This window comes from Microbacterium galbinum (genome assembly GCF_023101185.1).
Lineage (GTDB): Bacteria > Actinomycetota > Actinomycetes > Actinomycetales > Microbacteriaceae > Microbacterium > Microbacterium galbinum.
Genome location: NZ_CP078077.1, coordinates 1 through 55,524 on the forward strand (window position 1 = coordinate 1; position 55,524 = coordinate 55,524).

At 68.5% G+C, this 55,524-nt stretch carries 60 protein-coding genes (1 of these 60 only partly in view); 15 read left to right on the forward strand and 45 right to left on the reverse strand.

Annotated elements, in window-relative coordinates; translation table 11 throughout:
• On the forward strand, nt 1-841 hold an 841-nt coding region (locus KV396_RS00005; RefSeq protein WP_247956420.1), incomplete at its 5' end, for a LysM peptidoglycan-binding domain-containing protein.
• Between the two features lie 79 nt (nt 842-920).
• The gene (gene pknB, locus KV396_RS00010) at nt 921-2,864 is read left to right on the forward strand and encodes a Stk1 family PASTA domain-containing Ser/Thr kinase (protein WP_247956421.1); all 1,944 of its coding nucleotides are present in this window, start codon (nt 921-923) and stop codon (nt 2,862-2,864) included.
• 104 nt (nt 2,865-2,968) lie between these two features.
• Here pknB and KV396_RS00015 read toward each other — a convergent pair whose 3' ends face one another.
• Together KV396_RS00015 and KV396_RS00020 are read right to left on the reverse strand one after the other, a co-directional pair.
• Nucleotides 2,969-4,309 (reverse strand): class II 3-deoxy-7-phosphoheptulonate synthase, encoded by a 1,341-nt coding sequence (locus KV396_RS00015; protein ID WP_247622073.1) that lies wholly within the window; start codon nt 4,307-4,309, stop codon nt 2,969-2,971.
• A gap of 37 nt (nt 4,310-4,346) precedes the next feature.
• Nucleotides 4,347-5,045, reverse strand: a complete 699-nt coding sequence (locus tag KV396_RS00020) for a lysophospholipid acyltransferase family protein (RefSeq protein ID WP_247622072.1) — start codon at nt 5,043-5,045, stop codon at nt 4,347-4,349.
• Nucleotides 5,046-5,195: 150 nt separating this feature from the next.
• Here KV396_RS00020 and KV396_RS00025 point away from each other — a divergent pair, with 150 nt between their 5' ends.
• Nucleotides 5,196-7,028: an AMP-dependent synthetase/ligase gene (locus KV396_RS00025; protein ID WP_247622071.1), complete on the forward strand. Its 1,833-nt coding sequence runs from the start codon at nt 5,196-5,198 to the stop codon at nt 7,026-7,028.
• 89 nt (nt 7,029-7,117) lie between these two features.
• On the opposite strand, the gene def is transcribed toward KV396_RS00025, so the two are convergent.
• From def to KV396_RS00040, 3 genes are all read right to left on the reverse strand, one after another.
• Nucleotides 7,118-7,609 (reverse strand): peptide deformylase, encoded by a 492-nt coding sequence (gene def / locus KV396_RS00030; RefSeq protein ID WP_247956422.1) that lies wholly within the window; start codon nt 7,607-7,609, stop codon nt 7,118-7,120.
• Nucleotides 7,606-9,039, reverse strand: coding sequence for a MinD/ParA family ATP-binding protein (locus tag KV396_RS00035; protein WP_247956423.1), 1,434 nt, complete (start codon nt 9,037-9,039; stop codon nt 7,606-7,608). The genes def and KV396_RS00035 overlap by 4 nt, the downstream gene beginning before the upstream one ends.
• A 65-nt stretch (nt 9,040-9,104) precedes the next feature.
• Nucleotides 9,105-12,512, reverse strand: a complete 3,408-nt coding sequence (locus tag KV396_RS00040) for a pyruvate carboxylase (protein ID WP_247956424.1) — start codon at nt 12,510-12,512, stop codon at nt 9,105-9,107.
• A gap of 93 nt (nt 12,513-12,605) precedes the next feature.
• On the opposite strand from KV396_RS00040, the gene KV396_RS00045 reads away from it, so the two are divergent.
• Nucleotides 12,606-13,418, forward strand: coding sequence for a ParA family protein (locus tag KV396_RS00045; protein WP_247622067.1), 813 nt, complete (start codon nt 12,606-12,608; stop codon nt 13,416-13,418).
• Between the two features lie 70 nt (nt 13,419-13,488).
• Here KV396_RS00045 and KV396_RS00050 read toward each other — a convergent pair whose 3' ends face one another.
• The 3 genes from KV396_RS00050 to KV396_RS00060 form a co-directional block, all read right to left on the reverse strand.
• Nucleotides 13,489-14,034 (reverse strand): MerR family transcriptional regulator, encoded by a 546-nt coding sequence (locus KV396_RS00050; protein ID WP_247622066.1) that lies wholly within the window; start codon nt 14,032-14,034, stop codon nt 13,489-13,491.
• Nucleotides 14,035-14,133: 99 nt separating this feature from the next.
• A complete protein-coding gene (gene ftsR / locus KV396_RS00055) occupies nt 14,134-14,814 on the reverse strand; it encodes a transcriptional regulator FtsR (RefSeq protein ID WP_247956425.1) in 681 nt (226 codons plus the stop codon).
• A complete protein-coding gene (locus tag KV396_RS00060; RefSeq protein ID WP_247622064.1) occupies nt 14,814-15,299 on the reverse strand; it encodes an FHA domain-containing protein in 486 nt (161 codons plus the stop codon). Before KV396_RS00060 ends, ftsR begins: the two co-directional genes overlap by 1 nt.
• Nucleotides 15,300-15,411: 112 nt before the next feature.
• Here KV396_RS00060 and KV396_RS00065 point away from each other — a divergent pair, with 112 nt between their 5' ends.
• Both KV396_RS00065 and lpdA read left to right on the forward strand, forming a co-directional pair.
• Nucleotides 15,412-16,074 (forward strand): copper resistance protein CopC, encoded by a 663-nt coding sequence (locus KV396_RS00065; protein WP_247956426.1) that lies wholly within the window; start codon nt 15,412-15,414, stop codon nt 16,072-16,074.
• A gap of 9 nt (nt 16,075-16,083) precedes the next feature.
• A complete protein-coding gene (gene lpdA / locus KV396_RS00070; RefSeq protein ID WP_247631933.1) occupies nt 16,084-17,481 on the forward strand; it encodes a dihydrolipoyl dehydrogenase in 1,398 nt (465 codons plus the stop codon).
• Between the two features lie 90 nt (nt 17,482-17,571).
• Here the strand turns inward: lpdA and KV396_RS00075 are convergent, their stop codons facing one another.
• From KV396_RS00075 to KV396_RS00095, 5 genes are all read right to left on the reverse strand, one after another.
• On the reverse strand, nt 17,572-18,288 hold the full coding sequence (locus tag KV396_RS00075; RefSeq protein ID WP_247631932.1) for a methyltransferase domain-containing protein: 717 nt from the start codon (nt 18,286-18,288) through the stop codon (nt 17,572-17,574).
• Nucleotides 18,278-19,444: a type III polyketide synthase gene (locus KV396_RS00080; RefSeq protein ID WP_247631931.1), complete on the reverse strand. Its 1,167-nt coding sequence runs from the start codon at nt 19,442-19,444 to the stop codon at nt 18,278-18,280. The genes KV396_RS00075 and KV396_RS00080 overlap by 11 nt, the downstream gene beginning before the upstream one ends.
• Nucleotides 19,445-19,514: 70 nt before the next feature.
• Nucleotides 19,515-20,129 carry a CYTH domain-containing protein gene (locus tag KV396_RS00085; RefSeq protein WP_247956427.1) on the reverse strand — a complete coding sequence of 205 codons (615 nt, stop codon included), beginning with the start codon at nt 20,127-20,129 and terminating at the stop codon, nt 19,515-19,517.
• The gene (locus KV396_RS00090) at nt 20,122-20,334 is read right to left on the reverse strand and encodes a response regulator (RefSeq protein WP_247622058.1); all 213 of its coding nucleotides are present in this window, start codon (nt 20,332-20,334) and stop codon (nt 20,122-20,124) included. Before KV396_RS00090 ends, KV396_RS00085 begins: the two co-directional genes overlap by 8 nt.
• A 55-nt stretch (nt 20,335-20,389) precedes the next feature.
• Entirely contained in the window at nt 20,390-20,860 is a 471-nt protein-coding gene (locus tag KV396_RS00095) for a prepilin peptidase (RefSeq protein ID WP_247956428.1), read from the reverse strand.
• 154 nt (nt 20,861-21,014) lie between these two features.
• Between KV396_RS00095 and KV396_RS00100 the strand changes: the two genes are divergently transcribed.
• From KV396_RS00100 to KV396_RS00110, 3 genes are read left to right on the forward strand one after another with little or no spacing between them, the layout of a single operon-like run.
• Nucleotides 21,015-21,779, forward strand: a complete 765-nt coding sequence (locus tag KV396_RS00100; protein ID WP_247622056.1) for a hypothetical protein — start codon at nt 21,015-21,017, stop codon at nt 21,777-21,779.
• Entirely contained in the window at nt 21,776-23,314 is a 1,539-nt protein-coding gene (locus KV396_RS00105) for a DNA polymerase Y family protein (RefSeq protein WP_247631928.1), read from the forward strand. The genes KV396_RS00100 and KV396_RS00105 overlap by 4 nt, the downstream gene beginning before the upstream one ends.
• Nucleotides 23,314-26,769: an error-prone DNA polymerase gene (locus tag KV396_RS00110; RefSeq protein WP_247956429.1), complete on the forward strand. Its 3,456-nt coding sequence runs from the start codon at nt 23,314-23,316 to the stop codon at nt 26,767-26,769. Before KV396_RS00105 ends, KV396_RS00110 begins: the two co-directional genes overlap by 1 nt.
• A 27-nt stretch (nt 26,770-26,796) precedes the next feature.
• Here the strand turns inward: KV396_RS00110 and KV396_RS00115 are convergent, their stop codons facing one another.
• Complete coding sequence (locus KV396_RS00115; RefSeq protein ID WP_247631926.1) at nt 26,797-27,186, reverse strand: hypothetical protein; 390 nt, start codon at nt 27,184-27,186, stop codon at nt 26,797-26,799.
• A 273-nt stretch (nt 27,187-27,459) separates the two neighbouring features.
• Nucleotides 27,460-29,169 (reverse strand): long-chain-fatty-acid--CoA ligase, encoded by a 1,710-nt coding sequence (locus KV396_RS00120; RefSeq protein ID WP_247956430.1) that lies wholly within the window; start codon nt 29,167-29,169, stop codon nt 27,460-27,462.
• A 211-nt stretch (nt 29,170-29,380) separates the two neighbouring features.
• Here KV396_RS00120 and KV396_RS00125 point away from each other — a divergent pair, with 211 nt between their 5' ends.
• From KV396_RS00125 to KV396_RS00135, 3 genes are read left to right on the forward strand one after another with little or no spacing between them, the layout of a single operon-like run.
• On the forward strand, nt 29,381-30,541 hold the full coding sequence (locus KV396_RS00125) for an ice-binding family protein (RefSeq protein WP_247956431.1): 1,161 nt from the start codon (nt 29,381-29,383) through the stop codon (nt 30,539-30,541).
• Between the two features lie 46 nt (nt 30,542-30,587).
• Nucleotides 30,588-31,295, forward strand: a complete 708-nt coding sequence (locus KV396_RS00130) for a hypothetical protein (RefSeq protein ID WP_247956432.1) — start codon at nt 30,588-30,590, stop codon at nt 31,293-31,295.
• A 31-nt stretch (nt 31,296-31,326) separates the two neighbouring features.
• Nucleotides 31,327-31,521, forward strand: a complete 195-nt coding sequence (locus KV396_RS00135; protein ID WP_247957613.1) for an excalibur calcium-binding domain-containing protein — start codon at nt 31,327-31,329, stop codon at nt 31,519-31,521.
• Nucleotides 31,522-31,961: 440 nt separating this feature from the next.
• Here KV396_RS00135 and KV396_RS16775 read toward each other — a convergent pair whose 3' ends face one another.
• From KV396_RS16775 to KV396_RS00155, 4 genes are all read right to left on the reverse strand, one after another.
• The gene (locus KV396_RS16775; RefSeq protein WP_323131832.1) at nt 31,962-32,234 is read right to left on the reverse strand and encodes a helix-turn-helix domain-containing protein; all 273 of its coding nucleotides are present in this window, start codon (nt 32,232-32,234) and stop codon (nt 31,962-31,964) included.
• Complete coding sequence (locus tag KV396_RS00145) at nt 32,231-32,416, reverse strand: helix-turn-helix domain-containing protein (protein WP_247956434.1); 186 nt, start codon at nt 32,414-32,416, stop codon at nt 32,231-32,233. Before KV396_RS00145 ends, KV396_RS16775 begins: the two co-directional genes overlap by 4 nt.
• A 344-nt stretch (nt 32,417-32,760) precedes the next feature.
• Nucleotides 32,761-33,177 (reverse strand): hypothetical protein, encoded by a 417-nt coding sequence (locus tag KV396_RS00150; RefSeq protein WP_247956435.1) that lies wholly within the window; start codon nt 33,175-33,177, stop codon nt 32,761-32,763.
• 78 nt (nt 33,178-33,255) lie between these two features.
• The gene (locus tag KV396_RS00155; protein WP_247956436.1) at nt 33,256-33,606 is read right to left on the reverse strand and encodes a GNAT family N-acetyltransferase; all 351 of its coding nucleotides are present in this window, start codon (nt 33,604-33,606) and stop codon (nt 33,256-33,258) included.
• A gap of 498 nt (nt 33,607-34,104) precedes the next feature.
• Here KV396_RS00155 and KV396_RS00160 point away from each other — a divergent pair, with 498 nt between their 5' ends.
• Entirely contained in the window at nt 34,105-34,422 is a 318-nt protein-coding gene (locus KV396_RS00160; RefSeq protein WP_247956437.1) for a hypothetical protein, read from the forward strand.
• A complete protein-coding gene (locus tag KV396_RS00165) occupies nt 34,419-35,030 on the forward strand; it encodes a hypothetical protein (RefSeq protein ID WP_247956438.1) in 612 nt (203 codons plus the stop codon). Before KV396_RS00160 ends, KV396_RS00165 begins: the two co-directional genes overlap by 4 nt.
• A gap of 130 nt (nt 35,031-35,160) precedes the next feature.
• Here KV396_RS00165 and KV396_RS00170 read toward each other — a convergent pair whose 3' ends face one another.
• The 9 genes from KV396_RS00170 to KV396_RS00210 all read right to left on the reverse strand — a co-directional run bounded on the left by KV396_RS00170 (nt 35,161) and on the right by KV396_RS00210 (nt 41,291).
• Nucleotides 35,161-35,607, reverse strand: coding sequence for a hypothetical protein (locus tag KV396_RS00170; protein WP_247956439.1), 447 nt, complete (start codon nt 35,605-35,607; stop codon nt 35,161-35,163).
• Entirely contained in the window at nt 35,604-36,158 is a 555-nt protein-coding gene (locus KV396_RS00175) for a hypothetical protein (protein ID WP_247956440.1), read from the reverse strand. Before KV396_RS00175 ends, KV396_RS00170 begins: the two co-directional genes overlap by 4 nt.
• Nucleotides 36,155-36,478: a hypothetical protein gene (locus KV396_RS00180; protein WP_247956441.1), complete on the reverse strand. Its 324-nt coding sequence runs from the start codon at nt 36,476-36,478 to the stop codon at nt 36,155-36,157. Before KV396_RS00180 ends, KV396_RS00175 begins: the two co-directional genes overlap by 4 nt.
• A gap of 92 nt (nt 36,479-36,570) precedes the next feature.
• The gene (locus tag KV396_RS00185) at nt 36,571-36,987 is read right to left on the reverse strand and encodes a hypothetical protein (RefSeq protein ID WP_247956442.1); all 417 of its coding nucleotides are present in this window, start codon (nt 36,985-36,987) and stop codon (nt 36,571-36,573) included.
• Nucleotides 36,984-37,643 (reverse strand): collagen-like protein, encoded by a 660-nt coding sequence (locus tag KV396_RS00190; RefSeq protein WP_247956443.1) that lies wholly within the window; start codon nt 37,641-37,643, stop codon nt 36,984-36,986. The genes KV396_RS00185 and KV396_RS00190 overlap by 4 nt, the downstream gene beginning before the upstream one ends.
• Complete coding sequence (locus tag KV396_RS00195) at nt 37,640-37,927, reverse strand: hypothetical protein (RefSeq protein WP_247956444.1); 288 nt, start codon at nt 37,925-37,927, stop codon at nt 37,640-37,642. Before KV396_RS00195 ends, KV396_RS00190 begins: the two co-directional genes overlap by 4 nt.
• Nucleotides 37,928-37,938: 11 nt before the next feature.
• Nucleotides 37,939-38,619, reverse strand: coding sequence for a M23 family metallopeptidase (locus tag KV396_RS00200; protein ID WP_247956445.1), 681 nt, complete (start codon nt 38,617-38,619; stop codon nt 37,939-37,941).
• Between the two features lie 55 nt (nt 38,620-38,674).
• Complete coding sequence (locus KV396_RS00205) at nt 38,675-40,816, reverse strand: glycoside hydrolase family 55 protein (protein WP_247956446.1); 2,142 nt, start codon at nt 40,814-40,816, stop codon at nt 38,675-38,677.
• A 1-nt stretch (nt 40,817) separates the two neighbouring features.
• Nucleotides 40,818-41,291, reverse strand: coding sequence for a hypothetical protein (locus KV396_RS00210; protein WP_247956447.1), 474 nt, complete (start codon nt 41,289-41,291; stop codon nt 40,818-40,820).
• A 51-nt stretch (nt 41,292-41,342) separates the two neighbouring features.
• On the opposite strand from KV396_RS00210, the gene KV396_RS00215 reads away from it, so the two are divergent.
• Nucleotides 41,343-41,810 (forward strand): DUF732 domain-containing protein, encoded by a 468-nt coding sequence (locus KV396_RS00215; RefSeq protein WP_247956448.1) that lies wholly within the window; start codon nt 41,343-41,345, stop codon nt 41,808-41,810.
• Here the strand turns inward: KV396_RS00215 and KV396_RS00220 are convergent.
• From KV396_RS00220 to KV396_RS00300, 17 genes are all read right to left on the reverse strand, one after another.
• Entirely contained in the window at nt 41,807-42,472 is a 666-nt protein-coding gene (locus tag KV396_RS00220; RefSeq protein WP_247956449.1) for a hypothetical protein, read from the reverse strand. The two genes, KV396_RS00215 and KV396_RS00220, sit on opposite strands and share 4 nt — an antisense overlap.
• Nucleotides 42,465-43,541, reverse strand: a complete 1,077-nt coding sequence (locus tag KV396_RS00225; RefSeq protein WP_247956450.1) for a hypothetical protein — start codon at nt 43,539-43,541, stop codon at nt 42,465-42,467. Before KV396_RS00225 ends, KV396_RS00220 begins: the two co-directional genes overlap by 8 nt.
• A 9-nt stretch (nt 43,542-43,550) precedes the next feature.
• A complete protein-coding gene (locus KV396_RS00230; protein ID WP_247956451.1) occupies nt 43,551-44,258 on the reverse strand; it encodes a phage tail family protein in 708 nt (235 codons plus the stop codon).
• A gap of 68 nt (nt 44,259-44,326) precedes the next feature.
• The gene (locus KV396_RS00235) at nt 44,327-47,644 is read right to left on the reverse strand and encodes a phage tail protein (RefSeq protein WP_247956452.1); all 3,318 of its coding nucleotides are present in this window, start codon (nt 47,642-47,644) and stop codon (nt 44,327-44,329) included.
• A 15-nt stretch (nt 47,645-47,659) separates the two neighbouring features.
• Entirely contained in the window at nt 47,660-48,016 is a 357-nt protein-coding gene (locus KV396_RS00240) for a hypothetical protein (RefSeq protein ID WP_247956453.1), read from the reverse strand.
• Nucleotides 48,013-48,414 (reverse strand): hypothetical protein, encoded by a 402-nt coding sequence (locus tag KV396_RS00245; RefSeq protein WP_247956454.1) that lies wholly within the window; start codon nt 48,412-48,414, stop codon nt 48,013-48,015. The genes KV396_RS00240 and KV396_RS00245 overlap by 4 nt, the downstream gene beginning before the upstream one ends.
• Nucleotides 48,415-48,509: 95 nt before the next feature.
• Nucleotides 48,510-49,094 (reverse strand): hypothetical protein, encoded by a 585-nt coding sequence (locus tag KV396_RS00250; protein WP_247956455.1) that lies wholly within the window; start codon nt 49,092-49,094, stop codon nt 48,510-48,512.
• Nucleotides 49,095-49,196: 102 nt separating this feature from the next.
• On the reverse strand, nt 49,197-49,616 hold the full coding sequence (locus KV396_RS00255) for a hypothetical protein (protein WP_247956456.1): 420 nt from the start codon (nt 49,614-49,616) through the stop codon (nt 49,197-49,199).
• On the reverse strand, nt 49,613-49,903 hold the full coding sequence (locus KV396_RS00260; protein WP_247956457.1) for an HK97 gp10 family phage protein: 291 nt from the start codon (nt 49,901-49,903) through the stop codon (nt 49,613-49,615). Before KV396_RS00260 ends, KV396_RS00255 begins: the two co-directional genes overlap by 4 nt.
• 18 nt (nt 49,904-49,921) lie before the next feature.
• Entirely contained in the window at nt 49,922-50,281 is a 360-nt protein-coding gene (locus KV396_RS00265; RefSeq protein WP_247956458.1) for a hypothetical protein, read from the reverse strand.
• The gene (locus tag KV396_RS00270; protein WP_247956459.1) at nt 50,281-50,637 is read right to left on the reverse strand and encodes a hypothetical protein; all 357 of its coding nucleotides are present in this window, start codon (nt 50,635-50,637) and stop codon (nt 50,281-50,283) included. Before KV396_RS00270 ends, KV396_RS00265 begins: the two co-directional genes overlap by 1 nt.
• Before the next feature lie 20 nt (nt 50,638-50,657).
• The gene (locus KV396_RS00275) at nt 50,658-51,020 is read right to left on the reverse strand and encodes a hypothetical protein (RefSeq protein WP_247956460.1); all 363 of its coding nucleotides are present in this window, start codon (nt 51,018-51,020) and stop codon (nt 50,658-50,660) included.
• Nucleotide 51,021: 1 nt separating this feature from the next.
• Nucleotides 51,022-51,933, reverse strand: coding sequence for a phage major capsid protein (locus KV396_RS00280; protein WP_247956461.1), 912 nt, complete (start codon nt 51,931-51,933; stop codon nt 51,022-51,024).
• A 14-nt stretch (nt 51,934-51,947) separates the two neighbouring features.
• Entirely contained in the window at nt 51,948-52,313 is a 366-nt protein-coding gene (locus KV396_RS00285; RefSeq protein WP_247956462.1) for a capsid cement protein, read from the reverse strand.
• Nucleotide 52,314: 1 nt separating this feature from the next.
• Nucleotides 52,315-53,586 carry a head maturation protease, ClpP-related gene (locus KV396_RS00290; RefSeq protein WP_247956463.1) on the reverse strand — a complete coding sequence of 424 codons (1,272 nt, stop codon included), beginning with the start codon at nt 53,584-53,586 and terminating at the stop codon, nt 52,315-52,317.
• A complete protein-coding gene (locus KV396_RS00295; protein WP_247956464.1) occupies nt 53,583-55,019 on the reverse strand; it encodes a DUF935 domain-containing protein in 1,437 nt (478 codons plus the stop codon). Before KV396_RS00295 ends, KV396_RS00290 begins: the two co-directional genes overlap by 4 nt.
• A gap of 14 nt (nt 55,020-55,033) precedes the next feature.
• Nucleotides 55,034-55,524, reverse strand: partial view of a hypothetical protein gene (locus KV396_RS00300; protein ID WP_247956465.1) — the end only. Its footprint extends 1,102 nt past the window's final position; 491 of the gene's 1,593 nt are visible here — the last part of the coding sequence; the start codon falls outside the window, past its right edge — the gene reads right to left on this strand; the stop codon is at nt 55,034-55,036.

Sequence of the window (55,524 nt, forward strand, 5' to 3'; positions counted from 1 at the left end):
ATCCGCTCCCGCGACGTACACGGTCGCCGCCGGAGACACCCTCTTCGCCATCGCCCAGCGCCACGGCATCCCGCTCGACGCCCTCCTCTCCGCGAACGGGCTCGACAGATCCTCGATCATCTATCCCGGGCAGAGCCTCTCCGTCTCCGCATCCGCCCCGGCAGCACCCGCTGCCGCGCCGGCACCGGCCCCCGCGCCGGCTCCCGCCACCGCGCCCGCCACCTACACGGTCGCCGCCGGAGACACCCTCTTCGCCATCGCCCAGCGCCACGGCATCCCGCTCGACGCCCTCCTCTCCGCGAACGGGCTCGACAGATCCTCGATCATCTACCCCGGCCAGAGCCTCTCCGTGGGCGCCTCGGCCCCGGCAGCGGCGCCCGCACCTGCTGCGGCTCCCGCGACCGTCGACGCCGCGCCCGCGCAGAAGTCCGCCGACCTCTCCCCCGAGCAGGCGGCCAACGCCGCACTGATCATCCGCATCGGGCGCGAACTCGGCGTCTCCGATCACGGCATCGCGATCGCACTGGCGACGGGGATGGTCGAGTCCGACCTGCGCAACCTCGACTGGGGCGACCGCGATTCGCTCGGGATCTTCCAACAGCGACCGAGCACCGGCTGGGGCACGCCCGAGCAGATCCGGGATGCGGAGCGCAGCACGCGCGTCTTCTACGGCGGCCCGAGCGATCCGAACGGTCGGACGACCCGAGGGCTTCTCGACGTTCCCGGCTGGGAGTCGATGGCGTTCACGGACGCCGCCCAGGCCGTGCAGATCTCGGCCTTCCCGCTCCGCTACGGACAGTGGGAGACAGCGGCCCACCGTTGGCTCGCCCTGTATCAGTGACCGCGCGTTCTGAAATCGGGTTGCCCTCAGGGGTGAGGCGCTCCCCGGCCTTTCAGGCAGTTCTCCATAGAATTCTGACGTGACGTCCAACCAGCAAGCCGACCCCCTCATCGGGCGGCTTGTCGACGGCCGATACCGCGTGCGTGCGCGCATCGCCCGCGGCGGCATGGCCACCGTCTACGTCGCGACCGATCTGCGCCTCGAGCGCCGCATCGCTCTCAAGGTGATGCACGCGCACCTCAGCGACGATTCGGCGTTCCAGAGCCGGTTCATCCAGGAAGCCCGGTCCGCCGCTCGGCTGGCCGATCCGCACGTCGTGAACGTGTTCGATCAGGGGCAGGACGGCGAACTCGCCTACCTGGTGATGGAGTACCTTCCGGGCATCACGCTGCGCGAACTCCTCCGCGAGCAGAAGCGTCTGACGATCACGCAGACGATCACGATCATGGATGCCGTGCTGTCCGGGCTGTCCGCCGCGCACCGGGCGAACATCGTCCACCGCGACGTGAAGCCCGAGAACGTGCTCCTCGCCGAAGACGGTCGTATCAAGATCGGCGACTTCGGGCTCGCTCGTGCGACCACTGCCAACACGGCGACGGGTCAGCAACTCCTGGGCACGATCGCGTATCTCGCTCCCGAACTCGTCACCCGGGGCACCGCCGACGCGCGCAGCGACATCTACGCCCTCGGCATCATGCTGTACGAGATGCTGGTCGGCGAGCAGCCGTACAAGGGCGAGCAGCCGATGCAGATCGCCTTCCAGCATGCGACCGAGTCGGTTCCGCGCCCCAGCGCCCGCAACCCCGGCGTGCCCGAGCAACTCGACGAACTGGTGCTGTGGGCGACCGAGAAGTCCCCCGACGAACGCCCCGACGACGCGAAGCAGATGCTCGACCGCCTGCGCGAGATCGAGCGCGAGCTCGGCGTCTCCCCCGCCGCGGCGACCACCTCGCCTCCGGTGCGATCCGCGAGCGACTCCGGGGATCTCACCAAGGTCATGCCCGCGACGGTGGCCGTCACCGATCCCGTCGCCCCCGTGCCGCAGACCGTCGACAACGCCACGCTCCTGCGGCGGCGCGCGTCGCGACGGCGCGCACGCGGCGCGTTCCTCCTCACTCTCGTCCTGCTGCTCGCGGTGCTCGCCGGCGGCGTCGGCTGGTGGTTCGGCTCCGGACCCGGCTCGCTCGTGGCGGTTCCCGGCGTCGCGGGTATGACCTACGACGAGGCGGCGGACGCACTCACCGCCGACGGCTTCTCCCCTCGACAGGAGGACCGCTTCTCGCTCGACGTCGAGCCGGGCACGGTGATCGAGACACATCCCGGTGAGGGCCAGCGCCTCGACAAGGGAGCGGTCGTGTCGGTGATCGTGTCCGCCGGACCGACTCCGCACACGGTCGAGACTCTCAACGGGCGAGCGGAGGAGGATGCGCGCGATTATCTCGCGAGCATCAACGTGAACGTCGCGGAGACGACCGTCGTGCTCTTCTCCGATGCCGCCGAGGGCATCGTCATCAACGCCTTCGCCACCCCGCGTGCCGGCGGCGAGGCCTACGCCTGCGCTGAGGGCTGCGACCTCTTCGAGGCCGACACGATCGAGCTCTACATCTCGGCGGGCGCCTTCCCCGATGTCTCGGGGATGTCCGTCAGCGAAGCGAGTTCGACCCTGACCGAGCGTGGCCTGATCGTGGGCGAGTCGTCGTACGTCTTCAGCTCGGACGTCGATAAGGACATCGTGATCGGCGTCTCCGACCGCGCCGAAGAGGGCAACTGGCGCCCCGGTGACACCGTCCAGCTGATCGTCTCGAAGGGGCCGGAACTGTTCCCGGTTCCCGATGTGACGGGGATGACCCGTGATGAGGCCGCGCAGACCCTTCGGAATGCTGGGTTCGAACCCACATGGAACGTCATCTGGAATGCGTTCCCGAATGACTTCACGGAGGTGTCGGGGACGGACCCCGCACCCGAGTCCGAACGCCGGAAGGGCGCTCAGGTCACTCTTCAGATCAAGAGCAGCGGTTTCTAGATCCCCGGCCTCGGCATCCGCCGTTCCCTGGACGAAGGTACACGACGACGAAGGCCGCACCACCGGAATCCGGGGTCCGGCCTTCGTCGGTCGAAGATGCGGTGTCAGCGCTTCTCGAGCTCCTCGGCGACGAGGAACGCCAGCTCGAGGGACTGCATGTGGTTCAGGCGGGGGTCGCAGAGGCTCTCGTACCGGGTCGCCAGTGCGGCCTCGTCGATGTGCTCGGATCCGCCGAGGCACTCGGTCACGTCGTCGCCCGTGAGCTCGACGTGGATGCCGCCGGGGAACGTGCCGACGGCGCGGTGCGCCTCGAAGAACCCGCGCACCTCGTCGACCACGTCGTCGAAACGACGCGTCTTGTATCCGGTCGGCGTCGTGATGCCGTTTCCGTGCATCGGGTCCGTGACCCACAGCGGGGTCGCGCCCGAGTCGCGCACGGCCTCGAGGAGAGGCGGAAGCGCATCACGGATCTTTCCGGCGCCCATGCGCGTGATGAAAGTGAGGCGTCCCGGCTCGCGGTTCGGGTCGAGCTTGTCGATGAGCTCGAGAGCCGTCTCGGGCGTCGTCGTCGGCCCCAGCTTCACCCCGATGGGGTTGCGGATCTTCGAGAAGTAATCGACGTGCGCACCGTCGAGGTCACGCGTGCGCTCCCCGATCCAGAGGAAGTGCGCCGACGTGTTGTACGGCGTGTCGGTTCGCGAGTCGATGCGCGTCATCGGGCGCTCGTAGTCCATGAGCAGACCCTCGTGGCCCGTGAAGAACTCCACGCGCTTGAGCTCGTCGAAGTCGGCGCCGGCCGCCTCCATGAACTTGATCGCGCGATCGATCTCGGCCGCCATGCGCTCGTAACGCTGGTTCGCCGGGTTCTGCGCGAAGCCCTTGTTCCACGAGTGCACCTCGCGCAGGTCGGCGAACCCGCCCTGCGTGAACGCACGGATGAGGTTCAGCGTCGATGCCGCCGTGTGGTACCCCTGCAACAGGCGTCCCGGGTCGGCCTGGCGCGAGCCCTCGGTGAAGTCGTAGCCGTTGACGATGTCGCCCCGGTACGCCGGCAGCGTGACATCGCCCCGGGTCTCGGAGTCGCTCGAGCGGGGCTTGGCGAACTGCCCGGCCATACGGCCCATCTTGACGATGGGCATCGAGGCGCCATACGTGAGCACGACGGCCATCTGCAGCACCGTCTTGATGCGGTTGCGGATCTGCTCGGCGGTCGCACCGGCGAACGTCTCGGCGCAGTCACCGCCCTGGAGCAGGAAGGCGCGGCCGGAAGCCGCGCGGGCGAGACGGTCGCGGAGGTTGTCGACCTCGCCGGCGAAAACCAGCGGCGGCAGGGCCGCGATCTGTCGAGAGACCTCGGCGACGCGCTCGGCGTCGGGCCACTGCGGCTGCTGCTTGATCGGGAGCGAGCGCCACGCGTCCAGGGCGTCGATATCGTGCGGGAGCATCCTCCCAGCCTAGTGGTCCTGCGGCGCGTCGTCGGCGTCAGGAACGTCGTGTGACGCGGACCGGAAGACGGTCCTTCACGGTCGACGCGTAGACGTCCTCGTACTTCTGCTCCCCGAGCCGCTGCAGCGCGACCATGATCTCGTCGGTGACGGAACGGAGGATGTACCGATCGTTCTCCATCCCCGCGTAGCGCGAGAAATCGAGCGGCTCGCCGATCACGATTCCGACGCGCACGATCCGTGGCAGCCTCTGCCCGATCGGCATCGCCGTATCGGTGTCGACCATGATCACGGGCACGACGGGAACCTTCGCCTCCAGCGCCATCCGCGCGATGCCGGTGCGTCCGCGGTAGAGCGTTCCGTCGGGGCTGCGCGTGCCCTCGGGATAGATGCCGAGCAGGTCTCCCCCGCCGAGCACCTGGAGCCCCGTGTTCAGTGACGCCTCGGAGGCCTTGCCACCCGACCGGTCGATCGGGATCTGTCCGGTGGCGCTCATGAAGAACTTGGTCGCCCATCCCTTGAGACCGCGCCCGGTGAAGTAGTCGCTCTTCGCGAGGAACGACATCTTCCGGTCGATGACCAGGGGCAGGAAGATCGAGTCGGCGAAGGAGAGGTGGTTGCTGGCGAGGATCGCCGCACCGCTCGCGGGCACGTTCTTGCGGCCCACGATCCAGGGACGGAAGATCGCCTTGACCACGGGGCCGATCACGACGTACTTCATCAGCCAGTAGAACACCGTCGTGAGTCTAGCGCCGTGATCGCTCTCCGCCGGAAACTTCCCAGGAACAAGCCTCGGGAAGCGACCCAGTTCCACCAGGTGTGCGACCCGGTGTCATGCCCTAGACTCGGGAGGAACCCGTACCCGACCGGTACCGAAGGAGCTGCCGTGGTCCAGTTTGAAGTTCCCGCCGTCGTCCCCGCCGACCCCGACGCGAACGTCGCCGACCTCCTGGTCGAACGCGTCCGCGCCACTCCCGACCGCGCTCTGTTCGCCGTCCCCGACCGGGACGGATGGCGCGACATCTCGGCCGCCGACTTCCAGACCGCCGTGATCGCGCTGGCGAAGGGCTTCGCCGCCGCCGGCATCCAGCCCGGCGAGAAGGTCGGCTTCCTCGCCCGGACCACGTACGAGTGGACGCTCGTCGACTTCGCCCTCTTCTACGCCGGCGCCGTGATGGTGCCGATCTACGAGACGAGCTCGCCGTCGCAGATCCAGTGGATCCTCGAGGACTCCGGAGCGATCGCCCTGATCGTCGAGTCGCCCGAGCACTTCGCCCGCGTCGACGAGGTGCGCGGCGACCTCCCGCTCATCCGCGAGGTCTGGCAGCTGCACCTCGGCGCCATCGACACCCTCACCGCCCAGGGCGCGTCGGTCGAGGATGCCGAGATCGAACGTCGCCGGTCGCTCGCCGTGGGTTCGGACATCGCGACCCTCATCTACACCTCGGGCTCGACGGGTCGCCCCAAGGGTTGCGTCCTCACCCACTCCAACTTCGTCGAGCTCTCACGCAACTCCGCCAAGGCGCTGGACGAGGTCGTGCAGGTGCCGGGCGCCTCGACACTCCTCTTCATCACCACCGCTCACGTGTTCGCGCGATTCATCTCGATCCTCGACATCCACGCCGGCGTGCGCACGGGTCACCAGCCCGACACCCGCCAGCTCCTTCCGGCGCTCGGGTCGTTCAAGCCGACCTTCCTGCTCGCGGTCCCCCGCGTGTTCGAGAAGGTCTACAACTCCGCCGAGCAGAAGGCCGAGGCCGGCGGCAAGGGCAAGATCTTCCGCGCGGCCGCCGATGTGGCGATCGAGCACTCCAAGCTCGTCGAAGAGGGCAAGAAGATCCCCTTCGGCACGAAGCTCAAGTTCGCCCTGTTCAACAAGCTCGTCTACAGCAAGCTGCGCGAGGCGATGGGTGGCAACGTCGCCTACGCCGTCTCGGGCTCCGCCCCGCTCGGGCCGCGCCTCGGGCACTTCTTCCACAGCCTCGGCGTCGTCATCCTCGAGGGCTACGGCCTCACCGAGACGACCGCCCCCGCGACCGTGAACCTCGCGGACAAGTCGAAGATCGGCACGGTCGGCCCGGCGCTCCCCGGGGTGGGCGTCCGCCTGGCCGACGACGGCGAGATCGAGGTCCGTGGGATCAACGTGTTCAAGGAGTACTGGAACAACCCGGAGGCGACGGCCGAGGCGTTCAGCGAGGGCGGCTGGTTCCGTACCGGCGACATCGGCAGCTTCGACTCCGAGGGCTTCCTCACCATCACGGGTCGCAAGAAGGAGATCATCGTCACCGCCGGCGGCAAGAACGTCGCCCCGGCGGCCCTCGAGGACCCGATCCGCGCGAACCCGATCATCGGTCAGGTCGTCGTCGTCGGCGACCAGAAGCCGTTCATCTCGGCGCTCGTCACACTCGACTCGGAGATGCTGCCGACGTGGCTCGCCAACAACGGCCTCGCCGCTGACATGACGCTCGCGGATGCCGCGAAGAACGATGCCGTGCGTGCCGAGATCCAGCGAGCGGTCGATGCCGCCAACGCCCGTGTCTCCCGCGCGGAGTCGATCCGCAAGTTCACCGTGCTGGAGTCGGAGTGGACCGAGGCATCCGGCCACCTCACCCCGAAGCTCTCGATCAAGCGGAACGTGATCATGAACGACTTCGCGGACGAGATCTCGGCGATCTACGACGAGCCGGTGTCGACGACGAACGTCGCGATCGGCGGCTGAGCTCTCCCGAGATCGCCCCTCCGGAACCGGAGAGCCCTCTGCGCACGTCGCGCAGAGGGCTTTCTCGTTCGGAGAAGGAGGTACCGGCGTCAGAACCAGTCGCTCTCGCGCACCTGGCGCATCGCCGTGCGCCGCGTCTCGGGATCGAGACGCGAGAGGTAGAGCTTGCCGTCGAGGTGGTCGGTCTCGTGCTGCAGAGCCTGCGCGAGCAGTCCCTCTCCTTCGAGCACGACCGGCGCGCCGTCGAGATCGATGCCCTCGACGCGAGCCCAGGGGTACCGCAGCGCGTCGTGCCAGAGGCCCGGCACCGACAGGCACCCCTCCCCCGTGGGCACGGGCTCTCCGCGCACCTCGGTGAGGACGGGGTTGATCACGTAGCCGATGTCGCCGTCGATGTTGTAGCTGAACGCCCGCAGCGCGACACCGATCTGCGGCGCCGCGACGCCCGCGCGCCCGGGCAGTTCCACGGTCTCGACGAGGTCGGTCACGAGAGCGCGGACACCGTCGTCGATCTCGTCGATCGGTGCGCACACGGTGCGCAGCACGGGATCGCCGAAGATCCGGATTTCACGGACGGTCATGCGGATACCTCCGTCCGCAGTCCTTCGACCAGCAGCGCGGCGAGCTGACGCGCTGCGAGACGCGTCTCGGGCTGCAGGTTCGCGAACACGATGGCGCCGCCGGCGGCGAGCTGCGCGTCGTAGGGCATCTGCACCACGCTGCGGACACGGGAGGCGAAGTGCGCCTCCAGCTCGTTCACCCGCACGAGCGGCGTGCCGGGCGTGGAGTGGTTGAGCACGACGATCGCCTCATGCGCGCGATCCTCGAACCCGTTCGTCTCCAACCAGGTCAGGGTCTCGGACGCCAAACGCGCCTCGTCGACGCTGAGGCCCGAGACGATGACGATGCGGTCGGCGAGATCGAGCGTGGCCGCCATCACCGAGTGCACGATGCCCGTTCCGGTATCGGTGAGAACCAACGAATAGTAGTGCGCGGCCAGATCCGCCACGTCGCGGTAGTCGGTGTCGCTGAACGCTTCGGCGATGCGCGGATCGGTGTCCGAGGCGAGCACGTCGAGCCGCGTCGCATCGCGTGCGACGACCGCCGAGATGTCGTGGTACCCCGTCACCTGATCGTGGATGCGCACGAGATCGCGCACCGACTTCGTGTGCTGCGGACGCACGATCCGATCGGCGAGCGTTCCCCGGTCGGGATTCGCGTCGATCGCGATGACACGGTCGTCACGAGCATCCGCCAGCGCCATGCCCAGCAGAGCCGTGATCGCGGTCTTCCCCACCCCGCCCTTGCGGGAGAGCACCGGGACGAACCGGGCTCCGCCGGGCAGCGGAGCGGCGATCCGAGCGGAGAGCGCCTTGCGCTCGCGCGCGCGACGCCCGTCGCCGATGTTGATCCGTCGGCCGGAGATCGAGTACAGCAGGTGGCTCCAGGCGCCCTCGGGTTCGGGCTTCGTCACGCGATGCGGATCGAGCAACCGGTCGGTCGTGAGCAGATCGGCGGATTCGCGATTGGCGCCGCTCAGATCGCCGAGACGCTTGGACGTCAGCGTCACCTCCGGCGGAGCGGTGCGCGGTGCGACGGACTTCTTCGGGCTCTCCACGGGAGCGGTCTCCTTCACGGGGGTGGGAGCAGGCACCACGACGGGCTCGGGCTCGGGCTCGGGCTCGGGAGCGGGCTCAGGAACGCGGGCGGGCTCGGGAACGCGGGCGGGCTCGGGCTCGGCGACGACCTCCTCGACGGCGGCGGCGATCGGTGCGGAGGACACCGCGATGACGGCATCCTCCAGCACGATGTCAGCGATGACGGCCTCGTCGACCTCGCCGTCGATGACCTCTTCGTCGGCGAGATCGTCATCGTGCTCCTGCGGCATGACGACGCTCACCTGGGCGGTTCCTCCGAGGATGCCGATGCCGGTCGTCGCGACGGACGCGGCGTCGTCGAGCACCCCCATCGCGTCGTCCTCGCGGTGATCAGGGGTGTTCTTCGGGGTCACTGTCTCGCTCCAAGCATGCGCAGGCGAGGGCGCGCCGCATCGTGCGCTGCCCCCGCCGGACAAGGTTAGTGCGCGGGACGGATGACGACCAAAAGATCGCCGGCGTCAACCTGCTGCGTCGACGAGATCGCGTGGCGCTCGACGACACCGTCGACGGGCGCCGTGATCGCTGCCTCCATCTTCATCGCCTCGATCGACGCGACGGGCTCACCGGCTCGGACCGTAGCCCCGATCTCGGCCTTCAGGGTGACGACTCCCGAGAACGGAGCGGCGACCTGACCGGGAACGGAGGTGTCGGCCTTCTCGACATCGTGGGCGTCGACGGTGATCGCGCGATCTCGCACGAACACCGGTCGGAGCTGGCCGTTGAGAGTCGTCATCACGGTGCGGATGCCGCGGTCATCGGCGTCGCCGATCGCCTCGAGTCCGACGTACAGCTGCACTCCGCGGTCGATCTCGACCAGGTGCTCCTGCCCCGCGACGAGGCCGTACAGGTAGTCGCTGGTGTCGAGCACCGACAGATCGCCGAAGAGCTCGCGCATCTGGCTGAACTCCTGCATCGGCGCCGGGAAGAGCAGGGTGTTCAGACGCGCCCGCCGCGTCGCGCTGTCGCCCGCGAGGGCCGACTCGTCGTCGGCCGTGAGGTCGGTCAACCCGACGCGGACCGTGCGTCCCGCGAGCACCTTCGATCGGAACGGCTCCGGCCACCCGCCCGGCAGGTCGCCGAGCTCGCCCGCCATGAAGCCGACGACCGAGTCCGGCACGTCGTACTTCTCGGGGTTCGCCTCGAAATCGGCCGGGTCGGCCTTCACCGCGGCGAGGTGCAGGGCGAGATCGCCGACCACCTTCGACGAGGGCGTGACCTTCGGCACGCGACCGAGGATCCGGTCGGCGGCGGCGTACATGTCCTCGATCAGCTCGAAGTCGTCGGCGAGGCCGAGCGCCTTGGCCTGCTGACGCAGATTCGAGAGCTGACCACCCGGGATCTCGTGGTGGTATACGCGCCCCGTGGGCCCCGGGAGACCCGACTCGAACGGCGCGTACTGGTGCCGTACGGCCTCCCAGTACGGCTCGAGATCCGAGACGCCCGCGAGATCGATGCCGCTGTCGCGGTCGGTGTGCGCGAGCGCGGCGACCAGCGCCGACAGCGAGGGCTGGCTCGTCGTGCCCGACAGCGGAGCGGATGCGGCATCCACCGCGTCGACACCGGCGGCGCTGGCGGCCAGGAGCGTGGCGAGTTGCCCGCCCGGGGTGTCGTGCGTGTGCAGGTGCACCGGGAGATCGAAGCGCTCTCGCAGCGCGGAGACGAGTTTCGCGGCGGCTGCCGGACGCAGCAGGCCCGCCATGTCCTTGATGGCGATGATGTGCGCCCCGGCATCGACGATCTTCTCGGCGAGGCCGAGGTAGTAGTCGAGCGTGTAGAGGTCCTCGGCCGGATTCAACAGGTCGCCCGTGTAGCAGAGCGCGACCTCCGCGACCGCCGTTCCGGTGCGCCGGACCGCCGCGATCGCCGGACGCATCTGCTCGACATCGTTGAGGGCGTCGAAGATGCGGAAGATGTCGACACCGCTCGCGGCGGCCTCGGCCACGAAGGCATCGGTGACGGCCGTCGGGTACGGCGTGTAGCCGACCGTGTTCCGCCCGCGGAGAAGCATCTGGATCGCCACGTTCGGGAGTTCCGCACGCAGCTTGTCGAGGCGCTCCCAGGGGTCCTCGCCCAGGAACCGGAGCGCGACGTCGTAGGTCGCCCCGCCCCATGCCTCGACCGAGAGCAGGCCCGGTGTCAGTCGAGCGACGTAGGGAGCGGCCGCGACGAGGTCCTTCGTGCGCACGCGCGTGGCGAGCAGCGACTGATGCGCATCGCGGAAGGTGGTCTCGGTGATCGCCAGCGCGCTCTGCGCGCGCAGTTCGGCCGCGAACCCTTCCGGTCCGAGTTCGAGGAGGCGCTGACGCGAGCCGGGCACCGGCTCGGCGGTGAGGTCGATCGCCGGCAGCTTCGTGCGGGGATCGACGGCTCCCGGGTGCGCACCGTTCGGCTTGTTGACGGTAACGTCGACCAGCCAGTTGAGGATCTTGGTGCCGCGGTCCTTCGACACCCGTCCGCGCAGCAGTTCGGGACGCTCGTCGATGAACGAGGTGCTGAGGTCACCGGCGACGAAGGCGTCGTCGTCGAGCAGCGCCTGCAGGAACGGGATGTTCGTCGAGACGCCGCGGATGCGGAACTCCGCCAGCGCACGACGCGCACGAGCGACCGCCGCGGGGAAGTCGCGCCCGCGGCAGGTCAGCTTCGACAGCATCGAATCGAAGTGGGGGCTGATCTGCGCTCCCTGGTGCACCGTTCCGCCGTCGAGACGGATGCCGGCGCCGCCGGGCGATCGGTACGTCGTGATCTTCCCCGTGTCCGGGCGGAAGCCCTGCGTGGGATCCTCGGTCGTGATCCGGCACTGGAGGGCCGCACCCCGCAGCTGCAGGTTCTGCTGCTGCAGGCCGAGCTCCGCCAGCGTCTGACCGGAGGCGATGCGCATCTGGCTCTGGACGAGGTCGACATCGGTGACCTCTTCGGTGACCGTGTGCTCGACCTGGATCCGCGGGTTCATCTCGATGAAGACGACCTCACCCGCCCGCTCACCCGCGGTCTCGAGCAGGAACTCGACCGTGCCGGCGTTCTCGTACCCGATCGACCGTGCGAAGGCGACGGCGTATCCGTGCAGGGCGGTGCGGATGCCGTCGTCGAGGTTCGGCGCCGGGGCGATCTCGACGACCTTCTGATGACGGCGCTGCACCGAGCAGTCGCGCTCGAAGAGGTGCACCGTCTCACCGGTCTTGTCGGCGAGGATCTGCACCTCGATGTGACGGGGACGCACCACGGCCTGCTCGAGGAACATCCGCGGGTCGCCGAAGGCGCTGTCCGCTTCGCGCATCGCCTCGGCGAGTGCGGGGGCGAGCTCGGCGGCGCTCTCGACGCGACGCATTCCGCGCCCTCCACCGCCGGCCACGGCCTTCGCGAAGAGGGGGAAACCGATATCGGCGGCCTGCGACACCAGCGCCTCGACGTCGGCGGATGCCTCGGTCGAGCGCAGCACGGGCACGCCGGCCTCGACGGCGTGGCGCTTGGCCTCGACCTTGTTGCCGGCCATCTCGAGCACGGCGGCGGGCGGACCGATGAACACGATGCCGTTGGCGGCGGCCTTCTCGGCCAGCTCCGGGTTCTCGGACAGGAAGCCGTAGCCGGGGTAGATCGCGTCGGCGCCGGACTCGAGCGCGACGCGGATGATCTCGTCGACGTTCAGGTACGCGCGCACCGGATGCCCACGCTCGCCGATCTCATAGGCCTCGTCCGCTTTGAGGCGGTGCACGGAGCCCCGATCCTCATGCGGGAAGACCGCGACGGTCCTGGCTCCGACTTCGTAGGCCGCGCGGAAGGCACGGATCGCGATCTCGCCGCGGTTGGCCACAAGGATCTTCTGGAACATGCACACCTCTGGGAGCTCGATGTGCGCGTGGATGCACGCACATGGGGCGGGGCTGAGTGTCCCCCCAGACTAGGGCAAGGTAACGTGGAGTCCGTGCACGTACTCAGCGTCAGCTCTCTCAAGGGAGGCGTCGGCAAGACGACCGTGACCCTCGGCCTGGCCTCAGCGGCCTTCGCCCGGGGCGTCCGTACTCTCGTCGTCGACCTCGACCCGCAGTCCGATGTGTCCACCGGCATGGACATCCAGGTGGCAGGACGACTCAACATCGCCGATGTCCTGGCGAACCCGAAGGAGAAGGTCGTCCGCCAGGCGATCACCTCCAGCGGCTGGGCGAAGGTGCACCCCGGCACGATCGACGTGCTCATCGGCAGCCCGTCGGCGATCAACTTCGACGGCCCGCACCCCAGCGTGCGCGACGTGTGGAAGCTCGAAGAGGCCCTCGCGGCGGTCGAGGCCGACTACGACCTCGTTCTCATCGACTGCGCGCCGTCGCTCAACGCCCTCACGCGTACGGCCTGGGCCGCGAGCGACCGTGTGATGGTCGTCACCGAGCCCGGCCTGTTCTCGGTGGCCGCGGCCGACCGCGCCCTGCGCGCGATCGAAGAGATCCGCCGCGGACTCTCCCCCCGTCTGCAGCCGTTGGGCATCGTCGTGAACCGCGTGCGCCCGCAGTCGATCGAGCACCAGTTCCGCATCAAGGAACTGCGCGACATGTTCGGACCGCTCGTCCTCTCCCCCCAGCTCCCCGAGCGCACGTCGCTCCAGCAGGCGCAGGGCGCCGCCAAGCCGCTGCACATCTGGCCGGGCGACTCGGCGCAGGAACTCGCCGCCGACTTCGATCAGCTCCTCGATCGCATCATCCGCACGGGGCGCATCCCGGTCCCCGAGACCGGACAGCAGGCGTAACGCCTCGCAGACATGAGAAACGGCCATCCTCGACGAGGGTGGCCGTTCTTGTGTCCGGTCGGACGGCGAGTCAGGCGGAGCGCTTCGAGCGGCGGCTGGCCAGCTCGTCGACGGGGTCCGGAGCCGTGGGGTCGAACTCCACCAGGGTGGACTCGACCTCGCGGAGCACCTTGCCCACGGCGATGCCGAACACGCCCTGGCCGCGGCTGACGAGGTCGATGACCTCGTCGTTCGACGTGCAGAGGTACACCGAGGCTCCGTCGCTCATGAGCGTGGTGCCGGCGAGATCGCGGATGCCGGCGCGACGCAGTTCTTCGACCGCGGTGCGGATCTGCTGCAGCGAGATACCGGTGTCGAGAAGGCTCTTCACGAGCTTGAGCACGAGGATGTCGCGGAAACCGTAGAGACGCTGCGAGCCCGACCCGCTGGCGCCGCGGACGGTCGGGACGACCAGTTCCGTGCGCGCCCAGTAGTCGAGCTGGCGGTAGGTGATGCCGGCGGCACGAGCGGCGACCGCTCCGCGGTATCCGACCTCGTCGTCCATCGCCGGGAGACCGTCGGTGAAGAGGAGTTCGGGCACGAACCGCGGGTCGCCTGTGAGCTCATCCGCATTCATTTCAAATCCTCCCTGGAACGGTTACCTCCACGCTAGAGCAGCACCCCCGGGGCGGCAACGACATCCGCGACACCGCGAAGGTGTGTCGCAATCAGTTCGTTACGAAAGGACGCGCGTGAGCGCTTCCTTGACGAAGAGCCCGCGGACCTCGTCGATCTTCGACGCCAGTTCCGGCGCCAATTCGCTCGCCTTGGCGCGCGATGCGGCGTCGGTCCGCCGCAGCAGCGCGGAGAGCGCGGACTCGATGAGAGCGACCTCGCGGTCCGCCCCCTGACGCAGTGCGCGCAGGTGCCGCGGCTCGATGCCGTGGCGGTCGAGGGCGACCAATCCGCGCAGCAGGGCGACCGTGGCTTCGGGGTATGTCTCCTGCGCGGTGATGACGCCGGTGCTGATCGCGTCGTTCAGCAGCTGAGGGCCCGCACCCGCCGCGGAGAGCAGCTCGGTACGGCGGTAGCGGCGCGGCGTCGGGGTGATCGACGGCGGAGGCGCGATGGCTGCGGACTCCGTGCTCGCCTCGTCCAGCTGCTCGCGGATCACGCTCAGCGGAAGGTAGTGATCGCGCTGGAGCGTGAGACCGAGACGCAGGCGCTCGATGTCGGCCTGCGAGAACTTGCGGTAGCCCGACTCCGTGCGCGAGGGGGTGACGATCCCCTGCACCTCGAGGAACCGCAGCTTGCTGGAGGTGAGATCGGGGAAATCGGGCGTCAGACGTGCGAGGACCTGACCGATGCTCAGAAGACCCGCGGACGCAGATCGTTCGCGGGCCGGGGAAGCCGCCATCAGGCGTTGGCCGCTGCGCGGTCGACCGGAGAGGCGAAGAAGTTCAGCCGGAACTTGCCGACGCGCACCTCTGCTCCGTCGACCAGGGGGCTACGGTCGAACCGCTCGCCGTTGACGTACGTGCCGTTCAGCGACCGCTGATCGATGATCTCGAACGCCGCGCCGTTCCGAGTGACCTCGGCGTGCCGACGTGAGACCGTCACGTCGTCGAAGAAGATGTCGGCCTCGGGGTGACGCCCGATCGTGGTCACGTCGGTGTCGAGGAGGTAGCGTGCACCCGCCAGCGCGCCGGAGCGCACCAGCAGCAACGCGGATCCGGAGGGAAGCGCGGCGATCGCCGACTGCTCGACCTCGGTCAGTTCCACGCCGAAGGGAACGAACGACAGGTCGGAATCGTGCCCGAACGTCTGCGTCACGTCGTGCTTCTGCTCGCCGGATCGGTGAATCGCCGCTTCTGCGGCCGGTCGGCTCTCGCTGTCTGTCACTTTGCCCTCCTGATCGTCCAGACTATCGGATGCCGAGCCCCCCGCGGGAGCCGCATCCACAGTCGATTCCCACATTCAGGCATCGCACACCGGATATTCCTAGGGTGGTGGGGTGCAGACCACCATCATCCGGCGCTCGACCGCGCCCTTCGCTCTCGCCGCGGCCCTTCTCGCCGCCTTCCTCGTGCTCTTCGCGCCCCTGTCGGCTTCGGCGCATGACGACCTGATCTCCTCGTCTCCAGCGGCGGACTCGACGATTGATGTGCTCCCTTCGGAGATCGTCCTGACGTTCAGCGCTGACCTGATCAGCGGCGGGAACGGAACTGAAGTGCGGGTTCTCGACGCGAACGAGAATCTCGTGTCCGACGGGGACCCCATCGTCGAAGGTGCGACCGTAACCCAGCCGTTGCTCGCCGAGGCTGCCTCCGGCCTGTACCGCGTGCAGTGGCGGGTGGTCTCCAGCGACGGGCATCCAACGGCGAAGGAGTTCACCTTCACGGTCACGAACAGCACCCTGCCGACCACCGAACCGACGCCCGCCCCTACTGAGTCGTCCTCCTCGTCGTTCGCCCCCGCCCCGACCGCAACGCCCACCGCGACGCCGACCCTCACGGCCGACGAACCCGCGGACACCGCATCCTCACCGGCCTGGATCTGGATCCTCGTCGTCCTCGGCATCCTGGTGATCGCCGCGGGGATCACGCTCGCCGTCATCCTCTCCCGGCGTCGCCGGAGCGCCTCGCCGGCCGGTTCCGACGACTCCGCGGCGCGATAGGCTTAACGCATGCCTCATTACGACGTCGTCATCCTCGGTGCAGGTCCTGGTGGATACGTCGCTGCGGTTCGCAGCGCGCAGCTCGGCCTGTCCACCGCCATCATCGAGGAGAAGTACTGGGGTGGTGTCTGCCTCAACGTCGGCTGCATCCCCTCCAAGGCCCTCCTGAAGAACGCGGAGATCGCCCACACCCTGAAGCACAAGGCCGACTTCTTCGGCATCTCGGGCGAGTTCTCGCTCGACTACGGCAAGGCGTTCGACCGCAGCCGTGTCGTGGCCGACGGCCGCGTCAAGGGCATCCACTTCCTGATGAAGAAGAACAAGGTCACCGAGTACGACGGCCGCGGCACGTTCACCGGCCCGAAGGCCATCTCGGTCGCCAAGTCCGACGGCACGACCGAAGAGGTCACCTTCGACAACGTCATCATCGCGACCGGTTCGACGGTGCGCCTGCTCCCCGGCGTCACGCTCAGCGAGAACGTGGTCACCTACGAAGAGCAGATCATGAGCCGCGAGCTCCCCGAATCGATCGTCATCGTCGGTGCCGGCGCGATCGGCATGGAGTTCGCCTACGTCATGACGAACTACGGCGTGAAGGTCACGATCATCGAGTTCCTCGACCGTGCCCTCCCCAACGAGGACGCCGACGTCTCGAAGGAGATCGCCAAGCAGTACAAGAACTACGGCGTCGACATCCTCACCTCGACCAAGGTCGAGACGGTCGTCGACAACGGTTCGTCCGTCACGGTCACCTACACCGGCAAGGACGGCCAGTCCGGCTCGATCGAGGCCTCGAAGGTGCTCATGTCGATCGGCTTCGCCCCGCGCGTCGAGGGCTTCGGCCTCGAGAAGACCGGTGTCGAGCTCACCGAGCGCGGCGCGATCGCGATCGACGACCACATGCGCACCAATGTCGAGGGCATCTACGCCATCGGCGACGTGACCGCCAAGCTGCAGCTCGCCCACGTGGCCGAGGCCCAGGGTGTCGTCGCCGCCGAGACCATCGGCAACGCCGAGACCATGACCCTCGGCGACTACCGCATGATGCCGCGCGCGACGTTCTGCTCGCCGCAGGTGGCGTCGTTCGGCCTCACCGAGCAGCAGGCGAAGGACGAGGGGCGCGACATCAAGGTCGTCAGCTTCCCGTTCATGGCCAACGGCAAGGCGCACGGCCTCGGTGAGCCGGTCGGCTTCGTCAAGCTCATCGCCGACGCCGAGCACCTCGAACTCATCGGCGCCCACATGATCGGCCCCGACGTCTCGGAGCTGCTGCCCGAGCTGACGCTGGCCCAGAAGTGGGACCTCACCGCGCTCGAGCTGGCGCGCAACGTGCACACGCACCCGACGCTGTCGGAGGCACTGCAGGAGGGCTTCCACGGCCTCGCAGGACACATGATCAACTTCTGATCACCCGCGCGCCTCTCGAAGGCGCCGCCCACGAAGGCCCGGTCCGCGCTCGCGCGACCGGGCCTTCGTGCGTATGGCGGCCGTGCCTGCTCAGCCGAGCGGATGCTCCCACCGCAGTTCGAGCCGAGCCGGCAGCGCCGATCGCACGCGCCACCCCTCGGTGGTCACCGCGTCGAGCTCAGCCGCGGTGTAGGAGCGGCGGATGCTGCGCAGGCCGTCGATCCGGATGAACGAGTCCGCGAGGAGGTTCTTCGCGAACAGCGCCGTGCCCGCGGCGTAGAGCGCATAGGCGGCGCGTCCCCGCGCGATGTCCTGATGTGCGACGACGCCACCCGGCTCCACCAGCTTCTCGCTGTCGCGGAGGAGAGCCGTGAGTTCGGCGGAGTCGAGGTGGTGGAGCAGATGGTTCGAGACGACGATATCGAACCGCTCTCCGGCATCCGCGAGCGTCGCGCTGTCTGCGCATCGGTACTCGACCCCGGCCGTGCCGTCATGGGCGCGCGCCCAGTCGATCGCCCGCTCGTCCGGGTCGAGCGCCGTGATCCGAGCCGACAGCCCCTCTCGTCGAAGGCGTCCCGCCAGATACCGGCAGAGGTCTCCCCCGCCCGCCCCGATGTCGAGGATGCGCACCTCGCCGCGTCGTGCGCGCGGTCGTACGTGCCGCCGATAGAGCAGCCCCGGTCGCGACACCAGCGCGTTGACGACCGCGAAGCGCCGATACGTGCGCTCGAGCATCCGCAGATCGGCTTCGGGGTCGTCCATGAGCTCTCGCAGGCCGACCGCCCGCTCCCGGAGGTCAGGCGCCATGACCGCGCGGCGTCTCGACCGTCATCAGCGCGCTCTCCGCGGTGAGCCCCGGGCCGAAGGCCATCGCCGCGACACGATCTCCGCGCTGCGCGCCCTCCTCCTCGAGGATGCGCTTGAGCACGAACAGGATGGTGGCGCTCGACATGTTGCCGTTCTCGCGCAGCACGGCGCGCGCCGGGTGCAGCTGTGCGTCGCTCAGATGGAGACGCTCCTGGATCCGGTCGAGGATGCTGCGTCCCCCGGGATGGATCGCCCAGTGCGCGACCCGCTCGCCGATCGCGCCCTCCTCGAACGCGATCGACATGTCGTGCTCCCCGACGTACAGCGGGCGCAGCGCTCCGAGAATGGTCTCGCCGATGATCTGCGGCACAGCGGTCGAGAGGATCATCTCGAAGCCCTCGTCACCGATCGTCCAGGCCATGTCCTTCTCGCCCTCCGGCGCGATGGCCGTGTGGAAACGGTCGAGACTCAGCGCCGGCACCTCCGACGGCAGCTGGCGGGCCGTGACGATACCGGCCGCCCCTCCGTCGGCGAACAGCGAGGTCGCGACGATCGTGTCGGGGTCTTCGGAAGACCGCAGATGCAGGGTGCAGAGCTCGACGCTCACGACGAGGACGACGGCATCCGGATCCGCCGAGCAGAACTGGCTCGCCGCGCGCAGGGCCGGCATGGCGGCGTAGCAGCCCATGAAACCGAAATGGAAGCGCTGCACGCTGTCGGCCAGTCCGAGGGCGCGCACGATCTCGTACTCGGGTCCCGGGGCATGGAAGCCCGTGCACGAGACGGTGATCACGTGCGTCACATCGGATGCCTGAAGGTCGGGATCCTCCTCGATCGCCCGCTGCGCGACCTCCACGAACAGCCTCGTCGACTCGCGCACGTAGATGTCGTTGCGCGCCCGGGTGCCCGGCGCGAGCAACTGGCGCGTCGCCGGGGCGAAGAACACGGGCTCGTCCGTCTCGTGCAGCGGCGAGAACTCCTCGATCACGGTGTGTCGGGTGTCGATGCCGGAGCCGTCGAAGGATGCCGTGACGATCCGCTGCGCGAGCCGCCCGAGACCGGGCTGCTGCGCGAAGACGTCTCTCACCGCGTCCTGCGCGATGACGGTGTCGGGAACGATCGTCTGCAGCGAGCGCAGGACGGCGGGACGGCTCATGGTGTCACTCAAGCACGCGGCCTGTTCCCGGGGGAAGGGGGTTGTGCCGTGTCGCGACCTCTGCGAAGGCTCAGAAGCCGAGTGCGCGGGCGAGCTTCGATCCGGAAGAGGCGTCGCGCCCGCCGGCCGTGCGCACCGCGGCCTCGACCGCGGAGAAGAAAGCCTCGCGACCGTCGGCGTCCGCGGGCGCGGCCGGCCCCAGCTCCATCTCCCACTCGCGCCACGCGCGCTCGACCCCCTGGCGGAGGTCGGTGGCGCGGACCCGGTCGTCGACGAACTCGGCGATCACGCCGTCGGGTCCGGTGAGGAGATACGCGGTCCGGTCATTGCGGATGCGCGCCAGGGGCGTCAACGGGTCGGTGGCCCAACGAGCGACCGTGGCGGCGACGGCATCCGGGATTCCCTCGCCGTCTCCGAGCGGCCATCCCAGCTCGAGCCGGCCGTCGCCCTCGCGCGGACCCTTGACGTGCCAGCCCGCATCGGGACCGCCGGTGCGTCGACGCAGCGCCACTCCGGAGCGCGACAGCGCCCCGTCGGCCGTATCGAAGTACTGGGCGTCGAGGTCGCGGGACTCACCGTCCGTGACGGTGTCGACTCCGGGGATCGCGTCCCAGCGAGGGAGCGGCGTCGCATCGTCGACGTCGAACTTGCGCTCGACCTCGACGGTGCGAGACGGCTCAGTCATCGTTGGACGTGAGGTCCTCGAGGGACTCGTCGTACCAGTAGTCGATCTCGGTGGGGCCGTCGTCGGAGCCGGTGTTCTGCGGCTCGCCGCGACGGTTGTACACCACCTGCGTCTCGCTGTAGGGGACGATCAGCTTGTCGTCCGCGTCGCCGAGGGGAATGATCTGCCCGTCCAGCGGGCCGCCGTGAAGTCGTGCGAGTGCCATGCCCTCACCCTATCGCCGCGCTCCGACCTTCGGGCGGAGAACCGGCGGGTCCGGGTCAGACGGCGAGGACGCCGAGCACCGCACCGACGATCATCCAGGGACCGAAGGCGATGCGCGTGGTGCGATCGGCCCGCCGGAGCGCCATGAGCCCCAGGGCGTACAGCGCGCCGAGCACGAAAGCGGATGCCGCGCCCACCGCGAGGGCCGTCCATCCGTGCCAGGCCAGCACCAGGCCGATCACGGCCGCGAGCTTCACGTCGCCGCCTCCCATGCCCGAGCGACTCAGCAGACGCAGCAGTGCGTAGAAGCCGCCGAGCACGATCATGCCCAGGAGCGCGCGGATCGACGGCGCCCGGTCGCCGGTCGCGAGTGCATCGACGAGTGCGAGCAGCAGGAGTCCCGCGAGGGTCGGGAGCACGATGCGATCGGGCAGGCGGTGGGTGCGCGCGTCGATGACGAGCAGCCACCCGCCGATGCCGAGCAGCATGAGGTGGACGAGCCCGACGAGGGCGAAGCGCGTATCCATCCCGGAAGGCTAGGAGATTCCGGTTCCGTCCCGCGGGGCGCTGTGGATAACCTCGGCCTGCCGCCCGGACGCCCGTTCGTGCAATGTCCGATGTACGAATTAGCATCGACTCCATCACTTGATTAATTCGAATATTCGTTCGAGGATGGAAACCATGGGGATCGGGCTCGATGCGGTGACCGCGCTCTCTCCGAACAGCGATGCGCGTGCGGGAGAGGTGCTTCGTCTGCGCCGCGAGATCAGTCGGATGCAGCGCCGCCGCAGCGACCAGGCGGTGCTGCCGCTCGACCCCGCCCTCTCCTCCATCCTCCCCGACGAAGGCCTCCTCGCCGGCACCGCGTACACGCTCTCCCCCTCGCCGAGCCTCGTCCTCGCCCTGTTGAGCGCGGCATCGCAGAAAGGGCACTGGTGCGCCGTCGTCGGTATGCCGACGCTCGGCGTCGAGGCGGCCGCGGGCTTCGGAATCGATCTCGACCGGCTGATCCTGGTGCCCGATCCCGGCGATCGCTGGTTCGCCGCGACCTCCGCCCTCGCCGAAGTCGTGCCGCTGATCGCCGTGCACCCCGGAACACGGTTGCGCGACGCCGACGTCTCCCGGCTGAGCGCCCGGCTGCGCGATCGTGGCTCCACGCTGCTCGTCACCGGCGTCTGGCCGCAGAGCGAGGGGTCCATCCGCGTGCACGACCCGCAGTGGAACGGCCTCGGCGCGGGCTGGGGGCTGCTGTCCGACCGCACGGTGACCGTGACCGCGCAGACCCGCCGACGTCCGCTCGCTTCCAGCGTTCGCGTGCGACTGCCCGGGCGTGACGGTGCGCTCGAGTCCGTGACGACCGAGCTCGCCGCGCTCCCCTCTCTGCCCGCGCGCACGCAGAGCCCTGCGCCGGCGCCCGAGCTCCTCCGTTGGGCGGAGGCCGGATGAGCGCCCCTCTCCGCGTCCTGGTGCTGTGGTTCCCCGACTGGCCGCTGCGCGCCGCACTGGGCGACGCGCTCCCGCACCCGCCGACGGCCCTGATGCAGGCGAACATCGTCGTCGCCTGCACCGCTTCCGCCCGCGAGCACGGAGTGCGGGTCGGGCAGCGCCGTCGCGAGGCGCAGGGGCGCCTCTCCTCCCTGCGCGTACTCCCCCACGACCCCGACCGCGACGAGCGTGCTTTCCTCCCCGTACTGCAGCTCATCGAGGAGCACGCCCCCGGCGTCACGCTGCTGCGACCGGGACTCGCGGTGCTCCGCGCTCGCGGGATCTCCCGCTATCACGGCGGCGAGGAGGCTGCCGCGGCCTGGCTCGTGACGCAGCTCACGGAGGCCGGGTTCCCCGAGGTGCGCATCGGCGTCGGCGACGGCCCCTTCACCGCGGAGACCGCCGCCCGCGGGCCGCAGCGCTGCACCGTCGTGCCGCCGGGTGAGGCACGGGAGTTCCTCGCGCCGTTCCCCGTGCAGGTGCTGCGCGACGAGCAGATCACCGGCCTCCTCCTCCGCCTCGGGGTCCGCACCCTCGGAGAGTTCGCCGCCCTCGGCCCCGTCGACGTGCGCGATCGCTTCGGCGAGCGCGGCGCCCGTCTCCGGGCGCTGGCCGCGGGCGCGGACTCGCAGCGCCTCGCGCCCCGCCCTCCCGACCCCGAACTGATGCGGAGCGTGGAGTTCGAGACCCCACTGGGTGGCGCGGATCAGGTGGCCTTCGCCGTGCGGCAGACGGCCGATGCGGTAATGCTCGCGCTGGGCGAGGCATCCGTCGTCTGCACCGAGGTGCGCATCGACCTGACCGACGACAACGGGCAGGTGTTCTCCCGACCGTGGCTGCACCCCTCGTGCTTCGACGCCTCCGACCTGGTCGACCGGGTGCGCTGGCAGCTGGAGGCGCTGGCGGCGCAGACCGCGAAGGATCCCGTCGACGAGGCACGGGCGTTCGGCGGGATCTCGGCGGTGCGGATCGTGCCGGTCGCGGTCGATGACGCCGCTCACCACCAGCCGGGGCTCTTCGGCTCCGGCACGGACGAACGCCTGCACCACGCCGTGTCTCGCGTGCAGACCATGCTGGGGCACGAGGGCGTGGTCACCGCCGCGCTCGCCGGCGGACGGTGGCTCGCCGACCGCCAGGTGCTCACTCCCTGGGGTGAGCGCGCGGTCGCTCCGCGCGACCCCGCATCCCCCTGGCCCGGGAGCCTGCCCGATCCGCTTCCCGCCGAGGTCTTCCGCCCGCCCCGTCCCCTCGGGGTCACCGGAGCCGACGGTGCCGCGATCCGCATCGACGAGCGCGGAGCCCTCTCCTCCGATCCCGCGTTCATCGACGGCACCGCCGTGCACGCGTGGGCAGGCCCCTGGCCCGTGCACGAGCGCCGCTGGGCATCGGGCGGAGGCAAGAAGGGACACCGCTTCCAGGTCATCGACGACCGGGATCGCGCCTGGCTGGTGTTCTGCGCCGGTGGGCGCTGGTGGGCTGAGGGGCGTTACCGCTGATGGGTTTCCACAACCCGCCTCTGAAGTGGGGCGAGCTGGCTCGCACCCTGAGCGGCGAGCCACCGCCCGCGAGCGCCGAGCCCTCCGGGGCGCGGGCCGATCCGGGCCCGGTGAGCAGGCGACGCAAGAGCATCCCGCCGTCGTCCGTGCCGCGCCCCGATGACGCCGTGCCCTACGCAGAGTTGCACGCCCACTCCTCGTACTCGTTCCTCGACGGCGCGTCCTCCCCCGAGGCGCTCCTGATCGAGGCCGAGCGCCTCGGACTCAGCGCCCTCGCGCTCACCGACCACGACGGCTTCTACGGTGCCGCGCGCTTCGCCGAGGTCGCCGAGCTCATGGACGTCCGGCTGCAGACCGTCTTCGGAGCAGAACTGTCGCTCGATCTCCCGGCCCCGCAACGCGGCACGCCCGATCCGGCCGGCGAGCACCTGCTCGTCCTCGCCCGCGGGATGGAGGGCTACCACCGGCTCTCCGGAGTCATCACCGCCGCGCAGCTGCGGGGCGGCGAGAAGGGCCGCCCCGTCTACGATCTCGACGAGCTCGCGGCGAGCGCCGGAGGCCACTGGACCATCCTGACCGGATGCCGCAAAGGTGCGGTGCGTCAGGGGCTCGAACGCGGTGACGCCCGGGCGCCGTTGCAGCACCTCGTCGACCTCTTCGGCGCAGAGCACGTCGCCGTCGAGCTCTTCGACCACGGAGATCCGCTCGACACCCGCCGCAACGACGTGCTCGCGGAGTTGGCGGGACGGATGCACCTCCCCGTCGTCGCGACGAACAACGTGCACTACGCCGCCCCGCAGCAGGCGCCGCTCGCCGAGGCCGTCGCCGCGGTCCGGGCGGTACGCAGCATGGATGAGCTCGATGGATGGCTCCCCGCGCACGGGGGCGCGCATCTGCGCAGCGGCGCCGAGATGACGGCGCGCTTCCGGCGGTACCCCGGAGCCATCTCCTCGGGGCTCGAGCTGGCCGCGGCATCCGCCTTCCCCCTGCGTCTCGCCCGCCCCGCCCTCCCCCGGCAGAAGGTCCCCGAGGGTCACACCCCGATGAGCTGGCTGCGCCGACTCGTCTGGGATGCCGTGCCCTCGAAGTACCCCCGCATCGACGACGCCGGGCGGAGTCGGATCGAACGCGAACTGAACGTGATCGAGGAGAAGGACTTCCCCGGCTACTTCCTCATCGTTCACGGCATCGTCGCCGAGGCCCGTCGCCGAGGCATCCTCTGCCAGGGGCGCGGGTCGGCCGCGGCGAGCGCGGTCTGCTACCTGTTGGGGATCACCGCCGTCGACCCGATCCTGTACGGGCTGCCCTTCGAGAGGTTCCTCGCCACCACCCGTCAGGAGGAGCCCGACATCGACGTCGACTTCGACTCGCGACGCCGGGAGGAGATCATCCAGTGGGTGTACGCCGAGTACGGCCGGGAGCGCGCCGCACAGGTGGCGAACGTGATCCAGTACCGGCCGAAGAACGCCGTGCGCGACATGGCCAGGGCGCTCGGGCACTCCCCGGGACAGCAGGACTCGTGGTCGCGGCAGGTCGACGGCTGGGGTGCCGGGCTGGAGCCCGCAGAAGGGCACGACATCCCCGAGAGCGTTCTCGCCTACGCCGGTGAGCTGATGAAGGCGCCGCGCCACCTCGGCATCCATTCGGGCGGGATGGTGCTCACGGCACGTCCGGTCGGCGAGGTCGTTCCGGTCGAGCACGCACGCATGGAGAACAGGACCGTCATCCAATGGGACAAGGACGACGCGGCGTTCATGGGCCTGGTCAAGTTCGACCTGCTGGGTCTCGGGATGCTGGCGGCCCTGCAGCACTGCTTCGACCTGATCCACGAGGCGACGGGCGAGCTCTGGACGCTCGAGACCCTCCCCAAGGAGGAGCCCGGCGTCTACGACATGCTCTGCCGCGCCGACTCGATCGGTGTCTTCCAGGTGGAGTCCCGGGCGCAGATCGGGTTGCTGCCCCGCTTGCAACCACGGAGCTTCTACGACCTCGCGATCCAGATCGCCCTCATCCGTCCGGGCCCCATCCAGGGCGGGGCGGTGCACCCGTTCGTGCAGCGCAAGATGGCGAAGGACAGGGTCGACGAGGAGAACAGGGAACGCGCGGCCCGAGGTGAGGCGCCCGTCGACTTCCCGATCCCCTATCCGCACGCGGATCTCGAGCCGATCCTGAAGCGCACCCTGGGCATCCCGATCTTCCAGGAACAGCTGATCCAGATGGCGACCGCGGTCGGCGACTGCACCGCCGACGAGGCCGACCTGCTCCGTCGGGCGATGGGATCCAAGCGGGGCCTGGAGAAGATCGAGAAGGTGCGCGAGAAGCTCTACGCGGGCATGGCACGACGCGGACTCGATGAAGCGGCATCCGATCGCATCTACGCGCAGATCCAGGCGTTCGCGAACTTCGGCTTCGCGGAGTCGCACTCGCTGTCGTTCGCCCTCCTCGTCTACGCCAGCTCCTGGCTGAAGCTGCACTACCCCGCTGCCTTCCTCGCCGGCCTCCTGCGTTCGCAGCCCATGGGGTTCTACTCCGCGGCGACGCTGACGGCGGATGCCCGTCGGCACGGCGTGGAGGTGCGCCGCCCCGATCTGCAGGTCTCCGGGGCCACCGAGACGCTCGAACCGCTCACCGGAGCAGAGGGCCGGATGCCGACGGGCCGCGACTCCTGCCGCGTCATGCCCCAGCCGCCGACGCTGCGCTTCGACCGCGATGCCCCGGACGAATCCGAGGCCCACCGTCGCGATGGCGGCTACGCCGTGCGGATGGGGCTCAGCGGGGTGCGTGGGATCGGGGTGCCGATGGCCGAGCGGATCGTCGCGGAGCGCGAGGCGCACGGCCCGTATCGCGATCTGAACGATCTCGTGCGGCGCACGGATGCCACGGCCGCGCAGCTCGAGGCGCTCGCGACCGCCGGGGCATTCGCCTGCCTCGGTCTGGAACGCCGAGAGGCCATCTGGCTCGCGGGGGCGGCAGCCGATGACCGCTCCCGCTTCCTGCCGGGGACCAGCGTGTCTGTGCAGCCTCCCCTCTTCGCCGATCAGAGCAGCTACGAACGCCTCTCCGCCGATCTGTGGGCCACCGGGGTCTCGACCGACGACCACCCGATGCTGCACTTCCGCGCGGCATTGGGCGAGCGCGGCGTGCTCACCTCCGCCGATCTGCGCACCCACGAGACGGGCCGCCGTGTCGAGGTCGCCGGCCTCGTCACCCACCGCCAGCGACCGGCGACCGCGGCGGGCGTGACCTTCGTGAATCTCGAAGACGAGACGGGACTCGTCAACATCATCTGCTCGGCGGGCGTCTGGAACCGCTACCGCCGGGTCGCTCGGGACTCCCCCGCACTGATCATCCGGGGAATCCTCGAACGATCCGAGGAAGGGGTCATCAATGTGCTCGCGGATGCCTTCGACGATCTGCGCACCGGCCTCTCCCACCGCTCGCGGGACTTCCGATGAGTACCCATGCGCCGGAGGGTCGTCCACTTACCAGAAGCGCTCGGACTCCTCGACGGGCGGCGGGCGATCGGATCCGCCCCAGCGGTCGGCTTCGGCTTTGGCGGCGTCGGCTGCGGCATCCGCCTCGCGCAGCGCGACCTTCGCGCCGACCGGACCCGGTCCGCGGACATCCAGACGCAGCTCCGTGCGCGAGCCGGTCGACGACACGCCGATCGTGCAATCCAGCACCCTGCCCAGCCAACGCACCTCATCGACGCCGGCAGCCTCTTCGACGAGCCAATAGCGGATGTTCGTCTCGAGATCGCGAACGGCGATCGCGAGCGTCTCGCCACTGAGCGGATCGAGCTGCTCGGTCACCTCGACGCGGTGGCCCTGCGCGATGGCGATCTGCCCCGGAAACACGATCGATCTGTCCATGACTCCACCTTAGGAAGCATCCGCTCGAGGCGGTAGGGACCCCGGAAAATCACGACTTTCAAAAAAGTTTGTCCCCCAAATGGCGGACAAGACAATTTCGGGATATTCTGATATGCGTAGCGGGGGCTACAGGGGCTGAGGACTGGGGAATCAGCCCCAAGAGAGAGCAGCGAGTTTTCATCGCCGCCTCCCCACCGTCCGGGAGGACGGTGAAGCCCTCTCGAGAAGACCTGCGTGGGGCAGACGACTCGAGAGGGCTCATCCCCCGTCGCGCTAGATCTCCTCCTGGAGCATCCGCTGACGGACGTCCTTCCGGAGAACCTTCCCGATCAGCGACCGGGGCAGATCGTCCATCGGCACGATCCGTCGCGGAACCTTGTAGGCCGCGAGGCGGGTGCGGCAGTAGTCCCGGAGCGCCTCCATCTCGATCGCCGCCGAGGCGTGCAGCACGACCGCGGCCGCCACCATCTCGGCACCATCGCCGCGCGGGAGAGCCACGACCGCGGCATCCTCCACGTCCGGGTGCGACCGCAGCGCCTCCTCCACCTCGCTGGGCGAGACGTTGAATCCTCCAGTGATGATGAGCTCTTTACGGCGATCGACCACCGTCACGAAGCCGTCCTCCGACACGGTGACGATGTCTCCGGTGCGCACCCAGCCTCCCGGCAGGAGGGTCTCGGCCGTCTCCTCCGGGCGCCCCCAATAGCCCGAGAACACCTGCGGCCCGTGGATGAGCAACTCGCCCGGATCGCCGGCTGCCACGTCGATCTGCGGATCGTCGGGATCGACCACCCGGATGGTCGTGCTCGGGAACGGGACTCCGACGGTTCCGGGACGCCGCGACGGGCCGACGGGGTTGCCGAGGGCGACGGGCGAGGTCTCGGTCATCCCGTAGCCCTCCACGAGGAGTCCGCCGGTGACTTCCTCCCAGCGTGCGACCGTCGACACAGGCAGGCTCATCGCCCCCGAGATGGCGAATCGCACGGTCGAGAGATCGAGGCCGTCGCGGGATGCCGCGCGCGTCAGACGGTCGTAGATCGGCGGCACTGCGGGGAGGAACGTGGGCGGAGACTTGCGCACGGCCGTCGAGACGAGGCCGACGTCGAACGTGGGGAACAGCACGAGCTTGGCTCCGATGCCCATCGCGAACGTCAGGCAGAGCGTCATCCCGTAGGCATGGAACAGCGGCAGCACGCCGTAGACCGTCTCCTCGCCCTCACGGAGGCCGGGCAGCCAGGCACGACCCTGCATCGCGTTCGCGCGGAGGTTGCGATGGGTGAGCATCGCGCCCTTGGGCTCGCCGGTGGTTCCGCTCGTGTACTGCAGCAGGGCGATGTCGTCGAGTTCGGGGCCGGGTGCGCGCCGCGGCAGCGGCCGGGAGCGCTCGATGCTCTCCCAGTCGCGGATGCCGCGACCCCGCGGTGCTTTGGCGGTCAGAGCCGCGCGCGCGTCGCGCGCCCGTGGGACCGGCAGACGCAGCGCCAGGCGTTGCGCGGCCGGCATCGCCCGCGTCAGATCGACGGTGAGGATGTGCGCCGGGCGCACGTCGGACGGGAACGCCGCAACGGTGTCGGCGACCTTGTTCCACACGATGGCGAACGTCGCACCGTGATCCTCGAACTGATGGCGCAGCTCGCGCGGCGTGTAGAGCGGGTTGTGCTCGACGACGATCGCGCCGAGTCGCAGCGCCGCGTAGAAGGCGACGACGTGCTGAGGGCAGTTCGGGAGAACGAGAGCGACCCGGTCTCCCTTTCGCACGCCGAGGCTCCGGAGACCGGCGGCCGCGCGCCTGACCCGCTCGTCAAGATCGGCGTAGCTGGTGCGCGCGCCGAAGAACTCGAGCGCCGTACGCTTCGCGTGCTTCTTGGCGCTCTGCCGGAGCATCTCGGGGAGGATCTGAGTCACCTCGTCGATCTCGTGCGGCACGCCCTCGGCGTAGGCATTCAGCCAGGGCTTGGCGTCGGAAAGTGATTCGTGGTCCATCCGGTCCTCCTCGGCACGGGCGCCGTGCTGCCCAGTCTAGAAGCGGGAGGAATGGGGATGCTGAGTCCGTGAGCGCGGGAGCGCCCAGGTCACGATTGAGTGGTCAGTTCCGCCCGGATCGGGAGCATTGATATATCGGTGATAGACAGGCGGGAGGTGCCGACCTGTTGACCCCCGTCGATGACGAGCCCTCCTGAACGGAAGGAACGTCATGTTCCCCTCGCGTAGACCCGCCATCATCCTCGCGGCGGCCGTCGCCGCCGTCCTTCTCGTCTCCTCCCCGAATGCGGCATCCGCCGACACGACGATCGACGGCCCGATCGACCTCGGTACCGCAACCCCGTTCGCCGTGCTGGCAGCCGCGGCGGTCACCAACACCGGACCCTCGGTGCTCGACGGCGATCTCGGACTCAGCCCCGAGACCTCGATCACCGGCTTCCCTCCGGGAACCGTGAACGGCACTGTGCACCAGACCGACGCCGTCGCCGCCCAGGCGCAGGTCGATCTGACGACGGCATACGATGTCGCAGCCGGCCTGACGCCGACCGTGTCCGGGCTGGGCGATCTCGCAGGGGCCGCGCTCACCCCTGGCGTCTACGCGGGTGGCGAGCTCTCGCTTTCGGGTGCACTCACGCTCGAGGGTACGGCAGAGTCCGTCTGGGTCTTCCAGGCCGCATCCACTCTCACGATCGGGACCGGCGCGACCATCATCCTGACGGGCGGTGCGAGCGCCTGCAACGTGTTCTGGCAGGTGGGGTCGTCCGCCACGATCGGCTCGGCAGCTCAGTTCATCGGCACCGTCATGGCAGACGTCTCCGTCACGGCGCAGACCGCCGCGACCGTCGAGGGCAGGTTGCTGGCCCGCACCGGAGCCGTGACACTCGATGACAACGTCATCGTCGCTCCGAGTGGCTGCTCTGCTCCCGGCACGGTGAGCACAAGCCCCGAGGTCACCTCCGGCGCACCGGCGAACGGCGAGACCGATGTGGACTACACGCACACGATCACCGCCACCGGTACCCCGGCTCCGACATACGCGATCGCCGAGGGCTCCCTGCCTCCCGGACTCGCGCTCGATGGGATCACCGGCGTCATCATCGGAACGCCGACCGCACCCGACACCTTCCCCTTCACAGTCGTGGTGAGCAACGGGACCTCGCCCGATGTCGTGGTCGCGTATGAGATCACGATCGCGCCCGCGGTCGTCGCCGCACCGCCGGCAGGACCGGTCGTCGGAGCACCTCAGGCGCCGGTTTCACCAGAGCTCGCCGAAAGCGGACTCGATCTCGGTGCCGGGCCGTTGGCCGGCGTGCTGCTGGTTCTCGGAGCGACCGCGCTTCTGCTGCGAAGGCGTCCGCGCATCGACGCCTGATCCGCACGACATCGGCGATGCGCGGTCGCTGCGTATGGTGACCGCGGTGCAGAACGTGCTTGCCGGATGCGGGCCGCAGACGGCCGTCGTTCCGGCGCTTCCGGACGACCGCCCTGCCACACCGGCATCGCCGACCGATTACTACATCACGAAGTACGACGGGACGATCTGGGCGGTCACAGGCACATCCATCACCGCCCTCACCTCCGCGCAGTGGAAGACGGCGGGCACTCCCACTCCTCGACCGGCACCGACCAGCTATGTCAAGTACGCGTGGTCGCCCACCATCAGCGCCGTCACGATCTTCGGCACCGACAGGTCGCGCTGGATCTGGAAGCACGTGAGCGCAGCCGAGTGGAAGAAGGCGGGCAACCCGAAGCCGCGCAACGCCGGGTGGATCGAAGGGTCGACCTACTATCAGTGGGCTGGATCCTCGCAGATCTTCGTCCAGGATGTGGGCGGAACCAAGCATGCGCTGACCGGCCCGGAGTGGGTGGCAGCCGGAAAGCCGGCCTTCGAGAAGCGCGCGAACCAGGCCTTCGTCAAGCTCTCCTGGAACTCCAGCATCGGCTTCCTGACCGATTACGCACAGGGGTTGGGCTCGCCCCGTGAGCGCGGCGCGCTGGAAGGCGGAGGGAAGCCCGACGCCGGTCGTGCGCACGCGCTTCCCGAACGACAAGGTCTGGCAGAACTACGGCAGCGGCACGATCTACTACTCCGGCCCGACGGTTTCGAAGGCGCTCACGGCCGCTGAGTACAAGGCGCTGGGTTCACCCCGCCCGGAGATGAGGGGAACGCCTCCGAAGCCGACCACTCCCCCCAAGCCGACCGCGCCGCCGAAGCCGAACTTCGACAAGAACTGCTCTGACTACCCTTCGCAGGCGGCCGCCCAAGCAGATTTCGACAAGTACTACCCGTGGTACGGGGATGTGTTCGGGCTCGACCGTGACAAGGACGGAATCGCCTGCGAGTCCAACTAGACGCGGGATGTTCGGCGGCTCGTCAGCAGGAGGCGGACGAGCCGCCGGGCACGAAAAAGCCCCGGAGCTCCGCGTCGTTCAGCGGTTCTCCGGGGCTTCTATCTGGTCGGGCTGACAGGATTTGAACCTGCGACCCCTTGTCGAGAAACGGGGGTATGACACACTTAGACACTTGCGGACAGTGACCCTATTTAATGCTGCTCCATCAGGTACTTTCGCCCTTTCACCGCCGACACCGGCAGACACTGATATACACTCGCGAACTTCGCCATGTGAGACGAATATGAGACGTTAGTCGGGATCTGCGCCACCCGAACGGCTCTCCCTGTCCGCACGCTCGGAGTCACGTCGCGCGAGGTTCTCGAGTATTCGCGCGGCGATGTCTCCCGCACGACGCCATGCAGCATCCGAGGGCTCGTTGCGAGCAATGAACTCAGCACTCAACGGAACTCCCTCGCCGCCCACTCGCGTACATCTTCCGGGCGGTACCGGATGAGTGCACCCCGAGAAACCGCTTGCGGACCTTCGCCCCGGCTTCTCCAATTGCGCAGTGTTTGCTCCGCGATCCCGAGCATGCGGGCCGCTTCGCCGGATCTGAGGAGCACAGGGGCGACCGCCCCCTCTGGATTTGCAGTGTCCGGAGCCCCTACCATCGCCGCGACCCTGACGGCGATCGCGTCGACTAGGGGCTCCAGATCAACGCTAAGTCTCATCGGGCAGCCTCGAGGATGCGGTACACCTGCATGCGCGAGAGCCCGGAGGCGCGCGCGATCTCGGTTGGGCTCATGCGCGGGTCGCCGGCGGCCGCCGCGCGGATCGCTTCGTCGCGCTCGGTGCGCCACGTCTCGAGCTGCTTGACGGCCTCGCGGATGCGCTCGGCGGGGTCAGCGGCCACGGCGTGCACCTCGGATCGCGACGATGAGCGCAGCGATGCTGAGCGCGAGCGCGGCGATGCTGATGGTGCCGATGAGCAGTTCCATCTCGGTCCCCTTTCGGTATGGTGGAGGGAGTCGGCCCCGAGGTACTTGGTTTACCTCGGGGCCTTCCTCTGTCAGTCGCGGCGTCGGTTCCGTTTCGCTGTCTGCCAGAGGATTACCGCAGTGATCATGTTGATCAGAGCGGTGAGGATGCCGATGATTTCCATCGGTTCCTCCCTCCTGCCGGGCGCCTTGCCCGACACAAGAAGTGTAACACGACGTGACACCAGAGTGCAACATCATGTTACAGGGCAATCGTGCCTCAACTCCCCGCCGGGCGCATCGCCCATCCACGCGGAAGCCCCCGATCGCCACGCTCCTCCGCGCAGGTCGAGCACTCCGTCGACCCGCTCGTACTCTCATTCCGAGAGCGCATCGTCCACGTCGCCATCCTCCCGCACCCGTTCACGCACGGCCGCTCCACCACCCGTCCACCAACGACCCCGGCGACGCGGTTCGTCGCGACACCGAGCAGCGCGCCGACCACCGGCACCGGGACATCGGGATAGTCCCAGTACAGGACTCGCGCGAGATCTCGATCGGCTGCACCCCCGGCCGAACGGCCAGTGATCGCCCCCGCGACCGCACGCGCCGCTTCGGCGACCCGATCCTGCGCGGCGTCGCGCTCGGCCTCCGCCACGCTCAGGCGATCGAGCGCGCGATCCAGATCCTCACCCATGCGCCCAGTCTGCACGACATCGGCACCCCACGAGCCCCAAACGCACAATGTGCGCACCGAATCGACGATGGATAGGGCCTAGCCTTCACCATCATCGACGATTGCGGCATCCACTACGTCCTCATCTACCAGTTCGATCCGATCGTCGCCGAGATGGATCGCCCATGTTTCTAGACCAGACTCTTCGTGGAGACCAATGGATTCGAAGCCAGCACGTTGAAATAGCTTCTTGCTCGCTGAGTTCTTTTCATGGATCTGGCAGAAGATGTCGCGATACCCATCTTCGACATACTCACGCTCGAGAGTGATCCTGTTGATCACGAAAGCAAGCAATTCGTCAGCAACATGGTTCTGGGAGACACGTTGCGCCCGGGCAACAGCCCTGATGTAAAACGCTTCTTCTTCATGACGAGGTTCGTACATGCCCACCGCTGCGAGGCCACCGGAGTCGTATCCGACTATCAGGCGGTGCGTCTTCAGCGGAGGTCGCAGACCTCGTAAGCCTGTCTGCACTCGCATCTGCCAGGGCTGTGGATGCTTTGGCTGATGTGTTACTGGGTCGCGGCTAGCCTTCGGCGGGTCGGTGCAAACGAATCGTTGGAGATGCTCGCGGTCAGAGTGCGAAGCTTCCCGCCAATTAAGCGGCACGCTTACTAGCGCGCCAGGACGCAAGGTGTGACTTCGCGGGTTCGCCCGGATCCTGCATGAAAGATTCCTCGATGCGAGAGCGTTCGTAGTCGGTGAATCCATCGGATCCAACAGTCAGGCGCCGCAGAGTCACCTGACCAAGTTCGAAAGCTGCAGTGGAGGACATCTTGTGAGTCTAACGGTCGCTACCCCTCGAGGGGTAGCGACCTACATCAGTGATGTGTCCGGGGCTCGACATAGAATCGAATCCTCTCGGCCGGAGGAAGGAAACTGCCGGCTATGGGGAACCCTGGGGCCACGCTCTCCGCGTACCGCGACATGCGCTCACAGCACGACGTCATCCTCTCCGCCGCGAAACGCGGCCCGCTGCAGACGCTCACCGAGCGCGAGCTCGACATCCGTGAACAGCCCGTCACGATCTACCCGCGGCCCGCCTCGGTGCGCGCGTGGGTGCGGTTCGGACCTGAGGCCGTGCGCGTCGACGCGAAGGTGATGCGCTCCACTCCCCTCGCCGCAGGAATCGAGTTCCGCGCCGGCGACCAGACCTTCCGCTGCTGGGTGTGGGGTAATGCCGTACAGCCGATCCCCGACGTGTGACGCTGTCAGAGCTGAGGGATCGCCCCTCCGAAGAAAACCGCAACGGCCGCAGACAGTGCGGCGGCGAGACGGACTCGAACTGCTACGTTGCAAGAGTGATCCCGACGAACAGCAACCCCCTGTCTGCGAACGCGCCCAGAAGGACGTCAACGTCGGGTCTGAGGTACGCGCTCGGCGCAGCAGTCACCGTCTTGCTCGTTGCGCTCACGGGATGCGCTGCCGAAGAGATTAGCCCGACACCAAGCCCTACGGAATCACCGCGCGAGTCTGCGAGGTCCACGGAATCACCGCGACCCGCGTCCACGTCAGAGGCGACGCCCGACGCGGCCTTCACGTCAGAAGAACTCATCGAGCTCTGCATCGAGAAGACCGAAACCAACTTCCCCGACGCCCCCGAGTTCCTCACCGCCGAAGCCACCATCGAATCCGTGGAATCCGACCACCCCTGGTTCATCCTCGTGCCCGTGGGAGGTGACTTCGAGGGCTGGCTCACGTACTGCACTATCGGTGGAACCCCCGTCGACCCCTCGTACCAACTCCACGGGGCGGCCATTGCATCGATGGAGCAAGAGATCCGCGAATGGGCCGGGGCAGCGCCGAAGGAGTAGATCGGTATACGGTCGACGCGACGTCGCTCACCCGGCGCCCCGCGGCCCGCGGCCCGCGACGTAGCCGTTCAGACGACCAGACCTTCCGCTGCTGGGTATGGGGCAACGCCGTGCAGCTCGCCGACGAGGCCTAAGCTTCGGCTGCTTCCGGCTCCCCGGGCTCTTCGACCGCCGGCGGGTGAAGCCGCCCACGCGCTTGAGCTCGCCGCGATAGATGCTTCGCGATGCGCTTTGTGGCGCTGGTGCTCGGCGAGGGATTGAAGTCGATGGACACGTGACCTTCAGGTGCCCCGTTGAGGAACTCGTCGAGGTACGGCGCGACGTCGTCGCAGATGCCGTTCGTTCGCACCTCGCCGACGGTCACAGCCCAGCTGCCTTCCGAACTGTTCTTCGCGGCGATGAACTCTAGATGGGCACGCTCCGCTCCCACCGTCTCGTGGCGAGTCGACAGCAGCGACTGATGGTTAGGCCCGGGCACGAATGCGGCGCTCGAGACCTTTCCGCCCGGGAGATGGATCAGAGGCACCTGTCGATAGAGCAGCGTGCGGGGCTCCGTCAGCTCGGTTCCCGCCGTCACTTCGCGCTACCCGCGCTCAGCAGCTGCTGCAGCTCGACTGAGCTATACGGGACGTGCTTCTCGCTGATGAGAGCACCAGACTGATCTTCCTCGACGAAGACGATGGAGTTGTCGCGCTCGATCGACACCAGGTACTCGCGGTCGTGAGACTCCCATTCGACGACGATCGATCCGTCTGCTGCGGGCGAGATCCTGGCCTCCGCATCGATGGCGCTGTGGGCGGCGACGAGTTCGTCGATGGCCACCAAGGTGGGCGCGAGGGAACTCTCCCCCAGCCAACCGTCGCTGAGCTCGCGGAGGTCGTTGACGGTCTTCATGAATTCCACCCCCAGAGGTGCGGCAGCTGCGTCGTGCTGTGTGGATGCCGTCAGCGGGATCGATGAGTTCGAATACGCGATCACTTTCGGTCGGTACGTGAATATAGCACCGTCACCTGTGTTCTCGCGATAGTGAGGCACGTCCGGTCGCGGGACCGAGTGCGCTGACACGGGCGCGAGGAAGATGGTCGCGGCCGCGACGGCGACCTTGACCTTCACCGTGCCGGAGCTCATGGCTGCTGCTTGGCCTGATCCACGAAGGCGTCGATCAGTTCCCGGAACTCGACGAGGCGCTCGAACGTCAGCGAGAACGTCCCGACAGCAGCGATAGGCAGCACCAGCCCGTTGACAGCCTCGGGCGGAAGCGTTCCGTCCGGCTCCGGGACGAACGCCGGCGGCGTGACGTGGCCGAGCGAAAGAAAGTACTCCCCCGACTTTCCGTTCTTCGTTGTCGGGCCCTCTTGGAGCAGAATCTGGTTGATCGGCGCCGGCACGTTCATCGGATTGATCTGCCACACGGTCTGCACCTGGATCTGCGGGTTGTCGTTGACCATACGGCGAGTATGCCAGAGGAACTCCGACGATCGCTCCCCGGACGCAGAAAGACCCCCACCCAGCCCGGAGGCTAGGTGGGGGTCTTCTGCGTTCAGAGTCCGATGCGATCGTTGTGTTCAGAGATCGCGGCGCGGAGCTTCGCGGTGTCGTCGGTGCCGGTGTCTGCGCCGTCGAGCATGGCGCGGTACTGGCGGCGGGTCAGCGGGGTCGCGTTGCCGTTGATCTGCGCGACGTAGAACCTTGCCGGTGTGGATCCGGCGCCGATCTTCCGGAGCCAGGCGTCGACGGCGGGGATCGCCATTACGCGGGAGATCGCCGCGCTGATCGCGGCGAGCGTCGCGATCGCGCCGAGCAGCCATGCGACTACCGGGCCGGGCAGAACGTCGGCGACCGCCTCGACGACCTGCGGCGCGATCACGACGACCGTCGCGAGGATGGCGGAGCCAGCGACGAGGACGGCCGCGGCCGTGCGGATGACGCGCTGCAGTGGGAACCAGATCTTGCTCATGGTGTACCTCCGGTGGGGGTGGGGATGCAGACGGTCGCCTGCTGTGGGTAGAAGATCCCGAGCTCGGAATCGGAGACGGAGATCCACCGCGTCTCGGCGGTGTACCCGTCGGGGCATGTCGGCCCGGGTGCGCCCGCTGGCCCCTGCGGGCCGATTGCCCCGGGCGTTCCGGGAGTACCCGGGTCGCCCTTCGCGCCTTGCGGTCCTGCTGGTCCCGCGGAGCCTTGTCCGCCGGACTGGCCGGATGGTCCCGGCTGGCCGGATGCGCCCGGTTCCCCCGTCTCGCCGGGGTCGCCCTTGTCGCCGTTCTTACCGGGCGCGCCGGCTGGTCCGGGTGCGCCGGAGGGGCCGGCGGGTCCGACCGGGCCGGGCGCACCGGGGGATCCGGGCTCGCCCTGTGGTCCTTGCTCGGCGACGACTCCCGGTTCCGGGGCGTCCGGTTCTTCGCCGGTCGTGGCGGTGTACTCGTCGTAGAGCTCGACGTAGCGGTCTTGCCACGTCATCGCCTGTTCGTGCCATGCTTCGCGGCCGTTCCAGGCGCTGAGCCAGCCAACGCTGAGAAAGACGCCGACGACGAGCAGGGCGATTGTGAAGATGAATCCCTGCCGGCGGCGCTCGCGGACGGATGCCTCGATGAGGCTTTCGGTGTCGGTCATTGGTTTCCTTCCGAGAGGATGCCGGTGCGCGGGGGCCAGGGCGGGTAGACGCCGCGTTCGACGCCGCTCATGAGGTCGCCCTCGCGGCGCTCCCACGCGACGTTCTTGAGTCGCTCCCGGGATAGGTCGGGTTCGAGGCGGTCGAGGCGGCCCTCGAGCGTCTCGATGCGCTCCTGCTGCTGGTCGATCATCTGGTGCTCCAGCGAACCCTTCTTCGGGAGGAGGGCGACGACCGCGAGGAGGATCGCGACGCCCCAGCCCCCGAGCGTCGCGATCAGTTCCACTGCCGCACCCGTCAGGCGTCGTCGGAGTCGCGGAGTCCGCGCAGCTCGTCGGTGATCGTCGGCGAAGTCTTCGTCGAACCGGCCACACGAGCCTTCACCCAGTCGATACCCCCACCGATCGCGCTAAGAGCGCGAAGCACCATGCGCAGCAGTTCGGTGATCGTGGGCTGGCCGAGCTTGCCACCCGTGCGCTGCTTGTTCCAGATCGCTGCCTCGTGCGCTTCGATCAGCATGCGGCGGTCGTCGTCGGTGAACATGTCGTCTTCCTCTCCGGCGGAGGCTCCGCCTGCTGCTGTGCCCGCGCTGATGACGCGGTCTCGGTCGATCCACTTCCAGTAGTCGCTTCCGGCCTGCTTCACGCCGTGCCACCAGATCTCCTGATGCAGGTGCGACCCGCGTTCGTTCGCGGGCACGACGTGTCCGGTCCATCCGATGTACGCGATGACCTCGCCCGCGCGCACGCGGGTTCCGACGTGAGGGCCGCCGAGGTTCTCGAGGTGGCAGTGCATGATCTGCAGGCCGTTCGCGAGAGTGAGTGTCCGCGTGAACCCGGCGCGGTCGTTCCACCATCCGGAGAAGGTGATCGTGCCGTCGGCGATCGCGAGGATCGGCGTTCCGGACGGGTGGGCGTAGTCGATGCCGCCGTGGCCGGCGTAGGTGTAGGGGTTGCCGAACGGCATGGGGAGCTTCACGGGTGTGTCCTTTCGATGAGGCGGTGGCCGCGAGGATGCCCGCGGCCACCGCCGATCAGATGAAGGTGACCTGACGCCACACGCCGTCGAAGATCAGGCAGATCGCCTGACCTGTCGCGAGTGCCTTGGCCGTGTTGCCGTTCAGCGCGGTGCGGGGGGTCGCACCGTGGTTGATGGTCAGCGTCCCCGCTCCGATGTTGCTGATGATGAGCTTCTGCCCGAGGCGAGCGACGGGGAGCTGCTCGAGCGTCTGCGCGCCGGCGAGGGTGAACTGCAGCACCACGTCCTCGAACGTGCGCGCGACGATGTTCGTCAGCGTGTCGCGGTTCGTGGCGACCGTCAGCGGGAAGAAGAACGACGTCGTCCCGCCGATGCCGACCGCGGCCCGGTAGTGCACCCAGGAGGATGCGGTGGTCGGGTCGTTGATCGTCCCGGTCGACGGGAAGTAGTCGATCAGCAGGTCGTCGATGCGCAGCGTGGGTGTGCCGTCGGTGGCGATGACCTTCGAGAGGCGGTTCGCCATGTTCGACGCGCCCGTGATGCGCAGCCGTGTCGTCTCGAGCAGCGACCCGGCACCGGTGACCCAGAACGCGGATCCGCCGGGTGCGGCGGTGACGCCGTTGAGGAGCTCGAAGCGCACCTCGCCCGTGCACCGCAGCCATGCGTCCTGGACGCGGGCGAGAGCACGCACGTTGTCCATCGGGCCGGAGAAGTCGATGTCGACGTCGGCGGCGTTCAGGGTCGTGTTCAGCAGGGTGAACGCGCGCCCGTAGACCTCGCGGGCGACGATGTTCGACACGAACGACGGTCGCTGGTCACGGACCCCGAAGTCGGGGTGCGTGGAGCCGTGGCGGGTGACGTACTCGACGACGACCATGCTGATGTTGTCGGCGTAGAGGCCGTCGATCGTGTGCCCCCAGGACTGTCCGGCGTTCGCATCCGACGCCATCCGCACGCCGCGTTCGGCGTTGCGGACGGTGCAGTCGATGACGCGGTTGCGGTTGCCGCGCAGCTGGTAGCCGATCGGCGCATCCGTCGCTTCGCAGTTCTGGAAGACGATGCCCTGCCCGGTCGCGTGCGTGTCGAACGCGGCAGACGACGAAGCGATCACGACGGTGTCGACGATGCGCGCCCCGTAGGTGCGTCCGTGCGGCATCGGCGCGTCCTGCCCGACCGTCGCCGTCGAACCGGTCGACGAGTAGCCGTGGCGGGGCTGGTGGAACCGGCACCCGCGGACGAGCCCGAATTCGGACGTGTTGTCGTCCACGCCGTACCCGTACGCGCCAGCGCCGGAGTCGTCCAGCGCCCAGTCGACGGTGCAGGAGTCGACGAGGTATCCGTAGCAGGCGGCCATGCTGAACGCCTGCCCGGTCGCGTTCTGGATCGTCACGTCCTGCACCGACGGTGCGCGCAGCGCCTGGAACACGAACATGCCCGTCGGGGATGCCGCAGCGCCGATGAACGTGCCGCCGCGCCAGGAGATCACGTGGGACGACATGCGCGCCACGCGCAGCCCGAGAGTCATCGGGTCGCGCATCTTGCCGAGCAGGACGGCGGATCCGGCCGAGACGGAGGCGACGGTGAAGAACTGGCCGACGCGGAACGAGGATGCCGGCGCCGGGGTGATGTCGGCGGAGGATCCGGGGATCACGTCGTCGCCCCAGAGCTTCACGAGGTCGCCGCGCGTCCACGGGACGGTCCCGGCGAACGAGATCGTCAGCGTCGGGAGCAGGCCACCGGAGCCGGTCGTCGTGCCCTCCACCGCGCCGGTGACGGCCTTGGATGCCTCCCACTGTCCGGCGAAGCGCACGGCGGGAACTGCGGCGGACTGGATGAACGTCGCCCCGTACGCTTCGACCTGCATCGAGCGGCCGGTGTCGATGAGCGGCTGCGTCAGCTTGTAGGTGCCCGCCGGGATGATGAGACGCCCACCGGTCGGGGTCGCAGCGATCGCGGCGTTCAGCGCGGCCGTGTCGTTCGCGACGCCGTCGCCGACGACGCCGAAGTCGGCGGCGTTCACCGAGCCGGTGATCGACGGAAGCACGTTGCGCAGCGATCCGCCGGTGAAGGAGTCCGGCGCACCGAGCAGTTCGGCGATGGCCTCGTCGGTCGGGACGGCGTTGAGTCCGGGGAAGCCCCGCTCGCCACGGATGCCCTGCGGGCCCTTCAGGTTCGCGATGGGTACACGGGTCGCCATGTCAGCTCACAATCTCGAGGATGCCGGTGCCAGAAGAGGCCGGATCGTTGGGGTCGCCCGGGTCTTCCCCCGGGCCGGGCGCGTTGAGGTACCAGCCGACGTATCCCGCCGGCGGCGGTGCCAGCGAGACGAGCACCGTCTGCGGGGACAGCGGCGCATCCGGCATGTCGCCGATATCTCCGCCCACGAACGGGACGAAGAGCTTGTACCCGAGGACGTCGTAGTGGGTGAACTTCCCCGACGCGTTCAGGTGCTCGATCGACACCTCGTACCAGACCTCCGGCACGATCCCGTCGGTCGGCTGCAGGTCCACGGTGAACGACCCATCCGCCGCGGGGATCACGCTGATCGGGTCCGAAGAGAACAACCGCCGCCCCAGCGTTCCCGCACTCGACGCGGTGAAGATCACCCGCGGATCCTTCGCGGCGAGCGTCTGCAGACCGAAGTCCGTGAGAGTGCCCCTGACATCGACCATCACGGCCTCCTTGCTTGTTGAGACGACACCGAGGCGGATACCCTCAGAAACGTGAAGAACCCGACCAAAGCCGTAGCCCTCGCCGCTGCCCTGCTGCTCGCCATGACGCTCAGCGCATGCGGAGACGACGCGCCGTCCTCGTCGGGCGAGAGCACCAGCACGCAGTCCCGCACGCAAAGCAGCACCGCTGAGTCCGAGGCCGAGTCCGAGTCCCCTGAGCGCCCTGAGCCTCTGGTCGCTCAGTCGCCTCCGAGCGACACGGATGCGCAGTTCCTGGCGGAAGCGCGCGATCGGCTTGCTGGGCTGGGGTCGGCGACCACGATCCCGGATGCATCAGATGAGCAGCTCATCGCGGCGGGTCATGAGGCGTGCGACGCGCTTATCTCTCAGCAGCCCTTTAACGACGTATCCGTGATCGAAGGCGAAGAGCGTGTTCAGGGGAGCTTCCTCGACAGCGCGGCTATCGCCAGTGCGGGAATCCTCTACTTCTGTCCAGAGATCAACGGCAAGACCCTCTAGCCCTCGTAGAGGAATCCATCGCTACCCTTGTAGACGCAGCCCGAGGGAATCCCCGCCTTGGTCACCTTCGGTAGCCCGACGATCCGGAATCCGGTCGAGCCGAGACCGAGGATCTTCCCACCGCCAATCAGGTTGACGCCGCCGTTGTTCAGAACCACCTGATGCCCAGCGGAGTGGTTGATGCTCAGGACATCGCCCGACACGTAGATCGTGTGAGCTCCGATCTCGATTCGACCACCGTTCGTCGACGGGTTCAGCACGATCTGACCGGCGCGGATACGGCCGCCGCCGACGACCGAGAAGTCACCGGTGACCTCAACGTTGCCGCTGATCTTTCCGGCCCCGATGAACTCCCACTGCCCGTTCTGGGTGAGCTTCCCGGTGACGGTGACATTTCCGGCGATCTCGCCGTTGCCGTTGAGTGACCAGGGGCCTTCGATCTTGAACGTCCCGTTCACGGTGGTGGAACCGTTGATGGCGGTGGTGCCGTCGATCTGCAGGGTGCCGACGATCTCGACGCGGCCGCCGGAGTCGACGCGCAGGAGGCCGCCGATGAATCGCATGCGGCCGTTGGTGATGGAGCTGGATTCGAGGTTCGCGCCTGCCTCGAGGCGTTCGATGCGGCGCACGAGGCGGTTGATGAGTCCGGCGAGGTTAGACACTTTCGACCTCCGTGGTGATCTCGAGCCCGAAGGTGCCGGATGCGGCGACGACGCGCACCGGGTGGATGCCGTCGGGGAACACGGGGTGTCCCTTCGACTGCAGGTTCCAGCCGCGGCCGGAGACCGCGTGCATGGGCGAGTAGGCGTCCGAGGTGGTGAACTTCTCGACCACCCAGGATGTGACCGGCTGCGAGTCGCGCGCGAACCAGGCGTTCGTCGCGACCTGTAGGCGGGTGCCGGTGAGGTCGGAGAAGGTGCGCTTCGCGTCACGGATCGGGATGGTGAACGGTGGGCCTCCGGCGTACCGCACGGGCTGGTCTTGCCCGTTGCCTTCGCCGAGCCCCTGCCCTCCGGTGATCTGCTCGACCCCGGACATCCGGTAGTGCACGCCGCTGAGGGGTGAGTCCTCGGCCTGCAGGTGGAACGACGAGGTGCCGTTGACGACGCGCGGTGCGACGAGCGTCTGGAAGCGCAGCACCCGGCCCTCGGTGAGGTACGGGCGGAAGAAGATCTCGACGCCCTCCTCCTCGATCTGCACGAGGAGGTCTTCGATGGTGAGCTTCTTCCAGAACTCCCACGTCTGCGTGTACGACCCGGTTCCGTCGGCGGGCAGGTCGATCGGGTAGTTCCACTCAGGCGCCCACTGCATGAAGCGGATGAGGATCGCGCGGACCGCGCCCGGATAGGAGCGTCCGGTCACGGTGAGCGTGCCGAGGTCGCCGTAGCTGTCGAGCGGGTAGGTCATCCGCCAGCGGGCTTCGGAGCGCACGAGCTCGACGGCGGAGATGGTGATCGCTTTCGTGTCGTCGGCGTAGTCCCAGCTCTCGATCTTCCATGCCCCTACGACGGACATGCCCCACCGCAGCGCGATCAGGCGTGCGTTCGGCTGGAACAGGGACAAGATGCGGGCCCGGGCGAGTGGGCGTTCGTCGTCGTCGGTGCGAAGCACCCACGTGCTCTCCCCCGTGCCGGCGATGTTCGTCGACCACTGGCATCCATCGGCGAGAGGGAACACCTGCCCGACCTCGGCGCCGGTGGTCGCGTCGTGCACCCACAGCTCGAGCGGCATGCGCGCCTCCTAGATGTAGGTGTCGGTGATGCGCACCACGCCGGGCACGGACAGCGAGTGCTGCCAGCGAGCGCCGGGTGGGATCGCCCAGAGGTTCCCCACCCCGACGTCGAGCATCTCGACGCCGTTGCGGAACACGCGGCCGCGGCGCAGGTCTACGGTGTGCGTGCCCCCGGCGGTCGCACCGGTGACGGTGAAGGTGCCGCCAGGTGAGGTGATCGAGTAGTCCGACGGTGCGCCGGGGATCTCGATCACTGGGTAGGCGGGGAAGTTGCCGCGGTGACTGACCCACGGGGCGCGCGCGGTACCCGCGGGTGGGAACGCCTGGTCCTCGCCGTAGCGACGCGGGTCCGCGCACGTGAGCTGCACCTGGAACACGGCCGCGTGCACGCCGCGCTTGATCCGGCGTCCGGACTCTGCGACGGCGAGCACGACGCGGCCGTTCGCCCACCGGGTGAGTCCCTGGTGGTCGATGGTGATCTGCTCACGCTGCCCCGACAGGAGACCGGTGAGCGCCTCGCTCTCGTGCGTCAGTTCACGCTCGGAGCGTTCGAGGATCACCCCGTCGATCGTGATCACGCGCGCGCCGAGGTAGACCGGAGCGTCGTGCTCACCGTGCTCGACCGCGCGCGCGAGCGCCTCACGCCGGGTGTTCGAGATCCCCTGCCAGCCCTGGAAGCCGTTGCGGGTGACGAACAGTCCGCGCGGGCGGGACATGTCGCGGGGGTGGCCGAGAATCTCCCGACCCGCGATGTGGATCTGCAGCACTCGGCCACCCCCTTCTGTCATGCCCGCGCCCGCCGGGTGAGCGATTCGAGCCGCTGACCGGCCATCTCGACGGCTTCACCCGGGTCGAGGTGCGCGACGTTGACGATCTGCTGAATTGACGAGCCTCCCCCGCCCTCAGCGGCCGACGCAGAGCCGGTACTGGTGGCGGTGGCGGCGACGGTCGCGGAGACCGTCTCCATCGCGTTCTGCGCCTTCGAGGACGCGTTCCGTGCCATGTCGACCAGCGACGTCGCGAACGTGTCCGCCTTCTCGTCGACCCCATCGATCGAGCCCTCGACGATGTTCACTCCGGCGCGGTGCATTCGCCGAGACGGGGAATGGATATCCCAGAAGTCGGTGAACGTCTCCCACGCCGAGGAGGCGATGTCGCCGATCGCGTCGCCGAGGTTGCCGATCATCGACAGCAGGCCGTCGATGATGCCCTGCAGGATCTGCACGCCGAGGTCGAGCCAGTCGACTTCGGTGAGACCGTTCCAGATCGCTTCGATGATCTGCGGCAGCATCTCGACGATCTGCGGGATCGCTTCGATGAGGCCGGTGATGATCGAGACGACCATCGTGATGCCAGCCTCGATCAGCTGCGGGAGCATCTGCAGCAGCCCGGTGATGAGCTGCAACACGAGGTCGATCGCCGCGACGATGAGTTGAGGGAGCGCCTCGATCAGCCCGGTGATGAGCGACATCAGTAGCTGGATGCCGGCCTCGATGATCATCGGCAGGTTGTCGATGATCGCCTGCAGCAGCCCCATGACGAGGTCGAGGGCGGCCTGCAGCAGCATCGGCAGCGCGTTGACGATCCCGGTGATCAGCGCCATGAGCAGCTTGATGCCGCCCTGGATGATCAGAGGCAGGTTCTGCACGATCGCGCCGAGCAGCCCGGTGACGAGCTGAAGGGCACCGTCGATCAGCACCGGCAGCGCGGTGATGATGCCCTCGAGGAGAGCGGTCACCAGCTGGATCGCGGCGTCGATGATCGCGGGCAGGTTCGACACGAGCGCGTCGACCAGCCCGGTCACCAGACCGAGCGCACCTTCGACGAGCAGCGGCACCGCCGTGACGAGACCCTGCACGAGCGCCTGGACGATCTGGATCGCGGCGTCGATGAGCTGCGGGAGCGCACCGAGGATGCCGTCGACGATCGCCGGGACCGCGGTCACGACAGCGTCGACGATCCCCGGCAGCGCTGCGACGATCTGATCGACGATCCCGGTGATGCCCGACACGAGCCCGTCGACGTCGCCGCCAGCGAGGGCGAACGCGCCGAACGCGGCAGCCGCGATACCCAGCGGCCCGCCGAGGAACGCGAGCGCCCGGCCGAGACCAGGCAGCAGGGCGCCGAGTGGGCCGAGCTTGGAGAGCAGACCGGCGAGCCCGCCCGCGCCGAGAGCGGCGAACGCTCCCCCGAGCGGGGCGAGGATCGGCGAGAACTCCTTCAGCTTGCTGACCGCGTTACTGCTGCCGTCAGCGATGCCGTTGAAGAACCCGGTGAGGCGGTCCATGATCGGACCGACCCACGAGTTCCACGCCTGTCCGAGTGCCTCAGCCTTCGTCTCGAGCGGGCCGAGGGCCTTCGTGACGGAGTTGATCAGCGGGCCGAGCTTCGAGTAGAACGATCCCTCTTCGAGACCGCCGAGCGCGTTCGCGCCGATGCGGCCCATCGCGGCGAAGAAGTTCTTCGTCGCGCCGGGGACGGTCTTCCCCATCTCGTCGGCAACGGTCCCCGCCGCGGCGGTCGCGGCCTTCGAGAACGTCTCGAAGTCGACCTCGCCGCGCGAGGCCATGTTGAAGACTTCACCGGCGGTGACGCCGAGGACCTTCGCGAGCTCCTGGTAGATCGGGATGCCCTTGTCGGCGAGCTGCCCGATGACGTCGTTCTGGACGCCGTTGGCCTGGGTGGCGGCCTTGTTGAAGATCGACCCCATGTCTTCCATCGACAGGCCCGCCGCGGAGGCGTTGTTGGCGATGGACTTGAGGTGGTTCTGCAGCTGCTCGCCGGGCTTGATCCCGGCGGCGACGGCGGCACCAGCGACGGTCGCGGCTTCGCCGAGTCCGAACGCGGTGCCCTTCACCGACGCGGACGCGTCGGCCATGATCGCTTTGATCTCGCCCGCGTCCTTGCCGAAGCCGCGCAGCTTCGCCTGAGCGGTGTCGATCGCGTTGAGGCGACCGAAGCCCTTGCCGAGGGCGACGCCGATCGCGGTGGCCGCGACGGTCGCGGCACCGGTGGCGGCGGACTGAATTCCGGCGCCGAGCGCCCGTCCCGCCGCCGAGCCGACGCTGTTCGCGGCCGAGACGACCGACGACAGCGCGGAGCCGACGCGGCCGCCGATACCCGACAGGCCGGTTCCGAACGCGGCGGCCATCTTCGACGCGGCGGGGCCGATGGCCGTGCCGATCTTCGAGAACAGGCCACGCACCTGCGTGGTCACCGGGCTCAGCCAGGTCGAGACCTTGGAGCCGAGGCGGATGAACGGGGACGCGAGGCGGGTGCCGATCGCGCCGACGTACTGCAGCATCGGGGCGAACGCGCCGCGGACGGTCGAGCCGACCGAGCCGAGCCACGACTTCGACGCCGACCAGGCGCGGGCGAGACCGCCGCGCACCATCGTCGCCATCGAGGTGAACGCGCGCGACACCTGCGCGGCGACGAGCCGCGACAGCCGGGTGAGACCGGTGATGTCGGCGGTCGCGCGGATGATGCCCGCGATCGACCCGGCGATGCCGGTGAACGCGGAGCGCGCGGCGGAGGCGTTGCGCCACCCGTCACGGAATGCGTTGGCGACGCCGACCAGTCCCCCACGTGCGCGCTCCGACGAGGAGCCGATCAGCGCGGTCGCCGCGGCGGTCGCGGCCTGCGCGCCCTGCAGACGATTCGACGCCGCGGTGACGGCATCCGTCGCCGCGGCCTGGCGGCGGCGGGCAGCAGCGAGGCGCTCGTCGGCGGCGATCGCAGCCGACGATTCCGCGCCGGACTTCGCGATCGCTTCCTGCAGCTTCGCCTCGGCGACGCGCACCTTCCCGGCCTCGTCCATCTGGCGGAGGCGTGCACGAGAGAGCGCGTTAGATGCCGCGGCGACTTCACCGTTGAGCTTGCGGAGCTCGGCCGCGCCGAGGTTCGCCGCCGAAGACGACAGCGCCGCCTTCATGTCCTTGCCGAGCGCGCGGCCGGCGCGAGCACCGGCGGTCTTGAAGCCGCCCTCGAAGGTCTTCGCACCGGCGGCTCCCGCCGACTGCGTCTCCTTCGCCACGCGGGCCTTGAACCCGGTCATGACCGGGAAAATGCTGACGTGACCGGAACCGACCTCGGAGGACATCAGCACCCCCTCGGGTCAGGACGAGAAGACCAGCCCGTCGTCGAGGGCGGCCTGAGCTTCTGCGATTTCCGCGGCATCCGCGGTCTGCTTGTTCTGCCGCGGGAGCGCCCACGGCATCAGCTTCTTCGACGCCTTGCTGTCACCGATCGACGCGATCAGCGTCAGCAGGTCGAGCGTCGAGGCCGGGTACGCCCAGCCCGCGAGTTCCGCGCCGAGCAGGGTCGACGGGTCGGCGGCTGCACCTTCGAGGAGCAGCTTCGCCTCGCCCCAGAGCAGGCCGTCGCCCAGGTCCGAGATCCCGACGCCGAACGCCCGCAAGGTGCGGGCGGCGACGCCGCGGTGCTCTCGGATGATCTGGGCGACGGCGATCATTCCGGGAAGGCCGCCTGCTGAACGCGCTGCAGGGTGCGGAAGAACTTCTCGGCGAGGATCGCGGCCTCGACGAGGTCGCGCTTGCCGAAGTCGTTCGCGGCGTCGTCACCGCTGATCTTGCGCAGGATCGCCTTGAACTGGTCGACCGGCGCTGCCCCATCGGACTGCAGCTCGTCGACCTCATCGAGCGACATCTTCAGCGGCACCTCGACGATCGAGCCGTCGGAGAGGCGGCCGATGAAGCGGTCCTCGACGAGGATGTACTTCACCTCGGGGACGGCGGCGAGGATCGCCTTCTGCTCGTCCTCCTCCGACCAGCTGTCGAAGTCGTAGGCGGGCACCTCGGGCTCGGTGGCCTTCGGCGCGGTCTTGGCGGTGGTGGTCTTGGTCGCACTCATGGCGTTCTCCTTGTCGGGTTATCGGGTGGGTGTCGGGATGGGGTGGATGGTTGGCTGACCGGGGTGACCCGACGACACCCCGGTCAGCCGGTCTGTCAGCCCTCTTCGGGCGTGGTTCCCGGCACGGCGGGACCCCACGACCAGAACGGGGCGTCGTTGAAGAGGGGGTCCTCCTGCCAGGTGAACGTCACCGCAGCACCCTCGACCTCGCCGCGGGTCTGCTGATCCGGCTCGACCGCGGTGACGGAGGCGACGCCGACCTGGCGCTTCTCCTTGCCGCCGCGGTAGCGGGTGATGACGTAGAGGATGAACCGGTTGTCCGGCAGCGACGAGGAGACCTCGATCACACCGTTCTCATCCGGCTCCGCGCCCTCGATGAGCGCCTGCACGTTCGCGTTCTGCTCGGCGAGATTGATGACGACGGAGCGGGTGCCCTCACCAGCGAGCGTGTAGCCCTTCTGGAAGAACTCGATCGCGTCGCCGGTCTCGCGCGCCGGGGCCGGGCCGCCGTCGACCTTGTACAGGCCGAGGCGCTTCGCGGCGACCGGGAGCACGAGCGGGCTCGCGCCGAGCTCGTCCTTCGCGATGACGTTCGCGGACGCGACCGGCGCGAACGCGGCGACACCGGTGATCGGTACGCCAACGGCCTCGAGGTCGTTGCCCTGGGAATCGGCAGTCATGGGTGTTCTCCTTCACATGAAGAAGGCCCCGCGTGTGCGGAGCCGATGGGTGGGTGAACGGTCACGTCGACTGCCGACGTATCCGCGTATCGGGTGAGCGGCTCACCAGGAGCCTTCGACGACGTACTGCGCGGTCATGTACTGCCGCGCGACGTCGAGTTCTTCGGTGACCGCGTACGGTCCGTTGCAGCCGTCGAAGTCGACCCTCGCGATCGGGCTGCCGGTGGCGAGGGGGAGCTCGTCGTCGAACAGCACGGATGCGAGCCAGAGGGCGAGGTCGACGATCGGAGTCGGAGCGTTCTTCGATCCGCCGAGCACGGATGCGCCGACCGAGCGGTCGAACGTCGTCCAGTCCAGGCGGGAGCCGGGGTCGATGCGGATCACGATCAGCGGACGCGGCAGCGGGACCGCGAGATCCTCGGGTTCAGCGCCGACGACATCGACGTCATACCCGTCGGCGGCGGCCGCGTCCGACACGTAACCCATGAGCCAGGTGACGAGCTCGGGCGGCATCACCCTCATCGCTTCGCACCCTTCAGGCCACGAGCCATGTTGCCGGTCTTCGACTCGATGAGCAGCGTCTTCTTGTCCGAGCCGACCACGCGCGTCACCCGCCGGTAGCGGGACTCGCGGTGCTCGATGTGCAGGCCCTCGACGTACGCCTCGGTATCGCGAGGCGCGTCTGCCTGCATCTTCGCGAGCGCCTTCTCGCCGACCGAATCGACGAGGCGCTCGACCCGAGGCTCACGCAGCACGGTCTCGAAGAAGCCCTCGTTGAACTCCATCTCGGTGTCGCCGCTGCGGGCCATGAGCGTCCACCCTTCCGGTCAGCCGACCGCTCGGGTCAGCGGGATCTCTCGCGGCGGCGTCCACCCGGTGAACGGGTTCGTATCAGCCGCTGGCGGGATGCCGTCGATACTGTAGATGGGGGCGCCGTCCGCGCCATCGCGGATCCGGTCGCCCTTCTGCACGTTGAACGTGCCGTCGCAGAACAACGACTTCGCCTCGACCGCCTGCTCTCGGGTGGCATCACCGAGGAGCGCGGTGGAGGTCTGCGCGACGAACGCGCCCTCGATGGGGAGCACGTCGGGGTTGGTCCAGTCACCGCGCACCTCGCGGTTGGTGACTCGGTCGCGGACGATGCCGGCGCGGAGCCGGTAGACGGTGTGGCCGTGGGGGAAGTGCATCAGTACCGCTCCGGCCAGAGGTTCGCGAGCGGGCGCTCGAGCGGGAAGCTCCCGCGAGACCCGCCCTGGGAGGGTGCCGCCGTGCACAGCGCGCGCAGCGCCCGGCGGGGCTGGCCGTCGAACGCGGACTCGATGTCGGCGTAGTCGACGGATGCCGAGCCGATGCGCTGCGCCTTCACTAGGTGCGAGCCGCGGTCGGCCAGGTTCTTGTAGACACGCTTCAGCACGGCGAGCGCGTCCTTCTCCTCTTCGCTGTCTTCAGCGAAGGAGAGGATGCAGGGGGCGATGTCACGACCGACGATGAGGACCTCGCGTGCGAGGTCCTCATCGCTGCCGATCTTGTCGTGCGTGATCATGGCATCGCCCCCTGTTTGGGTTACTTGTTGTCGTCGGCGAGGAGAGCGGCGACGAGCTGCGGGCGCTGGCCCGGCTCGGCGGGGACGATCTTCGCGTCGTCCTCGCGGCCGTCGTTGCGGTTCTCGATCTCGGACTTGAGGTCGGCGACGCTGACGCGCTTGTACGCACCCTCGTCGAGCTCCGCGGGCTCCTCGGGCTCCTCGGGCTCCCCCGCCTCGACGGCCTCGATGAGGCCGCGGCTGACGAGGTGCTCGAGCTGCTCTTCGGCGACGCCGTCGGGGACGAGGTCACCGCGGGTGATGAGCTGCGCGACGCGGTTGCCGGTGACGGAACCGATCGAGACCTTCACCACGGCGGCAGTTGCGATGTGCTGGGTGCTCATCTCAGCCCTCCGTTCCGGTGACGTAGAACGCCGCGAGCGGATCGGTGACGATCGGCACGTGGACGTTGCGCGCCTGCAGGCGGGTCTTCTCCGCCTTGGCCTCGCGGATCGCCGCGATCTCGACGCCGGTGTCGCCGCCGATGTGCTGCATCTCCGGGGTGGGGATCTGCTCGCGGGCAATGCCGCCGAGGCGGCGGCGGTCGAGGAACATCGGATCCGCGATGTCCTCGCCGTCGTCCGGGATCCACGTGAGTCCGGCGATCGTGGGGAACTCGTCGGTCAGCGCCTGACCGGAGTCCTTCGGCAGGATCTCGAGCAGTTCGGGGATGACCTCGGCGTACAGCTCTCCGGGGAGGACTGCGGTGTCGAGGGCGTAACCGAGCTTCTGCTTGCGCACGAGCGCCTTGGCGCGCAGCGCATCCTTGTAGATCTGCTTCGCGGTCGTCCATGCACCGCCGGCCGTGAACGTGTTCGTGACCGACGAGGCGACTGCGCCGAGCGCTGCCTCGTTCGCCGAGAACACGAGCTCGGTCTGCAGGAACGTGAATGCGTCGTCGATCGGCTGACGCAGCAGGCGTCCGACCTGCTCGTCGGTGACCTCGGTCGCGAGACCGTCCTTCATCGCGGAGTAGAACTCGTACTCCTCGGCCGACATCGGCGTGAGCTTGTACTCGCCGCCGGGGGCGACGATCTCGGCGCCACGCGCGGCACGGATGACCTCGTTGATCGGCACGCCGATCGAGCCGCCGGTGATCGTGAAGCGCTTCTGCAGGAGGAACAGTCCGAGGAACTGCTGTGCCTGCAGGATCTCTCCGAAGCGGCGAGCGACGAGTGTCGGGTTCTTGAGGAACGCGACGAGTTCGGCTGCCGAGACGTTGGCGAGCTGGCTCGGGGTGAGCGGGTAGGTCTGCATCGTGCTCTCCTTTCTCAGAGCTGGATGGCGCGCACGAGCGCACCGTCGGCGGCGGACGTGAGGGCGACGAACACCGCGGTGCCGGTCGCGAGAGTGCGGACCGTTCCGGCGGCTGCCGTCTCGAGCCGCTGGCCGCGGGTGATCGCACCGGAGGCCTTCAGCTCGTGGATGGGCTTGCCGACCTCTACGGTCAGCTTGTCGCCGACAGCCGCGTCGTGGCCGGCGACGCCGACGTACTTCGCGGATGCGGCGCCCGCAGGGGCGACGGCCATGTCGACGGTCGCGGAGACCTCGACGGCCTGGCCGGCGGCGACGGCGGCGCTGACACCGAAGGTGACGGTGTCACCCGGGCGGAACAGGGGCAGGTAGCTCTTGGCCATCTCAGGCCTCCTTCGCGGTGGGGAAGATCGACCCGTACAGCGAGTCGTCTGCGCTGGTGAGGCTGTCGGCGTGGCCGACCTCCTCAACGTGAACGGTGTTCTCGGCCAGCGAGTTGAGGACCGCGGTGGCGGCCGTCTCGTCGGCGTCGAGCATCGCGCGGAACTGCGGGGCGGATGCCGCGCTGATGCGGCCCTCCGACATCGCGTTCTGGATGATGCCGTCGCGGCGGTCGCTGATCTGCTGCTCGCGGGCCTCACGGCCGGCGGCGGCGTCGGCGCGCATCTGGGAGAGGACGTTGTCCTCGATCAGCTGCGTGCCAGCGGGGATCGCGGCGGCCGGGGCCGCCACGGTGTCGGCCTGCTCCGCGAGGTGCTCGTCGAAGGCGGCGAGAACCGTCTCCTCCGATGCGTTGGCATCGGTCACGCCGAGCCGATCGCGGACCGCAGCCAGGAAGGTATCGCTCATGGTGAGCTTCTCCGTTTCTGTGGTGTTACCCGGCTCGGGCGAGCTCGGGGGCTTGATGGGCGAAGTCGCGCCGGTGGGGTGCCAGCCGAGGCGAGCGCGCGCGGACTGGTACTTGTCCTCGACGGTGTCGCCCTCGAGCGGGTCGATCGGGTCGTCGTCCTCGGCTCCCGCGGTCGACGTCTCGCCGGCGTCCTTGACGACGGCGACACGGTCGGCAAGGCCCATCTCGACGGCACCCTCGGCGGTGTACCAGGTCTCGGCGGCGAGCAGCTCGCCCCAGGCGGATTCCCCCGCCTTGTCGCGGTAGATCGAGATGATCGATTCCTCGACGCTGTCGAGCACGTCGGCTTCCTTGCGCATCTCGTGTGCGTTGCCCCAGACGATCGTCGAGGGCGAGTGGATCATCATCTGCGCGCCCGGCGACATGACCGTCTCGTCGCATCCGACGGCGATCACGGATCCGGCAGATGCCGCGAGTCCGTCGACGACACCGAGCACGCTGGCCTTGTGGGCGCGGAGCATGTTCAGGATCGACATCGCCTCGAAGACCTCGCCGCCGGGCGAGTTGATCCGGAGGATGATCTGCGTGACGGATTCGGGGAGCGCGTCGAGCACGTCGCTGACGTCACTCGCGCTGATCCCCCACCATCCGCCCCAGCTGTCGATCGGGCCGTAGAGGCGAATCGTGGCGACCGTCCCCTCCCCCGCAGGTGAGGGCATGGTGATCGCGTCGAAGATCTCTGCCTTCGACTTCGGCGGGGTGTGCGAGCCGAAGAAGCGGTTCGCTCCCGAGCTGTGCGTGGTCATGCGGCCTCCTCAGCCTCTGTCGACGGCATCCGACTCACGTCGGGCCCGTCTCCGGTGATGTCGGCACCGGCGCGGCGGATGATCTCGCGCGCTTCGTCCTGGCGCAGCACGGGCTTGTCCGTGCCGAGGTAGATCTTCTGAACGACCTCGGCGACGAACCGTGCGAGCTCGCGCGACTCCGCATCGTCGGGAGTGCTCGGCAGCAGGTCTTCGACCGGCAGTCCGAACTTGTCGCGGACGTAGGCGCGCAACCCGTCGTCGACCTGGACAGCGCCGCTCTCGATGAGGCCCTTGATCGCCTCGGCGGTGACCTGCTGCTGCTCGCCGATCGCGGCCGGCACGAGCCGGGGTGCCGGTTCGTTCGGTCCCCAGTTCAGATCGACGAGGTCCTCGATGACGTGCTGCTGGATGACGTCGGCGACGTTCTGCGCGACGGCATTCAGGCTGTCGGTGAAGAAGTTCGCGAACGTCGACCCGAGCGCCCACGACCCCGTCTCGGTTCCGAGGTTGAGGAAGTGCGCGAGGACCGCGCGAGCGATCTGCTCGTCGTAGTACCGGATCGGCTTGTCGGTGTCGGGGAGCTTCCCGCTGACGCCGACGAACTGGAACGTCGAGCCCTTCGAGAGCGAGACGCCGGCGGCTTCGCCCGCACGCGCCTGCTTCACGATCTCGAGGCCGCGCTTGATCTCATCGTCGAGCCAGCCGACCATCTGATCGAAGTCGCCCTCGGGCGGATCCCCGACAGTGAAGACAGGCATGCCGAGACCGTTGCGCTCGGCGGTCAGCGCCTGAATGCGCAGGACGCGATCCTTGAGGATCCACATCTTGTACGCGGATCGCAACAGCGATTCGCCGAGCCAGTTCGCGCCCTCGCGTTCATGCACGAACGCGACGAGGTCCTTCACCTTGATGCGGACCTTGCCGCTGCCCATGAGGCCGCCCTGCTCGATGGCGATGAGGCCTCCGTCGCGGGCGACCTCGATGTTCGAGATCGTGCGCGGGGGCCGCCATGCGAGCTTCGCGAGGTGCGTCCGCCCCGGGTCCGAGGTCTGGTCGTAGACCTGCTCGAAGTAGGAGTGACCGTAGACGAGGGAGAGCAGCGCGAGACGCAGGAACTCCTTGAAGGAGAACCGGCCCTTGGTGCGCAACGGCGCCGTGGGAGGCTGGCCCTTGATCGGCAGGCCGAGGTCAGCCGCGATGTGCGCGACGACCTCGGGTCGGCATCCGGTTCCGTCGATCGCCCACTCCGTGCGCATGATCGGCAGGGTTACGGCGCGGAGCACGGACTTCACCTGCGGGTCTTCGCGGCGCATCCGGTCGAACACGTTGATCGACTTCGGCCACTGCAGATCCGGGTTCTCTTCGTTCGTCTCGGCGACCCAGTTCATCCACCCCGGGAGCGTCGAGTCGACCTGATATCCGGTCTCAGACAAGGCGGCCTCCTCTGTCAGAACCTCGCTGTCGCGAGGTCCAGGTCGCTTCCGGCGACGTCGTCTCGTTTGAGGACCGCTGCCTTGGGCGGCGGCGGGGTGCTCTTCTTCGGTGTTGCCTCGGACTTGAGGACGCCCCACAGCGCCCAGGTGATCGCCTGCGCCATCGTGACGGGCTTCGTCGGGTCGGACTGCTCCCAGGTCACGCCAGCGCGGCCGATGTTGCGCGTCGTCGCGAACTCGAGCGACTTCGTGACCTCGGCTTGCGGGCGGTGCGGGACGAGTCCTGCGTTGACGTGCTCGATGAACAGCGTGTGCGCCGCGGCGATCTCGTCGAGGTTCATGGCGAGGTACTTGACCTTCGCCTGGTCGAGCGCGGCGATCACGGCCGCCGCGTTCTTCGGATCGAGCACGACGAGCGCGTTGCCGTGCTCGGCCTTCAGCTTCTTTACCATCGGGGCGATCCAGAGGGTTCCGCTGTCCGTGTGGAGGTGCTCGACGACGATCG

Excerpts from the sequence above, each read along its gene's own strand:
- KV396_RS00260 (WP_247956457.1), bottom strand. The coding sequence starts at position 49,903 with ATGGCCCGCAGCGGCGACACCGAGATGGAGTTCAACGAGGGCTTCTTC.
- ftsR (WP_247956425.1), bottom strand. The coding sequence starts at position 14,814 with ATGGCGGCTTCCCCGGCCCGCGAACGATCTGCGTCCGCGGGTCTTCTG.
- KV396_RS00095 (WP_247956428.1), bottom strand. The coding sequence starts at position 20,860 with ATGGATACGCGCTTCGCCCTCGTCGGGCTCGTCCACCTCATGCTGCTC.
- KV396_RS00280 (WP_247956461.1), bottom strand. The coding sequence starts at position 51,933 with ATGCAGACCTACCCGCTCACCCCGAGCCAGCTCGCCAACGTCTCGGCA.
- KV396_RS00050 (WP_247622066.1), bottom strand. The coding sequence starts at position 14,034 with ATGAATGCGGATGAGCTCACAGGCGACCCGCGGTTCGTGCCCGAACTC.
- KV396_RS00160 (WP_247956437.1), top strand. The coding sequence starts at position 34,105 with ATGGGGAACCCTGGGGCCACGCTCTCCGCGTACCGCGACATGCGCTCA.
- KV396_RS00090 (WP_247622058.1), bottom strand. The coding sequence starts at position 20,334 with ATGGCACTCGCACGACTTCACGGCGGCCCGCTGGACGGGCAGATCATT.
- KV396_RS00225 (WP_247956450.1), bottom strand. The coding sequence starts at position 43,541 with ATGCCGCTCGAGCTGTGGGTGCACGACGCGACCACCGGCGCCGAGGTC.
- KV396_RS00075 (WP_247631932.1), bottom strand. The coding sequence starts at position 18,288 with ATGGCGCCTGACCTCCGGGAGCGGGCGGTCGGCCTGCGAGAGCTCATG.
- KV396_RS00270 (WP_247956459.1), bottom strand. The coding sequence starts at position 50,637 with ATGATCACGCACGACAAGATCGGCAGCGATGAGGACCTCGCACGCGAG.
- KV396_RS00175 (WP_247956440.1), bottom strand. The coding sequence starts at position 36,158 with ATGAGCTCCGGCACGGTGAAGGTCAAGGTCGCCGTCGCGGCCGCGACC.
- KV396_RS00185 (WP_247956442.1), bottom strand. The coding sequence starts at position 36,987 with ATGAGCAAGATCTGGTTCCCACTGCAGCGCGTCATCCGCACGGCCGCG.
- KV396_RS00190 (WP_247956443.1), bottom strand. The coding sequence starts at position 37,643 with ATGACCGACACCGAAAGCCTCATCGAGGCATCCGTCCGCGAGCGCCGC.
- KV396_RS00125 (WP_247956431.1), top strand. The coding sequence starts at position 29,381 with ATGTTCCCCTCGCGTAGACCCGCCATCATCCTCGCGGCGGCCGTCGCC.
- KV396_RS00205 (WP_247956446.1), bottom strand. The coding sequence starts at position 40,816 with ATGGCGACCCGTGTACCCATCGCGAACCTGAAGGGCCCGCAGGGCATC.
- def (WP_247956422.1), bottom strand. The coding sequence starts at position 7,609 with ATGACCGTCCGTGAAATCCGGATCTTCGGCGATCCCGTGCTGCGCACC.
- KV396_RS00115 (WP_247631926.1), bottom strand. The coding sequence starts at position 27,186 with ATGGACAGATCGATCGTGTTTCCGGGGCAGATCGCCATCGCGCAGGGC.
- KV396_RS00235 (WP_247956452.1), bottom strand. The coding sequence starts at position 47,644 with ATGTCCTCCGAGGTCGGTTCCGGTCACGTCAGCATTTTCCCGGTCATG.
- KV396_RS00100 (WP_247622056.1), top strand. The coding sequence starts at position 21,015 with ATGGGGATCGGGCTCGATGCGGTGACCGCGCTCTCTCCGAACAGCGAT.
- KV396_RS00040 (WP_247956424.1), bottom strand. The coding sequence starts at position 12,512 with ATGTTCCAGAAGATCCTTGTGGCCAACCGCGGCGAGATCGCGATCCGT.
- KV396_RS00135 (WP_247957613.1), top strand. The coding sequence starts at position 31,327 with ATGAGGGGAACGCCTCCGAAGCCGACCACTCCCCCCAAGCCGACCGCG.
- KV396_RS00110 (WP_247956429.1), top strand. The coding sequence starts at position 23,314 with ATGGGTTTCCACAACCCGCCTCTGAAGTGGGGCGAGCTGGCTCGCACC.
- KV396_RS00150 (WP_247956435.1), bottom strand. The coding sequence starts at position 33,177 with ATGGGTGAGGATCTGGATCGCGCGCTCGATCGCCTGAGCGTGGCGGAG.
- KV396_RS00015 (WP_247622073.1), bottom strand. The coding sequence starts at position 4,309 with ATGCTCCCGCACGATATCGACGCCCTGGACGCGTGGCGCTCGCTCCCG.
- KV396_RS00080 (WP_247631931.1), bottom strand. The coding sequence starts at position 19,444 with ATGAGCCGTCCCGCCGTCCTGCGCTCGCTGCAGACGATCGTTCCCGAC.
- KV396_RS00275 (WP_247956460.1), bottom strand. The coding sequence starts at position 51,020 with ATGAGCACCCAGCACATCGCAACTGCCGCCGTGGTGAAGGTCTCGATC.
- KV396_RS00085 (WP_247956427.1), bottom strand. The coding sequence starts at position 20,129 with ATGACTGAGCCGTCTCGCACCGTCGAGGTCGAGCGCAAGTTCGACGTC.
- KV396_RS00230 (WP_247956451.1), bottom strand. The coding sequence starts at position 44,258 with ATGTCCCGCCCGCGCGGACTGTTCGTCACCCGCAACGGCTTCCAGGGC.
- KV396_RS00255 (WP_247956456.1), bottom strand. The coding sequence starts at position 49,616 with ATGAGGGTGATGCCGCCCGAGCTCGTCACCTGGCTCATGGGTTACGTG.
- KV396_RS00290 (WP_247956463.1), bottom strand. The coding sequence starts at position 53,586 with ATGACCACGCACAGCTCGGGAGCGAACCGCTTCTTCGGCTCGCACACC.
- KV396_RS00210 (WP_247956447.1), bottom strand. The coding sequence starts at position 41,291 with ATGGTCGATGTCAGGGGCACTCTCACGGACTTCGGTCTGCAGACGCTC.
- KV396_RS00250 (WP_247956455.1), bottom strand. The coding sequence starts at position 49,094 with ATGACTGCCGATTCCCAGGGCAACGACCTCGAGGCCGTTGGCGTACCG.
- KV396_RS00240 (WP_247956453.1), bottom strand. The coding sequence starts at position 48,016 with ATGATCGCCGTCGCCCAGATCATCCGAGAGCACCGCGGCGTCGCCGCC.
- KV396_RS00245 (WP_247956454.1), bottom strand. The coding sequence starts at position 48,414 with ATGAGTGCGACCAAGACCACCACCGCCAAGACCGCGCCGAAGGCCACC.
- KV396_RS00265 (WP_247956458.1), bottom strand. The coding sequence starts at position 50,281 with ATGCACTTCCCCCACGGCCACACCGTCTACCGGCTCCGCGCCGGCATC.
- KV396_RS00120 (WP_247956430.1), bottom strand. The coding sequence starts at position 29,169 with ATGGACCACGAATCACTTTCCGACGCCAAGCCCTGGCTGAATGCCTAC.
- lpdA (WP_247631933.1), top strand. The coding sequence starts at position 16,084 with ATGCCTCATTACGACGTCGTCATCCTCGGTGCAGGTCCTGGTGGATAC.
- KV396_RS00285 (WP_247956462.1), bottom strand. The coding sequence starts at position 52,313 with ATGGCCAAGAGCTACCTGCCCCTGTTCCGCCCGGGTGACACCGTCACC.
- KV396_RS16775 (WP_323131832.1), bottom strand. The coding sequence starts at position 32,234 with ATGAGACTTAGCGTTGATCTGGAGCCCCTAGTCGACGCGATCGCCGTC.
- KV396_RS00180 (WP_247956441.1), bottom strand. The coding sequence starts at position 36,478 with ATGGTCAACGACAACCCGCAGATCCAGGTGCAGACCGTGTGGCAGATC.
- KV396_RS00105 (WP_247631928.1), top strand. The coding sequence starts at position 21,776 with ATGAGCGCCCCTCTCCGCGTCCTGGTGCTGTGGTTCCCCGACTGGCCG.